Genomic DNA, 55,351 nt, shown 5'->3' with positions numbered 1-55,351 from the left:
CGCAGCGGTGGCCGAGGCGCCGCCGGAGACACCGGTGCTGTCCTGTCCGGGCTGGACGGTGAACGACCTGACCCTGCACATGGCCGGCATCTACCAGTGGGTTTCGTCGTTCGCCGGCACCGGCCAGACCAGCCAGCCGCCTCGGCGGGAGAAGCTCGAGGCCGACCCGGGCGTGGACGCGCTCCAGTTGTGGCAGCAGGGTTACGACCGGGTGATGACCCTCTTCGACGGGCTCGACCCGGAGGCACCGGCGTGGAACTGGGCGCCCCAGCCGAAGAAGGCCGGTTTCTGGCCGCGTCGGATGGCGCACGAGACGGCTGTGCACCGCTGGGACGCGCAGCTCGCCATCGCGGCCGGTGACCCGGTGGAGGCGAAGCTCGCCGCCGACGGGGTGAGCGAGGTGCTGGACACCTGGCTCCCGGCGGGCCGGCGGCAGGTGCCGGGTGACTGGCACGGGGTGGTGCAGCTCTGCGCGACGGACGCGGCCCAGGAGTGGTATCTGCGGCTGCGCGGCGAGGGGGTGGCGCTGCTCGACACCGCGACCATCTTCGACCACGACGATCACCACGCTCGTGCCCAGGTCAGCGGCACCGCGAGCGATCTGCTGCTGGCGTTGTGGGGGCGGGTGAGTTTCGAGACGCTTGATGTCGTCGGCGACCGCACCCTGTTGGACGGTCTGCGCACCGGCTGACCGACCGGTCACGAACGAGGGCGTCACCCCATCCGGGGTGGCGCCCTCGTCGGCGTGTGGGGCCGACCTCGCGACCTCGTGAGAGCGCTCTCTTGACAGCGGGTCAGCGACCTACCACAGTGTCGTGAGAGCGCTCTCTGAATTCATCTGCCACCACTCGCCCGCCCTGAGAGAGGTCGAAACCCATGGCTGTCTTCCCGCGCCGCCGCCTCGCCGCGGTGGCCCTCGCCGCCACCACCGCCCTGCTCGTCACCGCTGGCTGCGGCGGCGGCGACGAGCAGGGCGACGGGCCGATCACCTTGACCGTCGACGTCTTCGGCCAGTTCGGCTACGAGCAGCTCTACCAGGAGTACATGGCCGCGAACCCCAACGTGAAGATCGTCGAGCGGGGCACCGGCACCAACCTCGACGAGTACTCGCCGAAGCTGACCCAGTGGCTCGCCGCCGGCCGGGGCGCCGGTGACGTGGTGGCCATCGAGGAGGGTCTGCTGGTCGAGTACAAGGCCAACCCCGGCAACTTCGTCAACCTGCTGGATCACGGCGCCGCCGACCTCAAGGGCAACTTCCTCGAGTGGAAGTGGAACGCCGGCCTGACCGCCGACGGCAAGCAGCTCATCGGCCTCGGCACCGACGTCGGCGGCATCGCCATGTGCTACCGCAAGGACCTCTTCGAGAAGGCCGGCCTGCCCACCGAGCGGGACGCGGTCTCCAAGCTCTGGCCCACCTGGCCGGACTACATCGCCACCGGCGAGAAGTTCGTCGCGGCCAAGACCGGGGCGTCCTTCCTCGACGCGGCCACCAACACCTTCAACACCATCCTGTTGCAGACCGCTGGAAACACGACCGGTTACAGCTACTACGACACCAGCGACAAGCTGGTCGTCGACAGCAACCCGTCGGTACGGCAGGCCTGGGACACCACGATGGACATCATCGACTCGGGCCTCTCCGGAAAGTACGGATCGTGGTCCGAGGAGTGGGTCTCCGCGTTCAAGCAGTCGAAGTTCGCCACGATCGCCTGCCCCGCCTGGATGACCGGCGTCATCGAGGCCAACGCCGGCACCGGCGCCCAGGGCAAGTGGGACATCGCCCAGGTGCCCGGCAACGGTGGCAACTGGGGTGGGTCGCACCTCGCCGTGCCGAAGCAGAGCAAGCACCAGGCCGAGGCGATCGAGCTGGCCAAGTTCCTCACCAGCGCCAAGGGTCAGATCGGCGCGTTCAAGGCCAAGGGTCCGCTGCCGTCCTCGCCGCAGGCGCTCGACGACCCGGCGATCACCGGCGCGAAGAACGCGTACTTCTCCGACGCGCCCGTCGGCACCATCTTCGGCAGCGGCGCGAAGAGCCTGAAGCCGGTCTACATGGGCCCGAAGAACCAGGCCGTCCGGACCGAGGTGGAGAACGCCGTACGGACCGTGGAGTTGGGCCAGCGCAGCCCGGCGCAGGGCTGGACCGACGCGGTGACCAACGCGAAGAAGGCCGCCGCCAAGTAGCCCAACCAGCGTGCGGGCGGGCTTCGGCGACCGGAGTCCCGCCCGCACGGCGGAAAGGAGTTTCCGGGCATGACAGTCCAGCTCGACGCCCGCCCACCGGTCGCACCGGCGGCCGGCACCCCCCGCCGCTCCTCGGGTCGGCTCAGCCGACTCGACACCCGGTTCTCGCCGTACCTCTACATCGCCCCGTTCTTCCTGATCTTCGCGATCTTCGGGGCCTACCCGCTGGCGTACACCTTCTGGGTCTCGCTGCACGACTGGGACCTGCTCGGTGCCGACCACCCCTTCATCGGGGCGGAGAACTACACCCGGCTGCTGGCCGACCCGGACTTCTGGCACGCGCTGGTCAACACGCTCGGAATCTTCGTCATCTCGACCGTCCCGCAGTTGCTCGCCGCGCTCTGGCTGGCCAACCTGCTCAACCGCGGCCTGCGGGCCCGCACCGGCTGGCGGATGGCGGTGCTCGTCCCCAACGTGACCTCCACGGCCGCGGTGGCGATCGTGTTCGGGGTCCTCTTCGGCCGCGAGTTCGGGATGGTCAACTGGCTGCTCGACCTGGTGGGGCTGGACGCGATCGAGTGGAAGTCCAACCGGTTCGCCTCCTGGGTGGCCATCTCCGCCATGGTCGACTGGCGGTGGACCGGCTACAACGCGCTGATTCTGCTGGCCGCGATGCAGGCCATCCCCCGCGACCTGTACGAGGCCGCGGCGATCGACGGCGCCAGCCGGGTCCGACAGTTCTGGTCGGTCACCGTGCCACTGCTCAAGCCCACGATCATCTTCTGCACCATCATCGCCACCATCGGCGGCCTGCAGCTCTTCACCGAGCCCCGGATGTTCCACTCCGGCACCAACCCGATCCGCGGCGGACCGCTGCGGGAGTCGCAGACCCTGACCATGTACATGTTCGAGAACGCCTTCGCCCCGCACTACAACTTCGGGTACGGCTCGGCAGTGGCCTGGTTGCTCTTCGCGCTCATCGCGATCGTGGCGCTGGTCAACGTGCTGATCCTGCGCCGGATCGGCGGCCGGTCGGGGCCCGACGGACGAAAGGGAGCGGCCCGATGAGCCGGCTCTGGCGGGCCAGCCCGCTCACCTACCTGGCCCTGGTCGTCGCGGCCGGCCTGTCGATCTTTCCGATCTGGTGGATGCTCGTCGTCGCCAGCCGTTCCAACGACGCGATGGGCCAGCTGCCACCCCCGATCACCCCCGGCGGCAACCTGGGCGCGAACATCGCCCGACTGTTCGACAACACCGACGCGTACTTCGCGACCGGTCTGATCAACTCGGTGATCGTCGCCAGCACGGTGACCGTCTCCGTGGTGTTCTTCTCCAGCCTGGCCGGGTTCGCCTTCGCCAAGCTGCGGTTCCGGGGCCGCAACGCCCTGCTGCTGGTGATCATCGCGACCATGATGGTGCCGACCCAGCTCGGCCTGATCCCGCTCTACCTGCTGATGAGCAAGCTGCAGTGGAACGACCGGCTGCCGGCCGTCATCGTGCCGGTGCTGGTCACCGGGTTCGGGGTGTTCATGATGCGGCAGTACGCCGGCCAGGCCATCAGCGACGAACTGATCGAGGCCGCCCGGATGGACGGCTGCGGCACCGCCCGGATCTGGTGGCACGTGGTGGTTCCCGCGTTGCGTCCGGCCGCCGCCGTGCTCGGCCTGCTCACGTTCATGACCACCTGGAACGACTTCCTGTGGCCGTACGCTGTGCTGAACGATCCGGCGAATCCGACAGTGCAACTGTCCCTACGAGCCCTGTCGGACGGGTACTACCAGGACATGTCGCAGGTGTTCACCGGAACTGCCATCGCGACGCTGCCCCTGCTGCTGGTCTTCGTGTTGTTCGGCCGGCAGATCATCGGCGGGATCATGGAAGGTGCGGTCAAGGCGTGAGCGAGCACAGCGAGCAACCCAACAGGCACGGCAACGAAATCCGGTTCCCGGAGAACTTCCTCTGGGGGACGGCCACCGCCGCGTACCAGATCGAGGGCGCCGCCCGCGACGACGGCCGCGGTCCGTCCATCTGGGACACCTTCAGCCGTACGCCGGGCAAGGTGTACCAGGGCCACACCGGCGACGTCGCCTGCGACCACTACCACCGGTACGCCGACGATGTGGCGCTGATGGCCGAGCTGGGCCTGCGGGCGTACCGGTTCTCGGTCGCCTGGCCCCGGATCCAGCCCGACGGCACCGGCCCCGCCAACCCCCGTGGGCTGGACTTCTACGACCGGCTCACCGACACGCTGCTCGATCGGGGAATCGACCCGATCGTCACCCTCTACCACTGGGACCTGCCGCAGGCCCTCGAGGACCGGGGTGGCTGGACCAACCGGGACACCGCCGAGCACTTCGCCACCTACGCCACGGCGGTGTACGCCCGCCTCGGTGACCGGATCGACGTGTGGACCACGCTCAACGAGCCGTGGTGCTCGGCCTACCTCGGTTACGGCAACGGCGTGCACGCTCCGGGTGAGCGGAACGCGGCGGCGGCCTTCACCGCCGTACACCATCTGCTGCTCGGGCACGGCCTGGCGGCGCGGGCGTTGCGGGCGGCCGGCGCGCGCAGCGTGGGCATCACCGTCAACCCGGCCGACGTGCGCCCGGCGGACCCGCAGAGCGCTGCCGACGCCGCGGCGGTCCGCCTGGTGGACGGCCTGCACAACCGGATCTTCCTGGACCCGCTGCTGGCCGGCGGTTACCCGGACGACGTCCGCGAGCACGTGGCCCGGATCGTCGAGCCGACGTTCATCCGCGACGGTGACGAGAAGCTGATCGCCGCCCCGATCGACCTGCTCGGCATCAACTACTACGCCCCGGGTTACGTGGCCGGGCGGCCCGACGGGGCCGGCAACGACGCGTACCCGGGCACCGAGGGCGCTGTGCACTTCCTGCCACCGGCCGGCCCGCTCACCGACATGGGTTGGATGATCGAGCCGGCGGGTCTCACCCGGCTGCTGGAGCGGCTCGCCGCCGACTACCCCGGGGTGCCGCTGCTGATCACCGAGAACGGTGCGGCGTTCCCCGACAAACCCGGCACCGACTCGCCCGACGGCCCGGCGCAGGTGATCGACGCCGATCGCATCGCCTACCTCGACGGGCACCTGCGCGCGGCGCACGAGGCGATCTCCCGGGGCGTGGACCTGCGCGGTTATCTCGTATGGTCATTCCTGGACAACTTCGAGTGGGCGGAGGGTTACCGCAAGCGGTTCGGGATCGTGCACGTCGACTACCTGACCCAGCGGCGCACACCGAAGGCCAGCGCCCGGTGGTACCAGGAGGTGATCTCCCGGAACGGGCTGTGACGAGCGGGGGGAAGGCGCGATGACGACGGCGCAGCGGCCGACGCTCGAGGCGGTGGCGGCGCGGGCCGGGGTGTCCCGCGCCACCGTCTCGCGGGTGGTCAACGGCTCCACCACCGTCGCCGAGCCGATCCGCGAGGCGGTCACCCGGGCGGTCGCCGAGTTGGGGTACGTCCCCAACCTGGCCGCCCGCAGCCTGGTCACCCAACGCACCGACTCGGTCGCCCTGGTCATGCCGGAGGCCGCCACCCGGGTCTTCTCCGACGACCAGGTCTTCCCCGGCATCATCAGGGGCGTCAGTCAGGAGCTGGAGGCGGCCGACAAGCAACTGGTGCTGATGCTCGCCGGCTCGCCGGCGGGGCACCAACGGGTCGAGCGGTACACCACCGGCCGGCACGTCGACGGTGTGCTCTTCGCGTCGCTGCACGGTGCCGACCCGTTGCCCGGCACACTGGCCCGGCTCGGCATCCCGGTGGTGGTCAGCGGCCGGCCCCTCGGCGACGTGCCCGTCCCGTACGTCGACGTCGACCACGTGGCCGGGGTGACAGCAGCCGTCCGATACATGATCGACAGCGGTCGCCGACGGATCGCGACCATCGCCGGCCCACAGGACATGGTCGCCGGGATCGAACGGCTCAGTGGCTACCGCAGCACTGTCGCCGACGCGGGGCTGCCCGAGTTGGTCGCCATCGGTGACTTCACGCGGGAGTCCGGTTCGGCGGCGATGCGGCGCCTGCTCACCGAGCATCCCGACCTGGACGGCGTCTTCGCCGCCTCCGACCTGATGGCGCACGCCGCCCTGCGGACGCTGCGCGAGGCCGGTCGGCGGGTGCCCGAGGACGTGGCGGTGGTCGGCTTCGACGACATCGAGACCGCCGCGTACACCGAGCCGCCGCTGACCACCGTCCGGCAGCCGATCGTGGAACTCGGCCGCCGGATGACCCGCCAACTGCTCCGGCTCGCCGCCGGGGAGACCATCGAGCCGGCGGTCATGCTCCCCACCGAGCTGATCCGCCGCGCCTCCGCCTGACCCCGCCCCCCGCGCGGCCGCCCCGGGCCGGCGGACGCGCGGCAAATCCGCGCAACTTCACGGAAACAGTCCCCTCAGGACGCGCCGAGGCCACTGTTTCCGTGACGTTGTCGCCTCCGGCGGAGGTGGGTCGCGTCGTTATTGCGTCGCCCGGGTCGGCGATCGTGGTTAGCCTCGCGGCATGCCGCAACCTCTCGCGCTGTTGCACGTCCCCGCTCTCTCCGACGTCGCCGAGTACGCCTACGCGGCCACCGTCGACGCACCCGCCCGACTGGTGTTCACCGCCGGGGCGTGCCCGCTGGACGCCGAGGGGCGCACTGTCGCGCCGGGCGATCACGCGGCGCAGGCCCGGCAGGTGATGACGAACCTGACGACCGCTCTCGACGCGGCCGGCGCGCGGCTGACCGACGTCGTGAAGACCACCGTCTACGTGGCGTCGTCGCAGCAGAAGGACCTGGTCACCGTCTGGGAGGTGGTGCGGGACTTCTTCGGCGACCACGATCCGCCCAGCACCCTGCTCGGGGTGGCGGTGCTCGGCTACACCGACCAGCTCGTCGAGGTCGAGGCCGTCGCCGCCGTCCGGACGGGGGCCTGACATGCGGATCCGGGTGGCGCGGCCCGACGACGCGCCGGGCGTGGTGGCGCTACGGGCGACGGTCTACCCGTACCTGGTGCGCGGGGTCGAGTCGACCCGCAAGATGATCGCCGAACCGCCGCCCGAGGAGGCCTGGACCGCCTTCGTGGCCGAGGTCGACGACCAGGTGGTCGGCTGGGTGTCCGCCGAACGCATCGGTACGACGTCGATGGCGAACGCCGGCGGCATCAACCTGCTGCACGTACACCCGGAACATCGGCGACGCGGCATCGGCGGCGGGCTGCTGACAGCCGCGACCGCCTACCTCCGCCCGCTGGGAATCCGCCGGGTGCGTGCCACCGCACAACCGGAGGCGCTGCCGTTCGCCCGCCGGCACGGCTACGAGCCCAGCCGCGAGGTGCGCTACTCGGCGCTCGATCTGGACCAGGTGCCCGCGCTGCCCGCGCCACCGCCGGGCGTACGGCTGCACCCGATCGCCGAGGTGGACCCGCACCTGCTGTACGCGGCGGACGTGGCCTCGGCCGTCGACGAGCCGGGCGACCTGCCGGTCGACAGCAAGAGCTACCAGAGCTGGCAGTACGACGTCTGGGACAACCTCGGCCTGGACAAGACGGCCAGCGTCGCCGCCGAGGTCGACGGTGAGATCGTCGCGTTCAGTCTGGTGAAGCGGGACGGGGACCGGATGTGGTCGGACTACACCGGCAGCATCCCGGCGTACCGGGGGCGCGGGCTGGCCCGACTGGCCAAGACGGCGGCGCTGCACCGGGCCGCCGCCAACGGCGTACGTGCCGCGTACACCTCGAACGACGAGGCGAACGCACCGATGCTGGCGATCAACGCCCGGCTCGGCTACCGCCCGGTGGCGTCCCAGTGGACCTGCCTCGCGGAGCTGACCTGACCGGCGGGCCGGAGCCTCAGGGGCGGTCGCGGTCGAGGTACGGGCTGAGGAGTTCGCGGGCGAGGCTGGTCGCCGTGTCCAGCGCGAGCCCTCCCTCGATCATCCGGCTCAGCGCGTAGACGATCGACTGCACCAGTTCGGCCACCCGGACCGGGTCCGAGGAGCCGTGGTCGGTGAGCGCGGCGCGCAGCGGGGCTTCCAGGCGGTCGTGCATGAGTCGGCTGGAGCTGGCGAGTGCCTCGCTGCTGCCGGCTGACGCGAGCGCGCGGGCCAGCGCGTGGTCGCCTCGGGCAACCAGTTGCAGGTTGGAATCCACGTACGCCTGGATCTTCTGCCCGGGTGTGCCGGCCGCCTCCATGCGCTTCTCGACATAGGCCGACCAGCGGGGGAACGTGTCGGTGACGAGGGCGTCGAACATGTCGGCGCGGGACTTGAAGTACGAATAGACGCTGGAGCGGGCCAGGCCGGCGTGCTGGGCGACCTCGGCCAGGCCGGGGATCTGCTCCGGGTGTTCCGACAGCAGGGTGCGGGCCGCGTCGAGCAGCGCCGCGCGTTGGGATGCCCGGTGCTCGGCGACGGTCGCGGCCTGGATCTTCGGCACGCCACCCCCCTTGTTCCGGACGAGCGTGACCTACCTGGTCCTGCGCCCGCACCCTACCGTCGTGGTCAGCTGCTGGTCGCGAGCTTGCCGTCGACCATCTCGTAAACGGTGTCACAGTACTGCAGCACATCGTGGTCGTGAGTGACCATGACCACCGCGACCGACCGCTGCCGGGCCTCGTGGGCCAGCAGTCGCACGATCTCGTGGCTGCGTGCCCGGTCCAACGCCGCCGTCGGTTCGTCGACCAACAGCACGCTGGGCTCGGTGACCAGTGCCCGGGCGATCCCGACGCGCTGGCGCTCACCGCCCGACAGCTGGTGGGGGCGCCGGTCGGACTTGTCCGCCATGCCGACGTCCGCGAGCAGTTCCAGCGGGTCACGGCCGGACCGCTGCGACCTCGACCCCAGCCGCAGGGGCAGCCGCACCTGGTCGGCGGCGGTCAACGCCGGCAGCAGGTTGCCGGACTGGAACACGAACCCCACGTGCTGGCGGCGCAGCTCCGTCCGGGTCCGGCGACTCGGCACTGTCATGTCCTGACCGGCCACGGTGACGGTGCCCTGGTCGGGTCGGGCCAGGCCGCCGGCGACGGCGAGCAGGCTGGACTTGCCCGCACCGGACGGACCCACGACCGCGGCGAGTTCGCCGGGTCGCACCGTCAGGTCGACGTTGTCGAGCGCCTGCACGGTCTCGGCGGCGTTGCCGTGCCGCAGGGACACCCCACGCATCACCAGCCCGAGCCGGTCGGACGCGTCGTCGGCGGTTGTGGTCGAAGCGGTCGGAGCGGGACGGCTGCTCATCGGTTTCCTCCCAGAGCGGTGGCCGGGTCGACAGAGGTGATGCGGATGACCGCCGCGCCGGCTCCCGCCAGGCCGAGGACGACGAGGCCGACCCCGGCGGCGGAGATGCTCGGCATGCTCAACGCGAACGGGATGCCGCTGCCGGTGATCAGGGCGCCGAGCGCGAGGCCGACCCCCACGCCGATGGCCACAGCCGCCGCCAACAGGACGAACGCCTGCGTCAGCGCGTCGCGCAACACCCAGCCGGTCGAGGCGCCCAGGGCCCGCAGGACGGCCACCTCGGGCTTGCGCTGGATCGCCCACACCGCGAAGAAGGCGCCGGCGACCAGCGCGGAGATCGCGTACAGGAACCCCTGGATCAGTTGCAGGGTCGTCGTCTCGGCGGTGTATCCCGGCGAAGCGCCGTAGGACTCCTTCAGGGTCAGGCTCTCGGTGCCGGCCGCGGTGTCCCCCGCCGCCAGGTCGACGGACTTCCCGTCGGCCGCGCGCACCGCCACCGCCGTGATCTCCGTTGCGGCGCGCTGCGGCAGCGCCGTGCCGGGGGCGGTGCCGGACTTGATGGCCTGCCACGCCGCCAGCGGCACGTACGCCACGTCCACGTGCCCGAAGGTGTCCTGCTGTTCGGTGACGCCGACGACCCGCAGCCGGGTGCCCAGCCGGTCGATGGTGACGACGTCGCCCATCTGCAGGCCCGCGTCCAGCGCCGTGGGGCTCACCACGATGCCGTCCTCGGTGCCCAGCCGGTCACCCTGGCTGACCGGGGGCGACAGGAACGAGTCGGGCTGGACGCCGAACAGCGCCAGGTCGACCTCGGTTCCCCGATCGGTGCGCGTGTTCACGAGCGTGTTGCCGAACGGCGTCGCGTCGGCGACGCCCGGCTGGTCGGCCCACTCGTCCACCGCCGTCATGTCCACCACGCTGCGGGAGAACGCGGAGTCGCGCTGCACGTCCTGCGCGAAGGCGAAGGACGTGACCGGCAGGTTCTGCAGCCCGGACACACCGTCGCGGACCAGCCCGACCGACAGCCCGGACAGCATCACCATCAGCACGGCGATCAGCGCGATCACCGCGCCCATCAGAGCGAACCGCAACCGGGCGAAGTTGAGTTCACGAATCGCGAGGAACATCAGCGCGCGCCCTCGTAAATTGTCGACATCATGTCGGCATGTTATCAACAGCGTGTCGGCAAATATCACACCGCAGCTGTCGACCCCACCACACCGCAGCCTGCGGAAGTGGCCCCACCACGGACGCCATCCAGGCCCGCATCGATCAGGCGGGAACCGCCGCCCGACGTGGGTGATCAGGCGACGGCCGCCCGACTGGTGGTGATCAGGCAGCGACGGCCGCCCGACGTGGTGCTCAGGCGGCGTCGAGGACGCGGCGGGCCACGGCGTGGGTGTCCGCCCCGAACAGCACCAGGCGGGCCTCGGCGACGGTGGCGGGGGTGGCCGTGCGCAGCACCGACAGGGCCTGACGGACCGCGTCGTCGACCGGCCAGCCGTAGATGCCAGCGGAGATCAACGGGAAGGCGAGCGTCACCGCGCCCAGCTCGTCGGCCACCCGCAGGCTGTTGGCGTAGCAGTCCCGCAGCAGCGCCGAGCGGTCCTCGTCGGCCGACCAGACCGGCCCGACGGTGTGGATGACCCAGCGGGCCGGCAGCTCACCGGCTGTCGTCGCCACGGCCTGTCCCGTGGGCAGACCCCGGCCGTACCGGGACGCCCGCAGGGCCCGGCACTCGGCCAGGATCGCCGGGCCGCCACGGCGGTGGATGGCACCGTCGACCCCGCCGCCGCCGAGCAGGGACGAGTTCGCGGCGTTCACGACGGCGTCCACCCGCTGTGCGGTGATGTCCCCCTCGATCAGGACGATCTCCACGTCAGCGCTCCCCGACCGGCCGACCGGTGGCCGATGCGGCCAGCGGGCCGTCGATCGGCTGGCCGAGCGAACGGCGGGCCAGCAACGCCGCGCCGGCCACCGCCGCCGGCATGACCAGCACGGCACCGAGCGGGATCAAGAAGCAGAGGAACACCGCCACCCCGAACCCGAGGGCGGTGGGACGGTCGGCCTTCAGGATCGCCCGACGCTGCGGCAGCCGCATTCCCCGGCGGTAGAACGGCGCCCCGACAAGCTCCACGGCGAGGAACCAGCCGCCCACCGCCGCCCCGATCACCGGGACGACCGTCTGGCCGACCACCGGGATGAAACCGGCGAGGAAGAGGGGGATGCCAACCAGCGCGGTGAGCGCCACCAGGCGTACCGAGTCGGCGACGCTGCGGCGCAGCGACGACCAGAACGGCACGTCCACCGCGCCCGGTGTGCCGCCGTAGCGCTGCTCGACATGCTCGGAGATCTTCTCGTAGAACGGGTCTCCGATGACCAGGGTGACAGCGGTGAAGGTGAGCACTGCCAGCAGACCACCGACCCCGAGGAAGGCCAGTCCGGCGATCACCCGGACCAGACTGCGGGCGGTGCGCGACCAGTCGTCGGCGAACGGTGTGACGAGCGCGGCGAGGTCGTCCACGAAGTACACGAGGGTGGCGAACGCCGCCACGAAGAGCGCGCCGGAGATCAGGGCCGGCACGACGCCGAGCAGCATCAGACCGGGGCTACGAACGTAGAGGCCCAGGCCACGCAGGAGCAGGCCGGCCCCGGCGAGGAAACGTCCGGCGGCCCCGGTAACCGGGCTGGCGACTCTGCTGACATCCACGATCGAGCAGCCTAACGAGCGGCCGTCGAATCCGCCGGGTGCAGCACTAGCAACGACGCCCGCGTCGCACATCAACCGGTTGACGGATGGATGTGGTCAACCGGGGTCGCCGGTGATCATCGCCGACCGGTCGATTCGCCGCCGGGCCACCCCGACAACCCTTGAGGGGTACGGGAAAAGCGGCGAAAGGGCGGCGAGATGCCGGTCATCGAGGTGACCAGACTGCACAAGCGATACGGCGATCTGGTGGCGGTGGACGAGGTGTCGTTCGCTGTGGAGGCGGGTGAGATCTTCGGTGTCCTCGGCCCGAACGGCGCGGGCAAGACCACCACCGTGGAGTGTGTCGCCGGGCTGCGCGTTCCCGACGGGGGCGGGGTGTCGGTCCTCGGGCTCGACCCCCGCCGGGACGCGGCCCAGCTACGCCAGCGGGTCGGTGTGCAACTTCAGGAGAGCCAACTGCCGGACCAGCTCCGGGTGGCCGAGGCCCTGGAGATGTACGCGTCGTTCTATCGCGATCCGGCCGACCCGGCCGAGCTGATCGAGAGGCTGGGTCTCGGCGCGAAGCGGAACACCGCGTACAAGAAGCTCTCCGGTGGTCAGAAGCAGCGACTCTCCATCGCGCTGGCGCTGGTCGGCAACCCGGAGATCGCGATCCTCGACGAGCTGACCACCGGGCTGGACCCTCAGGCTCGGCGGGACACCTGGAGCCTCATCGAGCAGGTGCGTAGCAGCGGAGTGACGATCGTGCTGGTCACGCACTTCATGGAGGAGGCCGAACGGCTCTGTGACCGGATCGCGGTGATCGACAAGGGCCGGGTGGTAGCGCTGGACACCCCGGCGGGCCTGGTGTCGTCGGTGGCTCCCGAGCAGCGGATCCGGTTCCGGCCCTCCGCTCCGATCGACGACCGGCTCCTCACCGACCTGCCCGAGGTCTCCGCGGTGCAGCGCACCGGCAGCCAGGTGGTGGTGACCGGCACCGGTGACCTGCTGCACGCGGTCACCTCGGTGCTCGCCCGCAACCAGATCGTCGCCGCCGACCTGCGGCTGGAACAGTCCACCCTCGACGACGCGTTCGTCGAGCTGACCGGGCACCGGCCCGTCGCCTGAGGGAGAACCGACATGCACGCCTTCGGGCAGATCCTGAAGATCGAGACACGACTCTTCCTGCGGGACTTCGGCTCGCCGCTGACCACCGTCGTCCTACCGGTCGCGCTGCTGGTGGTGTTCGGGCTGGTCCCGGCGGCACGGCAGCCGGAGGTCCAGTTCGGTGACCTGTCCTTCATCCAGTACTTCGCACCCTCACTGCTGGTGATCACGCTCGCCATGTCGGCTGTCAACATCCTGCCCACGGTGCTGGCCACCTACCGGGAACGTGGGGTGCTGCGCCGGCTGGCCACCACCCCGGCCAGCCCTGCCGCGCTGTTGGCCGCCCAACTGCTCATCTCCCTCGCCACCATCCTGGTCAGCGCGGTGCTGCTCATCGCGGTGGGCCGGTTGGCGTTCGACGTGCCGTTGCCCCGGCATCCGTTGGGCTTCACACTGGCCCTCCTCCTCGGCACGGCGGCCCTGCTGGCACTCGGCCTGCTCGTGGCGGCGGTGGCGCGGACGGCGAAGTCGGCGCAGGCGATGGCCGTGCCACTGTTCATGGCCGTCATGTTCTTCGGTGGCGTCTACGTGCCCCGGTTCATCCTGCCGGACTTCCTGGTCCGGATCGGCGACTACACGCCACCCGGGGTCCAGGCGCTGCTCGACTCGTGGACCGGGGCATCGCCACACCTGTCGCACCTCGGGATAATGGCGGTGGTCGCCCTGGCGGCCGGCGCCGGCGCGGCAAAACTGTTCCGCTGGGAGTGATCGGGGATTCGATGGCCAGCAGCGGCGAGCACGACCGTCTGACCAGGTGGCGCAAGAACGAAGCGACCCTCTATCGCGTGGTTCCCTACGGCGGGCTGGCCTTGGGCACCCTGCTGGCCCTCGTCGCACCGGCACCCCATCATCTCGGCGCGCTGCCCACCCTCGCCATCGCCGTGGTAGCCGGATGCTGGGTCGCCTGGTTCGTCACAGTGCACCCCGGCTGGCAGAGCCGGCGCGGGCTGATGGCGGTCTACTACGCCGGGTTGCTCACCTTCGGCGCCGCACTGGTAGCCGCCAGTCCGTGGTACGGCTTCTTCGCCTGGATCGGTTACATCCACGCCTTTCCGGTCCTGCCCAGGCGCTGGCGGATCGCCGGGGTGACAGCCACCGCCGCCATCATCGCCACCTCTCAGGGCGGTGGCCTGGTGATAGCGATGTCGCACTGGCCGCTCTGGCTGCTGCTGGTGCTCTTCAACCTGATCGTGGCCGGCTCGGTGAGCTGGTTCGCCATCATCGCCGAACAGGAGGACGCCAAACGCCGACGACTGATGGCGGAACTCGGCGAAGCCAACCGGCAACTCACCGAGACGGTCCGGGAGAACGCCGGGCTGCACGCCCAACTGCTCATCCAGGCACGGGAGGCCGGCGTGCTGGACGAGCGCCAACGGATGGCGCGGGAGATCCACGACACCCTCGCCCAGGGGTTGGCCGGCATCATCACCCAACTGGAGGCGGCCGAGCAGACCCGCGACCGGTCCGCCGACTGGCGCCGGCACGTCGACAACGGGCTCGCGCTGGCCCGGGAGAGCCTCACCGAGGCCCGCCGCTCGGTGCGGGCGGTCCGCCCGGAATCGCTGGAGACGGCCCGGCTGCCGGACGCCCTGGTCGAGTTGGGCGGGCGCTGGTCGGACCTGCACGGGATACGGGCCGAGGTCGCCACCACCGGTACGCCCCGTCCACTGCACCCGGAGATCGAGGTGACCCTGCTGCGGGCCGCCCAGGAGGCGCTGGCCAACGTGGCCCGGCACGCCGCCGCCTCACGGGTCGGGCTGACCCTGTCGTACATGGCCGACGTGGTGACCCTGGACGTGCGCGACGACGGGGCCGGCTTCGAGGTCACCGACCAACCGACGTCCCGGGAGCCGACTGGCGGGTACGGGCTGACCGTCATGCGGCAACGGGTCACCCGGGTCGGCGGCGAGTTGGCGGTCGAGTCCGAACCGGGCGGCGGCACCGCCATCTCGGCGTCCGTTCCCGCGCTACCCGGAGGTGCCGGGTGACCACCTCGATCCGGCTGCTGATCGTCGACGACCATCCGGTGGTACGGGACGGCCTGCGGGGAATGTTCACCGGCGACCCCGATTTCGAGGTGGTCGGCGAGGCCGCGGACGGCTCGGAGGCGTTGGCACTGGTCGCGACGCTGCTACCGGACGTGGTGCTGATGGACCTGCGGATGCCCGGGATGGACGGGGTGACCGCCATCGGTCGCCTGACCCGCGCCGGCAGCACCGCCCGGGTGCTGGTGCTCACCACCTACGACACGGACGCGGACGTGCTGCCGGCGATCGAGGCCGGTGCCACCGGCTACCTGCTCAAGGACACGCCTCGCGAGGAACTGGTTCGCGCGGTACGGGCCGCCGCCCGGGGTGATTCGGTGCTCGCGCCGAGCGTCGCCGGCCGGCTGATGGGCCGGCTGCGCGCGCCGGTGGAGGAGCCGCTGAGCCAGCGTGAGCTGGAGGTGCTCACGATGGTGGCGCGCGGTGCCTCCAACCGGGAGGCTGCGGCTCGGCTGTTCATCAGCGAGGCCACCGTCAAGACCCACCTGCTGCACGTGTACGCCAAGCTCGGGGTCAACGACCGGGCCGCCGCGGTGGCCACCGCGTACGACAGGGGGTTGCTGACCCCCGGCGGGCGGTGAGCGGGGCCGGGCAGGATGGGCGGGTGCGCGCGTCCCGACTGATCTCGTTGTTGTTGCTGCTGCAGTCGCGCGGGTCGATGACCGCGAGCGAGCTGGCCCGGGAGTTGGAGGTCTCCGAGCGGACCGTCTACCGGGACGTGCTGGCGCTCTCCGCCGCCGGCGTGCCGGTCTACGCCGACCGGGGGCGGGCCGGCGGTTACCGTCTGCTCGGTGGGTACCGCACCCGGTTGACCGGGCTGACCAGGGACGAGGCGGAGGCGCTGTTCCTCGCCGGGCTGCCCGGGCCGGCGGGCGAGATGGGGCTCGCCGACGCGGTGGCGTCCGCCGAGCTGAAGGTGCTCGCCGCGCTGCCACCCGCGCTGCGCGACGCGCCGGCCCGCGCCGGGCAGCGGTTCCACCTGGACGTGCCGGGCTGGTTCCGGGAGACCGCGGCACCGCAGTGGTTGCCCGAGCTGGCCCGGGCGGTCTGGGCGGACCGGGTGGTGGAGCTGCGCTACCGACGCGGCGACCGGGAGGTGACCCGCCGCGTGCAGCCGTACGGCCTGGTGCTCAAGAGCGGGGTCTGGTATCTCGTCGGCCGGGTCGGTGAGAACGTGCGCACCTACCGGGTGGACCGGGTCACCGGGGTCGAGGTGGGCGACGAGCACTTCGACCGCGACGAGGGCTTCGACCTGGCCGGGCACTGGCGCGAGCAGGCCGGGTCGTTCCTGCGGACCATGCTGCGGGCCGAGGTCGCCGTCCGGCTGAGCCCCGCCGGCCTGCGCCAGCTCCGGCACCTGGTCGATGCCCCCTTCGTGTACGACGAACTGGTCGCCACCGCCAGCGAACCCGACGGGCAGGGGTGGGTGGTGGCCCGGTTGCCCGTCGAGTCGGTCCCGGTGGCGTACCACCAACTGCTGGGGCTCGGCCCCGAGGTGGAGGTCCTCGACCCACCCGAGCTGCGGCAGTTGTTCGCGCAGAGCGCCGACCGGCTCGCCGTGCTCTACCGGTAGCCGGTCACGTCCGCCGGTTTGCCCGCGTCGACCACCTCGGTGATGTAGCGGAAGCCCTCGGGTTGGCTGCCGTCGAGGTCGGTGAACCCGTACACCTTGGACAGGCTGCCGGCGTCGACGGACCTGCCGCTCCAGCGGGCCTTGTCGTCGTCGGCGGCGAGCGCGGCCACCGCCCGGCCGACGAAGGCAGGGGTCTCCGAGATGAGGAAGTTCGGGTCGGTGGCGGCGCCGTCACGCCAGTTCTCCTCGGTCACGCCGAAGTGCTCCAGCATCGCCTCGGAGCGGATCCAGCCGGGGGTGAGCGCGACGGCGGTGCAGCCGTACGGTTTCAGCTCGTGCGCCTGGCTGAAGGCGAGCCGGTTGACCGAGACCTTGGCCAGGTCGTAGAAGACCGACAGCCGGTAGTTCTCGTCGTTGTACGCCTTGGTCCCGTCGCCCATCTCCACCACCAGCCCGCCGGGCTTGCGGATCAGCAGCGGGAGGGCGAAGTGGCTGGTGATGATGTGCGTGTCGACGGCCAGTCGCAGGGTGCGGAAGCCGGCGTCGAGCGGCTGCTCCCAGACCGGCTTGTCCCAGGTGACCAAGGGGTCACCGCCCCAGATGTCGTTCACCAGCACGTCGAGTTGGCCGTGGTCGGCGTCGATCCGGGCGACCAGGTCGCGGACCTGCTCGGGCACCAGGTGATCGACCTGAACGGCGATGCCGGTGCCGCCGGCCGCGCTGACCAGCTCGGCTGTCTCCTCGATGGTCTCCGGTCGGCCCATCTCGGAGCGGCCGGCCCGGGTGCTGCGACCGGTGGCGTAGACAGTGGCACCGGCCGCGCCGAGCTGAACGGCGATCTGCCGCCCGGCACCCCGGGTGGCACCGGCGACGAGCGCGATCTTTCCGGTTAGCGGTTGCGTCATGCCTGCGACGGTGTCAGGAATACCTGACAGCCGACGTCCGAATTCGGTTACCCGGTCTAATCAACGAGCCGGACGCGGACCCGACGGTTGGCGCGGCCCTTGCTCTCCACCTTGACCACCTGCACCTTGCCGATCTGGGCGGTGGAGGCGACATGGGTGCCGCCGTCGGCCTGCACGTCCAGCCCGACGATGTCGACGATGCGGACCTCCTGCTCGTCCGGCGGGATGAGGTTGGACTGGGTGCGGATGATGTCCGGCAGGGCCAGCGCCTCGGTGCGCGGCAGCACCCGCGTGGCGACCGAGCGGTCGGCGGCCACCTCGGCGTTGACCAGCTCCTCGATGCGGGCCTTGAAGTCCGGGGGCACCTCGGGCAGGTTGAAGTCCATCCGGGCCTCACCCGGCTCCATGTTCCCGCCGGTGACCAGCGCGCCGAAGTCGCGGAACACCACACCGCAGAGCACGTGCAGCCCGGAGTGGGTGCGCATCAGCCGGGTGCGGCGCTCGTCCTCCACAGCGCCCACGACAGCGGTGCCGACCGGCGGCAACGGGTCACCCTCGGCGGGGATCAGGTACGGGTCGTCGCCCTTGCGGGTGCCGACGATCCGGGTCTGCACGCCCTGCCAGAGCAGCACGCCGTGGTCGGGTGGTTGACCCCCGCCGCCCGGGTAGAACGCGGAACGGTCCAGCACGATGCCCTGCTCCGCATCGGCGTGCAGCACCGTGCAGGTCCATTCGCGCAGTGTCGGGTCGGCAAGATCCAGCCGGTGCGTACGGCCATGCTGTGTGACGCCCATGACAGGGCAGGTTACTCGTTCAGGAAGCCGGAGATGCGCTCGCGCAGGTCGGCGCGTTCCGACCAGAGCACCCCGGGCCGGTCGTACACGTGCAGGGTGGCCTGGGGCAGCGCGGCGGCGAGCCGCTCGGCGACCTCGACCGGGTGCAGGTCGTCGCCCGCACAACCGATCACCAGTGCCGGGGCGGTGACCGCCGCCAGGTCACTGATCCGGCGCAGCGGCGTCTGGTCGGTGAGCGTGGCCAGACCGTCGGCGAGACCGTCACGGAGCAGTTGGTCGAGCCGTTGCCGCAGGTACGCCCAGCCGGCCGGGGTGTTGCGCACCGCCGGGGGCAACTCCAGCGTGACGATGTCGGCGACCGCCGAGGCGTCCCCGCTCTCCACCGCCTCCAGCAGGTCGGTGATGCGTTCCCGGGCGGCCGGCCCGCGTGGCTCGTCGAGGACCGCCGGCAGGAAGAAGACCAGCCTGTCGAAACGTTCCGGGCTCTCCGCGAGGAGCCGGCAGAGGGCACCCGCACCGAGGCTCGCGCCGAACGCCCGGCTGGCCCGCCCGAGGTCGGCGATCGCCCGCAGATCCCGGGCCAGGTCCAGGTAGTCCCACGGACCGTCCGGGGAATCGGAACGGCCGTGACCGCGGAACTGGAAGAACACCTTGCGGCCGTTCACCCCGCTGCCGAACGGGCGGGTGGTGGCGATGCCGTTGCCCAGACCGTGTGCGAACACGGTGACCGGGTCACCGGTGCCGGTGACCAGCCGCTCCAGCCGTACGCCGTGCGGGGTGGTGACCAGCTCGGTCTCCGGCTCCGGCAGCGCCGGCCGGCCGGTACGCGGCCCACCCGGCCCCGGCCCCCAGGTGCGGGGACCGCTGTCGGGTGGGGGCGGCCAGCGGAAACCTCTCACCAGAACCCTTTGCCGTCGCTCAGGTCGCGCAGACCGACCCGGACGTCGAGCAGGTAGATGAGCGCGGCGGCGATGCCGATCAGTCCGAAGAGGCTGATCGGACCGAAGCCGAGCAGGGTGAGCACGAGGCAGACCGCCAGGATGGCGATCCAGCCGCCCTTGGGCAGCGTGCCGATAGCGGGGAACGCGTCGGAGCGCTGCGTGACGGCGTGCACCAGCGCGACACCCTGGATGATCAGCGCGAAGACGAGCAGAATCAGCTCGATCACGTAGCGGACTTCGAACGCGAAGATCGGCGCGGCGTTGGCCATGTCGGCAAGTTTATGTCCACGACCCCGGCTACGTCCGACAAGGACGCCGCCGGGGTCGTCGACCCGATGAGCTACTCGGCCGCCGGGCGGGTCCGCTTGGTGGCCCGGGGCAGCTTCGCCGACGGGGTCTCGGCCTGCTTGACGGCCTTCGGGGCGCGGGCGACCTTCTTGACCGCGGCCGGCTTGGCCTCGGCGATCTCGGCCACGTCGGCCGGGGTCGGCGTGTCGACGGGGGCCGCTGCCGGGGCGGTGGTGGTGGCGGCGGTGGCGGTCGTGGCGGTCGCGGCGGTGGCGGTCGGCGTCACGGCCTCGGTGGCCTCGATGTCGGCGTTGACAGTCTCGGCGGCCTCCAGCACGCCGGCGCCGACGACCCGCTCGCCCCGGGCGACCAGCGCGCCGTACGCGGCGAACGCCCGCTCCTGGGCGACCTGGGCGCTCGCGACCACCAGGGCGGCGTTGCGGGTCGCGGCGGCGCGCAGCTTGTCGATGTCGGCCACCTCGCGCAGCTTGGCCAGGTCGGCGCTCTCGTTGGCGGTACGCAGCGTCTCGGTGGCCTTCTGCTTCAGCTCGAAACCGGTCAGCACAGCCCGACCACCCAGGTCGGCGACGACCCGGGTGCTGAGCACGCCGACCACGGCCGGCAGCTTGCGCAGCTGCTCGATGGCCAGCTCGCCGGCACCGGCTGCGGCGTAGATCGGGGCGGGGATGCGGTTGGTCTTCGGCTCGCTCATGACGTCTCCTCTTCGGCCGCCTCGGCGGCCTTCTTCTTCTGGGGGATGCTGGTGCTGCCCGGGGCGGGGGCGGTGCCCGCCTCGGTGACGGCGACCGACTCGAGCACGGCCTCGGTCGGGGTGCCGCCCACGGTGGTGGGGCCGGTGGCGGCCACATTGGCCAGATCGGCGGCCTGGCTGGCGGGCTGGTCGGCGGCCTGGTCGGCCTGGGCCGCCCCGGCTCCGGCCTGAGCCGCGTCGGCTTCGGCCTGGGCCTCGGCCAGCCGGGTGTTCTCCCGGCGGAACGTCTCGTAGATCTGACTGAGCGACTGCTTCTGCGCCATCGTCAGGTCTGCGTCCACGGCGATGGCGGCGAGCACCCCGTGGCCTTCCTTGTCGTCCAGCAGACCGGCGCGCAGGTACATCGCCGGCGTGGAGACCCGCAGCGCGCTCGCCAGTTGCTGGAGCACCTCGGCGCTGGGCTTGCGCAGGCCGCGCTCGATCTGGCTGAGGTACGGGTTGCTGACCCCGGCCTGCTCGGCGAGCTGCCGTAGCGAGATCTTGGCGTTGCGCCGCAGATCGCGGATGAACCCGCCGACGTCGGGAAGGTCCTTGGGTGTGGCCATGACCGCGACGCTAATCGCTGGCGCTAGCTCCTGCAAGCAAAATGCTAACCATAGTTAGCAAGGTCTCAACATCCCGTTTGCGCGCCGCTCCGTCGATCCGTACGGTCCGACCGTGCACAAGATCACAGTCAATGGAGCAAGCATCGCGTACGACGAGGCCGGCACCGGTTCACCCGTCGTCCTGCTGCACGCCGGCATCGCCGACCGGCGGATGTGGCGGGGGCAGGTGTCCGCGCTCGCCACCCGACACCGGGTGATCGTCCCTGACCTGCGCGGCTACGGCGACTCGGAGCTCCCCCCGGCCCCGTTCACGCACCACGACGACGTGGCCGGGCTGCTGGACGCGCTCGACCTGCCCCGGGCGGCCCTGGTCGGCTGCTCGTTCGGCGGAGCGGTCGCCATCGACACCGCGCTGGCCCACCCCGATCGGGTGAGCGCGCTCGCGCTGTTCGACACGGCGGTCTCCGGCAACGAGTGGTCCGACGAGGCGAACGACCTGTGGGACAACCTGGTCGGCGAGGTCGACCCCGACGACTTCGTCGCGGGCGCGGCCGGTGAGGTGCGCTTCTGGGTGGTCGGCCCGGGACGGCAGCCGGAGGACGTCGACAGCGAGCTGGTCGCGTTCGCGCAGGAGATGGACCAGCGGGCCCTCGCCGCCGAGCTGGCGCTCGGCGCGGTCGAGGTGGGCGAGCTGACCCCGCCGGCGATCGGCCGTCTCGGCGAGCTGGCGATCCCCGTCCTGGTCACCGCCGGCGCCGCGGACGTACCGGACATCAGCCGACTCGCCGACCGGATCGCCGCCGAGGTCTCCGGCGCGGTGCGCCTACCCGACGTGCCGAACGCCGCGCACCTGCTGCCGCTGGAGCGTCCGGAGCCGGTCAACGCCGCACTGCTCGACTTCCTGAGCTGATCAACCCCGCACGCAGGCCGGGCCGCACGCACACCGGGCCGTTCGGAGCCCGACCCGCGAATGAGCGTGATGCCACAGCGGCATCGTGATGCCGCTGTGGCATCACGATGTTCGGGCCACCGCCAGCCGGCACGGTCACCGACGGTGAGCCACGCCGGCCGTCCCCACCGATGCCGGAGTGCCGCTCACCAGAGCGGGCGGACCGCTCCGACCGGCACCCCGCCGCCGAAGAGCGGCACCTCTTCGTACTCGGCCAGCACCGGGGCGTCCACGCCGAGTCGGCGCAGCGCGGAGACCAGCACCGGCATCCGCGCCCGGTCGGCGCCGTCGTCGATCTTCAACGCGACGGCGCCGACGCCCGGCACCGCCACGGCGATCACACCCTCCGCGCCGACCTTGGCCAGCAGTCCCGGAACACCACGCATCAGCCGGGTGTCGTCGGCCTGGGTGCCACCCACGATCTCCGGGTACGCCCGCATCGCGTCGGCCACGGCGCGCGGCACCGAGCCCGGCTCGGCGTCGACCAGCCGCAGGTACGCCCCGGCCAGGCCGGTCAGCGACACGGCGAGCACCGGGGCGCCGCAGCCGTCGACCCCCACCGCCGCCGCCTGCTCGCCGGTGAACTCCTCGATGGCGGCCCGCAACCGCTGCTGCAGCGGGTGCTCCGGCCGCCAGTAGCCGTCCCGCGGCCAACCGGCCGCCTCACAGGTCAGCAGCATCCCGCTGTGCTTGCCGGAGCAGTTCATCTGCACCCGACTCGGGCCGCCACCGGCGCGCAGCACCGCCTCCCGGGCTGCGGCGCCCACCGGCAGGTCGGGCGGGCAGTGCAGCGCCGACTCGTCCAGCCCCGCGCGCTCCAGCAGCGCACCGACCCGGGCCAGGTGGAATTCCTCGCCCGCGTGACTCGCCGAGACCAGCGCCACGTCGGCCGGGTCGCTCAACGCCAGGCCGGCCCGGAGCATCCCGATCGCCTGCATCGGCTTGCTGGCCGAACGGGGAAAGATCGGCGAGACCACGTCCCCGGCGGACGCCACCGCGACACCGGCGGCGTCCAGCACCACCACCGAGCCGCGGTGCGCACCCTCCACGAACCCGGACCGGACCACCTCGGCGAGCGGCGCGCCGCCCTCGTACGTCTTCGTCACGCGGTGGACGGTACCGACGGTTCGGGGGTGCCCGGCACCGGGGTGACCAGGACATCCACCGCCCGGGTGACAGGGGCGCGGGACAGACCCGGCCTTACAGCCCGAGCAGCTCGCGGGCCTCGGTGGTGGTCAGCGGCGGACGCTGGGCGAGCTGGGCGAAACCCACCGCGCGGGCGACCAGCTGCATGTTGGACTCCACCGGGCGGCCCTTCGCGTACGTCACGGTGTCCTCCATACCGACCCGCAGGTGCCCGCCCGCCGACAGCGAGGCCAACAGGACCGCAAGTGTGCTCCGGCCGACACCGGTGGCCGAGAAGGTGGTGCCCTCGGGCAGGTCCCGCAGCATCCGGTGGGCCGCGACCAGGGTTTCCGTGGTGCCCGGCATGCCACCCGGCACACCCATCACGAAGTCGACGTGCACGTGCCCGCCGGCCGGCAGCCCGTACTTGCCGAGCAACCGCTGCAACGCCGACAGGTGGCCGAGGTCGAAGATCTCGTACTCCGGCACGATCCCGCGTTCCTGCATCCGGGTGTGCAGGTCGACGATGAACTCCCAGCGGTTGAGGAAGACGTCGTCGCCGAAGTTGACAGTGCCCATGGTGCAGGAGGCCATGTCCGGACGGGCGTCGAGGACGGCGAGCCGGGCGGCCTCCGGGTCGGTCACCGCACCGCCGGTGGAGAGCTGCACGATCAGGTCGGTGCCCTCCCGCAGCGCCGCCACCGTGTCGGCCAGCCGCACCGGGTCCAGCGTCGGCCGGGCCTCGTCGTCGCGGATGTGGACGTGGATCACGGCGGCGCCGAGCGCCTCGCACTCCTTGGCGGTGAGCAGCAACTCGTCGAGGGTCACCGGCAGCGCCGGCACCTCCGCCTTGGCCGACTCAGCGCCGGTCGGGGCCACCGTGATCAACGTCCCTGTTGTCATGCCGGCGATCCTAGACGGCCCGGTCAGGACGGGTCGATCGCCGCCGCCGTCTCGCCGATCAGCAACGCGGCGTCGTCCGGCACGTTGCGCTTCAGCACCGCGAGGGCGACCTGGCCCAGCTCGTGGTGCAGCACGGCGGTGCCGACGAAGCCGACGGCCCGGCCGTCGAGGGTCACCGGCGTACCGGCCACCGGCGGCTGATCGGTGGTCACCCCGTCCAGATGCAGCAGTACGAGGCGACGCGGCGGCCGACCCAGGTTGTGCACCCGCGCCACCGTCTCCTGCCCCCGGTAACAACCCTTGTCCAGGTGCACCGCCGGGGCGATCAGGTCGACCTCGGCCGGGATGGTCCGATGGTCGGTGTCCACCCCGACCCGCGGCTGCCGGGCGGCCACCCGGATCGCCTCGTACGCCCAGAGCCCCACGACCGGCACGCGGGCGCCGCGCAACTCCGCCACCACCTGGTCCATCGCCGACCGGGGCACCAGCAGGTCCACCCCGAGCGGGCCACGTCGGGCCCAGCCGCCGATCGGCAGCGGTTTCACGTCGTACCGAGCGCCGGCCCGCTGTGGCACCGCACCGTGCGGGAACTTCGGACCCGGCACCGCGACCACGTCCGGCGCGGCCAGCCCGGCCACGCCCAACGTGCCGAGCGCCTCCATGGCCGCCGGCCCGACCAGCGACAACAGCGCCCGCTCGGCCGTCGCGTCGCGTGGTTCGACCTTGCTGAAGAACCGCATCTTCTCCAGGTAGGTCAGCAGGCCCTCGGTGGCGCCGGGCTCGGTGTCCAGCCAGGTGGTCTCGCCGTCCTCGGCGACCATGGCGTGCTGCTCGACGTGGCCGTGCGGCGACAGCACCAGCAACTCGGTGCCCTCACCGGCGGAGAGGGCGCTCAGGTGCTGCGAGGTGATCGTGTGCAGCCAGCCGGCCCGGTCCTCCCCGGGCACCGCGATGACCCCTCGATGCGACCGGTCGACCAGACCGACAGCGGTGTCGAGGGTGCGCTGCTCACGCAGCGGGTCACCGTAGTGCGCGGCCACTCCCCGCACGCCGGCCGCGACGTGCGCCGGATCCGGCTGGTCGCGGCTGGCCTCGTCGATGCTCTCGACGGCCACCGCGCCCGCGATGTCGATCATTTGTCGTCCCCGTTCTCGCAGCGTACGCAGACGCCGAAGAGTGACACGTGCCCGATGTCCACCCGGAACCCCCGTTGCGCGGCCAACTGGTCGGCGAGGGGGCGCAGCAGCTCCGGATCGATCTCGTCGATCGCGCCACACTCCCGGCAGACCAGATGGACGTGTTGGTGCTCACCGGCCGCGTGATAGGTCGGCGAGCCGTGCGACAGGTGCGTGTGGGTGACCAGGCCGAGCCGTTCCAGCAGCTCAAGCGTGCGGTAGATGGTGGTGATGTTGACGCCGGCGGCGACCTCCCGCACCGCGGTGTGCACCTGCTCCGGGGTGGCGTGGCCCAGATCGAGCACCGCCTGGAGGACGAGCTGCCGCTGGGCCGTCAGCCGCAGTCCACGGGACCGCAGCATTTCCGCGAGGGAGGATTCGGACACCGTCCGATCATAGTTCGGCAATCGCGGCCGCTCCTGCCTGCGACGGCCCGCCGCTACGCTCGACGGTCATGGTGACGCCACCCGTCGGCACGGCCCCGACCGCAGCGAGTGCCCGGATCGCTGTTCTCGGCCGGGGTCTCGTCCCGGCCGACGAACCCGTCCTGCGCGCCGACGACCTGGGTGTCCTGCACGGCGACGGCCTCTTCGAGTCAATGCACCTGCGTCAGGGCCGGCCGTGGCTGCGCGACGAGCACCTGGCCCGGCTGGCCACGGCGGCAGCCGCCGTCGACCTTGAGCTGCCCCCCGTCGACGCGCTCATCGACCTGCTCGACACCGTGCGCGCGGGCTGGCCGGCGACGGTGGAGGGCGCGCTACGGCTGGTCTGCACCCGAGGCTCGGAAGCCGGCGGCCCGCCGACCGTCTACGCCACAGTGAACCCGGTGCCGGCGTCCTCCCAGGCGGCTCGACGCAACGGGATCACCGTGGCGATCCTGCCGCTGGGGGTGCCCGCCGGCGCGCGCACCGGGCTCGACTGGCTACCGGCCGGAATCAAATCCACCTCGTACGCGGTCAACAGCGCCGCCCGCCGCTGGGCCCGCCGGGCCGGCGTGGACGACGTGCTCTGGGTCTCGTCCGACGGGTACGCGCTGGAGGGACCCATCGCCAACGTGGTGTGGCTCACCGGCGACACGCTCTGCACCGTGCCCGCCGCCACCACCGGCATCCTGCCCGGCACCACCGCCGCCTGGCTGCTCGCCCACGCCGACGAGCTGGGCCTGGACGGTTCCGAACGGATGGTCACGCCGGCCGAGCTGCACGCCGCCGACGGGGTCTGGTTCAGCTCATCGGTGCGCGGGCTCGCCGAGGTGCGGATGCTGGACGGGGTGCGCCGGGAGCCCTGCCCGCGCACCCCCGCCCTGCACGCCCTGCTCGGTTTCCCCGTCGACTGAGCGTCAGCCGCCGACCCGGACCAGCCGGGCGGAGAGGTGCGGGCTGAGCCCGTGGCCCATGGCGGCCATCTCCTGGGCGTAGAGCAACGCACCCTCGACGATGCCGAAGAGCCGGTGGCCGCCGGTGACCTCCTTGGCGGTCGGAGTCCGGATCACCGCGTCGGTGGCGAACTCGACCTGCGTGCCGGTGCGCTTTCCCAGGTGCAGCTCCATCACCCCGGTCGGGGTGGTCAGCAGCGCCTCCAGCTCGTCGGTCGCCCGCCCGTCCACCAGCACCGGACGCCACCAGCCGACCTCGCGACCGGCCGGACGGACCGGCCTGCTCTGCTCGTCGAGGATCCAGGCACGGGACTCGTAGTGCAGGAACGGCCGGCCGTCGTGGCTGATCCGGATCTCCTGCGCGTAGTCGAAATCCTCGATGGTGGGGAAGCCGCCCTTGCCCCGGCCACGCCACAGCCCGATGTACGGCAGCAGGGCGTCGAGCGCCGGGTGCAGCTTCGGCCCGACCCGCAGGTCGTGGCTCTCCTCGAACGGGTACTCCTCGACCGGCGGCGCGTTCAGCCACGGCGGCTGCAGCGGATTCTCGTCGCTCACCAGCGTCACCAGCGTCCTCTCGAAATGCGTACGGCAAGGTAAACCAGGCCACCGGCGAGCCCGCCCAGGCCAGCGACCAGCAGGCTGACAAACCCGATCTCGGTAACCATCCCGGCCATCCTATGCTGGGCCACATGGCCCGCACTCTCGTCGTCAAGGCCACCGCGGGGGCTGACGCCCCGGAGCGGTGCGCACAGGCATTCACCGTCGCCGCGACGGCGGTCGCGGCCGGGGTGGACGTCTCACTCTGGTTGACCGGTGAGTCCACCTGGTTCGCAGTGCCCGGCCGCGCCCAGCAGTTCGACCTGCCGCACTCCGCACCGCTGGCCGAGTTGTTGCACGTCATCCTGACCAGCGGTCGGGTGACCGCCTGCACGCAGTGCGCGGCCCGACGGGAGATCGGCCCGGACGACGTACTCCCCGGGGTCCGGATCGCCGGTGCCGCGGTCTTCGTCGAGGAAGCGCTGGCCGAGGGCGCGCAGGCGCTCGTCTACTGACCGCACGGCGGCGGTGGGTCGATCCGAGCGGAGTGCCGATACCGACCCGACATCTCGGACAGCTGCCTACGATTCGGATGTGACCGAGGCGGCGGAGAGGTTCTTCGAAGCGCTGCCGTCGCGTGCCCCGGAGATCCTGGGCGGCCTGGCCGACGGCACCCTCCAGATCGACCTCGGCGACAACCACCGCACCGAACACTGGCTGGTCCGGATGCGGCCCGGGTCCGTGCGGGTCAGCCGCGAGCGTGGCCCGGCCGACGCGATCTGGTACAGCAGCGCCGCCCTCTTCGACCGGCTGATCTCCGGGGAGGCCCAGGGGATCGCGGCGGTGCTGCGCAACGAGAGCACGTTCAGCGGAAACGTGGTGCTCTTCCTCGCCTTCCGGCGGTTCTTTCCGGACCCGCCCGGCACCCGCGACCCCCGCGAAACGGCCCGCCGAGCAGCCGGGCGACAACGGTGAGAGACCTCGTCAGCATCCTGGACGGCAACACCTTCCTGGTCAGCGACCGACGTGGCGACATCGAGCCGTCCTACGACTTCCCCACCGGGCTGTTCTCCTTCGACACCCGCTTCCTGTCCACCTGGGTGCTCACCCTGGACGGCGAACGGCTGCACGCCCTCTCCGTCGACGACTCCGAGTCGTACCGCACCACGTTCTTCCTCGCCCCCGGCGAACCCACCCACTACCTGGACGCGAAGGCGTCGGTGATCCGCAGCCGGGCGATAGTGGGCAGCTTCGAGGAGGAGCTGACCGTGCTGAACCACCTCGGCGCGGAGGTCGAGTGCACCCTCCGCATCGAGGTCGGGGCCGACTTCGCCGACCTGTTCGAGATCAAGAACGCTCGGCAGAAGCGGGGTCGGACCACCATCACTGTCGGCGAGAACGAGCTGCGGCTGGCCTACCGACGGGAGGAGTTCCACCGGGAGATGGTGCTCCGGACCACCGCGCCGGCCCGGATCGACGAGACCGGGATGACCTTCCGGATCCGGATCGCCCGCAACGGCAGGTGGAGCACCCGGCTGCACGTGTCCAGCGTCGTCTTCGGGGCCCGCAGCCAGGACATCAGAGCCACCCTCCCGTACGGCGGCAGCCGCAGCGCGGACGCCATCCGGGCCGAACAGCAGGAGCTGATCGACCGGGCGCCGAAGCTCGGCTGCGACTGCGAGCCGCTGGCCGGGGCGTACCGGCGCAGCCTCAACGACCTGGCCGCGCTGCGCTACGAGTCGATCGCCCTGGGCGTGCGGCTGATCGCCGCCGGGCTGCCCTGGTTCATGACCCTGTTCGGCCGGGACAGCATCATCACCTCGTTGCAGGTGTTGCCGTTCCTGCCGGAGCTGGTCCCGCCGACCATCCTGATGCTGGCCGGGCTCCAGGGTCACCGGGTGGACGACTTCCGGGACGAGGAACCCGGCAAGATCCTGCACGAGCTGCGGTACGGCGAGACCGCCGGCTTCGAGGAGCAGCCCCACTCGCCGTACTACGGGTCGGCCGACTCGACACCGCTGTTCATCATCCTGCTCGACGAGTACGAGCTGTGGACCGGGGACTCCGCCCTCGTTCGCAAGCTGGAGTCGCAGGTCCGCGCGGCGTTGAAGTGGATCGACACCTACGGTGACCTGCTCGGCACGGGCTACCTCTGGTACCAGACCCGCAACCCGGAGACCGGCCTGCAGAACCAGTGCTGGAAGGACTCCTGGGACGCCATCTCGTACGCCGACGGCCAACTGCCCGGCTTCCCCCGGGCCACCTGTGAGCTGCAGGGCTACGCGTACGACGCGAAGATCCGGGCCGCCCGGCTGGCCCGGAAGTTCTGGAACGACCCGGAGTTCGCCGACACGTTGGAGCGGGAGGCCGCCGACCTGAAACAGCGGTTCGACCGCGACTTCTGGATCCCCGAGCGGGAGCACTACGCGCTCGCGCTGGACGCCGACGGCCGGCAGGTGGACGCGCTGACCTCGAACATCGGGCACCTGCTGTGGAGCGGCATCGTGGACGAGTCACGTGCCGGCAAGGTGGTCGAGCACCTGCTCGGGCCGCGCCTGTTCTCCGGCTGGGGGGTGCGGACGCTCGCCGCCGACGAGGGGCGGTACAACCCGATCGGCTACCACGTGGGCACGGTCTGGCCGTTCGACAACTCGATCATCGCCTGGGGGTTGTGGCGGTACGGCTTCCGGGACGAGGCCGGGCTGATCTGCGAGACGATGCTGGCCGCGTCCCGGTACTTCGGGGGGCGGCTGCCGGAGGCGTTCGCCGGCTACGCCCGCGACCTCACCAACTATCCGGTGGAGTACCCGACCGCGTGCAGCCCGCAGGCCTGGTCGACGGGCACCCCACTGCTGCTGCTGCGGGTGATGCTGGGGTTGGAGCCGCAGGGCGAACACCTGATCATCGACCCGGCCGTGCCATCGGGGATGGGCCGCGTCGAGCTGTTGGACATTCCCGGTCGGTGGGGCACTGTCGACGCGTTGGGCCGCAGCCGCGACCCGGAGGAACGGCCGGGCGGGGGCTGACCCGGCCCGGCTGCCGGCTCAGCCCGGGCAGCCGACGGTGGCGGCCAGCCGGGTGGCGTCCGGGCCGATCTCGGCGAGCACCGTGACGGCACCGGTGCGGTACGCGTACACCGGGGGTTGGTCCACCAGTGGGGCGTTGCCGGCCAGCGGGGCGAGTGCGGCCGTCGAGGCCGCCGGACCGGGACCGTTGGCGGACCGCGCGGTACGGGCGAACCCGCCGCCCGGGCAGGGCGCGGTGACCAGCTCCGGCGCGGTGTCGCCCGGCCGGTCGAGTGCCAGCAGCGCGGCGCTCAGCGCGGCGGTCTCCGGGCCGGCGGCGGTGGCCGGGGCCGGAGAGTAGCCGGTGCCGACCGGCCGGCAACCGGTGTCGACGACCAGTCGCACCCGGCCGTCACCTGTCGGCCGCCCCTCGACGGCCACGAACTCTCCGGCGTCGGCGCGCAGCTCGGGGCCGTCCACTCCGGTCCAGACCCCGGCCCGCCAGCTGGCCGGCAGCCGTTCGGCGATGCCGGACAGCACGGCCCGCTCGTCGCCGGTGGCCGCGAGCACACCGACCTCACGTCGCAGCCTCGCCCCGTCGGCGAACGGGGTGACCCGGCAGCCGGACGCGATCCGCGCCGGGCCCAGCTCCAGCAGACCCGCGGCACCGGCCGCGAGGGCCAGCTCGCCGACCGCCCGGTCGACCACCGGGCCGGCCTGGTCGAGGGACCGCTGTTCGCGCACCGTTGGCGGGTCGTCCCGCACCGACACCCAGGTGAGCCCGGCCAGCAACACCGCCCAGGCCACGGTCACGACCAGCAGCCACCGCCGCCGCGACCCGGCTGGTGCCGGCGCGGCGGGGCCGGCCGAGGAGGCCCAACCCGTCTGGACAGCACCGCTCACCCGGTCATGGTGTCACGGGCCCGCCGCCGGGCCGGCGGCGGAGCCGGTCGGCACTGCCGGGCGACGGCGGGTCAGTGGTCGTTGCGCCGCGGCGGCCGGTCGAGCCGGTAGCCGACCCCTCGTACGGTGTGCACCTGCGGTCCGCCCGGCAGGCCCCGCAACCGGCGACGAAGCCGTTTGATCGTGGACCGCAGCGCGGTGGTGTCAGCGCCACCCAGCGCGGCGGCACAGAGCTGTTCGTAGCTCCACACCACCAGCGGCGGGCCGATGAGCAGGGCGAGCAGCTCGCGTTCGGCCGGGGTCAGCGGGACCGGGTCGCCGCGCCAGGTGACCCGGTGTCCGGCCCGGTCGACGACGAGCCCACCCCATTCGACCAGGCCGCGCGCCTTGGCGCGCGGATCGACCGGCACCAGGCCCGCCGGTGACGACAGCAGCTCACGCAGCTCGGCCAGGTCGGCGCAGCTGCGCACCGGGGCGAGCCCGTCGAGTTGGCTCAGCACCCGCTGCCGCATCGACCTGTCGGTGCCCACGAAGAGGACGATGGGGACCCCTTCGTCGGACACGCCACTTTCATCCCTGAATTCCACCAGAAGATAGTGACGCATGCCGATGGATTTCGGCACCCGCCCCGGCGCGTCGACGGGACACGACCGGGGCCGGCCACCCCCGGGAGGGTGACCGGCCCCGATCGATCAGAGCAGTGGGTCAGGCGACGGTGACGGCAACCTCGTTGACACCCCGGCCGGCGGTGACCGCGGTGTCGCCGTTGCCGTGCCGGGACAACGCCCGCAGCGTCCATGAGCCCGGCGCGGCGAAGAACCGGAACTGCCCAGCGGCCGAGGTGACCACCTCGGCGGTGAACTCACCGGTCGAGTCGAGCAACCGGACGTACGCCCCCGGCACCGGCTCGGCCTCGGCGGAGCGGACGACACCGGTGATGACGGTTTCCTTCTCCAGGTCCAGGCTGGCCGGCAGCGGCGCGGCCTGGTCCGGTGCGGCGCAGCCCGCAGCGGTGGGAAGAGTCATGATCAGGCCTCCCCGGGTTCGTCGCCGAGCGCCACCGGCACACCGACCAGCGAGCCGTACTCGGTCCAGGAGCCGTCGTAGTTCTTGACGTTGCGGTGACCCAGCAGCTCCTGGAGCACGAACCAGGTGTGCGACGAGCGCTCACCGATCCGGCAGTACGCGATGGTCTCCTTGCCGTCGTCGAGCCCCGCGTCGCCGTAGATCTTGCGCAGCTCGTCGTCGGACCGGAAGGTGCCGTCCTCGTTGGCCGCCTTGGACCACGGCACGCTGATCGCGGTGGGGATGTGGCCGGCCCGCTGCGCCTGCTCCTGCGGCAGGTGGGCGGGGGCGAGCAGGCGACCGGCGAACTCGTCGGGGCTGCGCACGTCGACCAGGTTCTTGGTGCCGATCGCGGCGACGACCTCGTCCCGGAAGGCCCGGATGGAGGTGTCCGGCTCCTGCGCGACGTACTGCGTCGCCGGGCGGGACACCTGGTCGGTCACGAGCGGGCGGGCGTCCAGCTCCCACTTCTTGCGACCGCCGTCGAGCAGCTTCACGTCGCGGTGGCCGTAGAGCTTGAAGTACCAGTACGCGTACGCGGCGAACCAGTTGTTGTTGCCGCCGTAGAGGACCACGACGTCGTCGTTGCTGATGCCCCGCTCGGAGAGCAGCGCCTCGAACTGCGTCTTGTTGACGAAGTCCCGGCGGACCTGGTCCTGAAGGTCGGTCTTCCAGTCAATCTTGATGGCACCGGCGATGTGGCCGGTGTCGTAGGCCGAGGTGTCCTCGTCGACCTCGACGAAGACGACGCCCGGGGCGTCGAGGTTCTTCTCGGCCCACTCGGCCGAAACGAGTGCGGTGTCGCGACTCATCGAATCACTCCCTGGTGAGGATGGATGGTGAGCCAACGCGCGCGAATCGGTTGACGTATCTGTCGCACCACGCGCGGGACCCAGCTGAAGGACGGGATCACGGGTTCGTGCGACGGCGCCGCTGCCGGGCGTTCGGTGGGATAACCGGAGGGTGCGAGAACCCTGTGCCGGTGGCCGCCGTCAGGCGGCCGGAGACAGCCCCGCCGTCAGATGACGGGGCGACACAGGCAGGTGGCCACGCGGCACAGGTCGACCGCGCGCCGTTTGGTGAGGTGGGTCCCCATGGCCAGGGAGCCTACCAGCCAGTGACCGAGCTGCCACTCAGCCGACCACCATCCGGGAATCGACGGGCCTGCCAAGGATTTCGGCGTCCCACCGCGCCTCCGGCGTCAGCCGACCGAGTTGATCGGCACGTTCTTCGCGTCGGCGGTGACCGCCAGCCCTTCCGGCAGTGGACGGACCTCCCGGACGGCGAGTTGGAACGGCAGTTCCGGAAGCGGCACGTCGATGGAGATGCTCTTGGCGTAGTTGCTCAGGAACGCACGGGCCAGCGGCAGGTTCGGCAGACCCGCGGCGTCCAGGTCGTTGAAGCGCAGCGCGACCGCGCCGTTGTCGGCGACGGTGACGTCGGCGGTGCCGCTGATGGTGAGCCGCTGACCGAGGATGTCGGCCGGGGCCGTGACGGTGAGCTTGCCGTTCTGCTCGCCGAGGGTGAGCCCTGGGCGGTTCAGCAACGCGGCCAGACTCTCGTAGCTGATCGTGCCGGCGCCGTTGACGGTGTCCGCCACGATGTCGCCCTGGCCGGTGCGCAGGGTGTCCAGCGAGGCGCGCACGTCACGGGCGGTCACGTCCAGCACCGGCAGCCGGACGGCGTCGCCCTCGACCGAGGCCTGCACGTCCCGCAGGTTGATGGTGATCCGCTGGTAACGGCCATCGAGCACCTGGGTGAGGAACGGGACTCCGCCCACCTCCACCTCAGGGGCGGCGGACTGCGCGCCCTGCTTGGCGATCTCCTGCCGCACCCGGTCGGCGATGGTCCGCTCGGCAACCCCGACCGCCACCCGGTCGGCGACCACCAGCAACCCCGCCAGCAGCAGGAGCAGAACGAACAGCCCGATGAGCAGCTTGCGGCCACGCCGTCGGGGTCGCGCCTCGTCCACCGGATAGTCCCGCGCCACGCCGCCTCCTGTCTCCGCCCGTCGCGCCGCGACGGGGCGTTCGTACCGACGCCGCAGGGCGGCGCACCCGTAGGTACCCGACCGGCTCCGCGCTCAACCGTGACTCAGAGGAAGAGCATGCACATGGCGTACGCGGCGGGCGCCGCCAGAGCGAAGCCACCGAGTGGACCCTGCATGTGCCGGGCCACCCACATCGTGGGCGGTTCACCGGCCATCAACCGGCCCGCCTCCGCGTACCCCACGGCGAGGTCGGAGAGGACGGCGGTGACCGCCGCGACCAGGCCGATCACGGCGGCCCGGGTTGGCGTGAAGGGGGTTACCAGGTAGCTGCCGAGCAGGGCGCTGGTCAGCGTGCCGACCATCGCGCCGGCCACCACGCCGGCGGCGCCCCGGGGCACCTGCGGGGCCAGCCGCGGCCACGGCAGGACGGCGTCGGTGAGCCGGGCGACGGTGAGCGCGACACCGCTCGCGGTCAGGCAGACGGTGATCGCCTGGGTGCCGGCCGGGATGCGGCTGAGCACGATCAGGGTGCCGAGGGCCACCACCCCGACCACGATGAGCAGGGTGGCACCGAGTGAGTCGGTGACCCGGACCCGGTCGACCCGGCGGACCAGCTGGCCGAGCACCGCGGCGAGGAACCCGCCGACGGCCAGGTATCCCAGCGGTGCCAGGCCGGCGACGTCGGTCCGCACCGCGGCGGTGTCGGCCAGCGCCGCGACCACGGCGCTGATCCCGGCGACCACCAGCAACGCCGGCGGGCGCATGGCCATCGTCCAGGCGAGCACGAACAGCAGTTGGACGCCGAAGACGATGGCGGCGAACGGCAGCCGGTGGCCGGGGCCCGACGTCTGCGCACCGAGCACCAGGCCGACGCCGAGCAGCGCGGCGAAGCCGGCGATGGTCAGCGCCAGTTGGCGGTGCACCTCGACCGGGGGGATGACCTCCTCTTCCGGCTCGTCGACCTCGTCTTCGGATCGGCGGGCCGGCTCACCGGAGCGACGGGCCCGGCGGGGCCCACCCCGTTCGCGGCGATCGCCGTCGGTGGTGGCCGGACCGGTACGCGGCGCGGGCGGTTGGCCGCGCGTCGGTGCGGCGGCCGGGCCCGGTTGGGACCCGGCGGGCCACGATTCACGGCCGGCCTCGGGCGAGGTGGAGGGAAACACGACCCGATCGTGCCAGACCGACCGCCCGCCGCGGTGGTCACGGGTTTCAGCGACGTTAAAAACCAGGCCACGATCAGGGGCAAGATAGACAAACAGGATTTGGCCTGACGGTGCGGCCGAGGCGATCAGTTACGCTCAACGCGTTACCCGCCCGTCAGCGACGCCGGGACCACGCAATTTCTCAGCGCACTCCCCGACGAGTGCGACTGGTCGCGTGCGGCCTCGCGCCGCCGGGACGGAGGTGATCGTGGAGATCCTGCTGCTGGTGACCGCACGTGCAGGGGAACCGTCGGCTGTGCTGCCGGCACTCGACCTGCTGCCGCACTCGGTCCGCACCGCGCCGCGCGACGTTCGCACCCTGGTCGCGGGCCCGAGCCCGGACGCGGTGATGGTGGACGCCCGATCGGAGTTGAGCGAGGCCCGGGCGACCTGCCGGATGCTGCACGCCACCGGGCTCGGCGTGCCGCTGGTCGCGGTGGTGACCGAGGCCGGTCTGATCGCGCTCAACGCCGACTGGGGCGTCGACGACGTCATCCTCGCCTCGGCCGGCCCCGCCGAGGTCGAGGCGCGGCTGCGGCTGGCGGTGGGCCGGCTCAGCAACGCGACCGCCGGCGCGGGCGGCTCGATCCGGGCCGGCGAGTTGACCATCGATCCGGACACCTACGCGGCGAAGCTCAAGGGTCGCCCGCTCGACCTCACCTACAAGGAGTTCGAGCTGCTGAAGTTCCTGGCCCAGCACCCGGGTCGGGTGTTCACCCGCGACCAGCTCCTGCGCGAGGTCTGGGGTTACGACTACTTCGGCGGCACCCGCACGGTGGACGTGCACGTCCGGCGACTGCGCGCCAAGCTCGGCTCGGAGTACGAGTCGATGATCGGCACCGTCCGCCAGGTCGGCTACAAGTTCGTCGTTCCGCCGTCGCGGTCGCTTCCCGAGGCGGAGCACGCCCCAGTGCCGGTCTGATTCGCGGACCACCCCGGGCGATTTCCCATATGCCCTTTTTGCGCAGCTTGGCGGCTCTATTCTGACTGCCGGGTTTGTCGGAGAAAGGGGCGATGGTGCGTGCACTGAACACGGGGGCGACGGGCCGGCGTGACCGGCGGGCCGGGCGGAAGTCGTGACGGGGGGCAACTCCACCGCGCGGGCCGCGGGGATAGTGACGCTGGTGGTGGCGGGCCTGCTCGGCTCCGCGTACGTGCTCGGCCGCAGCCTCGTCCCCGACCAGACGCCGCCGCACACCGCCGGCGTCACCACGAACGCCGACGGGCCGCACTACGCCGACCAACCCAGCGTCGGTGAGCCGGGCGCGACACCGGGCGCCAGCAGCAGCGCCGGCCCGGTCGAAACCGGCCAGGACGGATCCGGGCGAGACGCCGGAGGCGACAAACTGTTCGGCGCGCACTCCACCACCGGCACGCCGCGGCTCGCGTTGACCTTCGACGACGGGCCGGACCCGCGCTACACCCCGCAGGTCCTCGCCCTGCTGCGCGAATACGACGTGCGCGCCACGTTCTGCGTGGTCGGCGAGAACGCGCAGAACCACCCCGACCTGGTCCAGTCGATAGTGGACGACGGGCACACGCTGTGCAACCACTCCTGGCACCACGACGTCGGCCTGGGCGCCCGGTCGGCCGACGCGATCCGCTCCGACCTGCTTCGCACCAACGCAGCGATCCGGGCGGCGGTGCCGAACGCCCCGATCGTCTGGTACCGCCAGCCGGGCGGGGCCTGGACGTACCCGGTGGTGTCGACGGCCCGGCAGCTCGGCATGACCCCGCTGCACTGGTCGGTGGACCCGTCGGACTGGGACCTGCCCGGCGCCAACAAGATCACCGCGACGGTGCTGAGCCAGGCCGAACCGGGCTCGGTGGTGCTGCTGCACGACGCCGGTGGGGACCGGCAGGGCACGGTGGACGCGCTGCGCCAGATCCTGCCCGACCTGACCGCCCGCTTCGAGCTGGAGGCCCTCCCCACCGACCCGACCTGAGCCGCGGCTTTGCGGCGACGGTCCGGGCGTCACGACACGCAGCGGATACGGTGGCGGAATGAGCAGCGCGGAGCCGACCAGCGACCAGGTGACCCGGACCGACCGACTGGCAGCGGCGGAGATCGCCGACGTACTGGCCCTCGCCAGTTCAGCGGGTGACACCGACGGGGCGGACCCGCTCGACGAACACGTCCTGCTCCGGCTGCGCGACCCCGACGCCGCCGCCGTGCACCTGATCGCCCGCGCCGACGACGGCACCCTCACCGGGTACGCGCACCTGGACACCACCGACCCGGTCGACGGGATCGGGGTCGAGCTGGTGGTGCACCCCGCGTACCGGCGACGGGGCACCGGCCGGGCGCTGGCCCGGGGCGTACTCGCCTCGGCCACCGGGCCGCTGCGGGCGTGGGCGCACGGCGACCACCCGTCGGCCGCCGCGCTCGCCGTCGACCTCGGCTTCACCCGGGCCCGGGTGCTCTGGCAGTTGCGCCGACCGTTGGCCGCCCCGCTGGGTGAGCCACGCCTGCCCGACGGGGTGACGCTGCGCGCGTTCCGACCCGGGGCGGACGACGCGGCCTGGCTGGCCCTCAACGCGCGGGCCTTCGCCGAGCACCCCGAGCAGGGCCGGTGGACGTCGGACGACCTGCGGGTCCGCCTCGCCGAGCCGTGGTTCGACCCGGCGGGCTTCCTGCTCGCCGAGGAGACAGCTACCGGCCGGCTGCTCGGTTTCCACTGGACCAAGGTGCACGAGCGGCCGGGGTCGGCCCGGATCGGCGAGGTGTACGTGCTGGGGGTGGAGCCGACCGCGCACGGCGGCGGGCTCGGCCGGGCCCTGACCACCGCCGGGCTGGCGCACCTGCGGGACAAGCGCGGCCTGGACCGGGTGATGCTCTACGTGGACGACTCGAACACCGGGGCCGTCGCGCTCTACGAGCGGCTGGGCTTCGCCCGCTGGTCCGCGCACATCAACTACCACCTGGGCTGACCGTCCGCCGTCGCGCCGAGCGGGTCACCGGCGGGTAACGGCCGGGCGTCGGCGACATAACAGCGAACCGGAAATATACCCATACTTCCGACAGGTGCATCCCGGTTCACTTAACGGACAACTCACCCTCAGCGAGCGGTCACCTCAACGGCCGTACGTGTTCACCTCGCGTTCACTTGCGACCGGCGAACCGGCTACCTGGCACTTCTAACTTTCGTGTCAGCCGGTCAGTGCCGGTCCTCGGGCCCCGGATCGGGGCGCCAAGTCAGACGCGAAGGGAAACCCCTCAGGTGAAGCTCCAGCGGTACGGCGCGATTGCCGGCCTCGCCCTTGCTGCGACGCTCGGTCTCAGCGCATGCGGCTCGGACAACAACGAGCCCGCCTCCGGCGCCAGCGCTTCGGGCTCGGCCGCCGCGGTCGACTGCGCTACCGGCACGCTGAACGCCCAGGGCTCGTCGGCGCAGAAGAACGCCATGGCCGAGTGGATCAAGGCGTACCAGCAGAAGTGCCAGGGTGTAACGATCAACTACGAGCCCAGCGGCTCGGGCGCCGGTATTCAGGCGTTCATCGCCGGGACCGCCGACTTCGCCGGCTCCGACTCCGCGCTCAAGCCGGAGGAGCAGCCGCAGGCCGACGCCAAGTGCGTGGGCGGCAAGGCCATCCACCTGCCGATGGTGATCGGCCCGGTGGCCGTCGCCTACAACGTCAGCGGCGTGGACAACCTCCAGCTCAAGCCGGCCACCCTGGCGAAGATCTTCGCCGGCACGGTGACCAAGTGGGACGACGCCGCGATCAAGGCCGACAACCCGGGTGCCACGCTCCCGGCGACCACCATCCAAACCGTCCACCGCTCGGACGAGTCGGGCACCACCGACAACTTCACCAACTTCCTCTCCAAGACCGCCGAGGCGGACTGGACCTTCGGCAAGGCCAAGGCGTGGAAGGCCCCGGGCGGCACCGGTGCCAAGGGTTCGGACGGCGTGGCCAGCCGGGTCAAGGGTGCCGACGGCTCGATCGGCTACATGGAGTGGTCGTTCGCCGAGAACGCCGGCCTGAAGATGTCCAAGATCGGTAACGGTGCGGGCGAGTTCGCCGCGCTGACCGCCGAGGCGGCCGGCAAGACCATCGCCGGCGCCAAGGTCGAGGGCCAGGGCGACGACCTCAAGCTGTCGATCGACTACAACACCAAGGAGGCCGGGGCCTACCCGATCGTCCTGGCGACGTACGAGATCGTCTGCAGCAAGGGCCTCGCCGCCGACAAGCTGCCGCTGGTCAAGGGTCTGCTGGGCTACGCCGCCAGCACCGAGGGCCAGGCTGCCATGACCGAGCTGGGCTACGCCCCGCTGCCGGAGAGCGTCCGCACCAAGGTCGAGGCCGCAGTCAAGAACATCTCCTGACCGACACCACTCCGCAATCGAATCGAGCGAGCAGATGGGTGAAACCCCCCACCGCTCGGCCGACGCCGGCACCGGCGGGACGCGCGTGACCCAGAGTCACGAGTGGCCCGCCGGTGCCTCGGCGCGTGTGGCCGAGGCACCAGTCAGCACCCGTACCCCGGGCGGCACCGGGCTGGGCGGCGGCGGCGCGCTGCCGCGCAGCCGTAGGTTCGGCGCCGAGCGGGCCTTCCGCGGTCTCACACTGGCCGCCGGCACCGCCGTTCTGGTCATCATCGCCGCCATCGCGATCTTCCTGGTCGTCAAGGCGGTGCCGGCCCTACGCGCCAACACCGAGAACTTCTGGTCCTACGAGGGCTGGTCTCCGAACGAGACACAGCCGAAGTTCGGCATCGGCGCGCTCGCCTTCGGCACCGTGCTCAGCTCGGCGCTGGCACTGCTCATGGCGGTGCCGGTGGCGTTGGGCATCGCCCTCTACCTCTCGCACTACGCACCCCGCCGGCTGGGCACCACGCTCGGCTTCCTGGTCGACCTGCTCGCCGCCGTGCCGAGCGTGGTCTTCGGCCTCTGGGGACGGGACGTCTTCAGCAGCCCGGTCCGGGACTTCTCCGTCTGGCTGAACCAGCACTTCGGCTGGATCCCGCTCTTCGGCGGCGACGGCCCCTTCGGGGCGTCCGTCATGCTGGGCGCCCTGGTGCTCGCCATCATGGTGCTGCCGATCATCACCTCGCTCTCCCGCGAGGTGTTCCTCCAGACGCCCACCGCGAACGAGGAGGCCGCCCTCGCCCTGGGGGCCACCCGCTGGGAGATGCTCCGCACCGCGGTGCTCCCCTACGGCCGCCCCGGCATCATCGCCGCGATGATGCTCGGCCTCGGCCGGGCGCTCGGCGAGACCATCGCCCTGGCACTGACCCTCGGCATCACCTTCGGCATCTCGTTCAACCTGATCCAGAACGGCGGCAACACCATCGCCGCCAACATCGCCAACGCGTTCGGCGAGGCGAACGCGACCGGCCGTGGCGCTCTGATCGCCTCCGGCCTGGTGCTGTTCGCCATCACGCTGATCGTCAACATCACCGCGCGGGCGATCATCTACCGCCGCCGGGAGTTCACGGAGTCGGCCGCATGACCACAACCGCCACCTCCCACCGCACCCGGCCGCCGGCCCAGCCCGATTCGCTGCGGGCCAAGCGGCTGCCCTGGTACGCCGCCCCGGCCATCGCCGTGGTGGCCCTGGCGCTCTCCGCCGTGATCGTCTACGGCGCCGGCGTCGGCGGCCCGGTCCTCGTGGTCGTCCTCGGTGCGATCCTCTACCTGGTCGGGCTCTTCACCGCCGCCAACGCGGTCGAGGGGCGCCGCTCGGCCCGCAACCGCACCTGGAGCGCCCTGATCCACTCCGCCTTCGTGTTGGCGGTGCTGCCGCTCGTGTCGGTGGTCTGGACGCTGGTCAGCAAGGGCGCCAGCCGGTTGGACGCCAACTTCTTCCAGACCTCGATGAACAACATCGGGGCCCGGGACGCCAACGGCGGCGCGTACCACGCGATCGTCGGCACCCTGGAGCAGGTTGGTATCGCCACCCTGATCACCGTCCCGCTCGGCGTGCTCTGCGCGATCTACATCGTCGAGTACGGGCGGGGCAAGTTCGCCTTCGCGATCCGGTTCTTCGTGGACGTGATGACCGGCATCCCGTCGATCGTCTCCGGCCTCTTCGTGCTGGCGTTCTGGGTGCTGATCGTGTCGCCGTGGTTCAACGACGGTCGGCCCAGCTTCTCCGGCTTCGCCGCCGCGCTCGCGCTGAGCGTGCTCATGCTGCCCACCATCGTCCGGTCCACCGAGGAGATGCTCCGCCTCGTACCGGCGCCACTGCGCGAGGGCGCGTACGCGCTCGGCGTACCCAAGTGGAAGACCATCCTGCGGGTGGTGCTGCCGACGGCGCTGCCCGGCATCGTCACCGGCGTCATGCTCGCCATCGCCCGCGCGGCCGGTGAGACCGCGCCGGTGCTGCTGGTCGCCGGCGGTGGCGCGGCGATCAACACCAACCCCTTCGAGAACAACCAGTCGTCGCTGTCCCTCTTCGTCTACCAGCAGGCCGGCGACGCGTCGAAGTACGCCCCGGCACGGGCGTGGACCGCGGCACTCACCCTGGTCGCCCTCGTGCTCATCCTGACGATCGCGGCGAAGCTGCTGGCCCGTCGCAACAGGCTCAGCCGATGAACCCCGGAGGTACCACCATGGCCAAGCGCGTCTCCGCCACGAACGTCACCGCGTACTACGGGGGCTTCAAGGCGATCGAGAACATCAACCTGACGGTCGAGCCGAAGACGGTCACCGCCCTCATCGGGCCGTCCGGCTGCGGCAAGTCGACGTTCCTGCGGTCGATCAACCGGATGCACGAGGTGCTGCCGGGGGCCCGGGTCGAGGGCAGCCTGACCATCGACGACCAGGACATCTACGACCGGGACGTGGACGTCACGGCGGTCCGGCGCACGATCGGCATGGTCTTCCAGCGGCCGAACCCGTTCCCCACCATGAGCATCTTCGAGAACGTGGTGGCCGGGCTGAAGCTCAACGGGGTCCGCAAGAAGTCGATCCTGGAGGACGCGGCCGAGAAGGCCCTGCGCGCCGCGAACCTGTGGGGCGAGGTCAAGGACCGGCTGGGCAAGCCCGGCGCGGGCCTCTCCGGCGGTCAGCAGCAGCGGCTCTGCATCGCCCGGACCATCGCTGTCGAGCCGCAGGTCGTGCTGATGGACGAGCCGTGCTCCGCCCTGGACCCGATCTCCACGCTGGCGATCGAGGACCTGATGTTCCAGCTCAAGGACAAGTTCACGATCATCATCGTGACGCACAACATGCAGCAGGCCGCGCGGGTGTCGGACCGGACCGCCTTCTTCTCGATCGAGAAGACCGGCGACCCGGGCCGGCTGATCGAGTACGACAACACCCAGAAGATCTTCAGCAACCCGAGCGTGAAGAAGACCGAGGACTACATCACCGGCCGCTTCGGCTGAGCCGCCGGTTCCCGCTCCACGAGGAACCTGCCAAGATCGCGCTCGATCCTGGTTGTAGTGGTCTCGGCGCGCCGTGAGGCCACTACTTCCCTGTTCGAGCGCGATCTTGGCTGAGGCGCGGGACGCGAGCGGTGCGGGTCGCGATCTTGGCTGAGGGGCGGGACGCGAGCGGTGCGGGTCAGGCGAGGACGAAGCGGGGTTCGCCGTTCGGGGGGAGGTCCAGGCGCGGGGTGATCGGGGTGGCGGCGTCCCGGTCGGCCGCCGCCCGCGCCACACCGGCCAGGTCGCCGGCCGCCGCCACCTGGGCCAGCGTGACCATTGTCGGTGGCAGCATGGTCAGCTCCCCGGCCCGCGCGCGGGCCAGCGCGTCCGCCGGCCGGATCCACAGGGTGTGGTCGGCCTCGCCGGAGACGTCGCGGGTCCGCTGCCCCGCCGGCAGCAGGGCCACGAAGAAGTACGTGTCGAAGCGCCGCGGCTCGAACTCCGGAGTGATCCACCGGCTCCACGGCAGCAGCAGGTCCGACCGGAGGGTGAGCTGCCGGTCGGCGAGCAGCGCGGCGAAGCCCAGCCGGCGACCCTCCAGGTCCTGCCGGGCCGCCTCCCAGTCGTCGCCGCTGACGTCGCCCACCACGGTCTCCCGGTTCGGGCCGGCGAGCAGCACACCCGCCTCCTCGAAGACCTCCCGCGCGGCGGCACAGACCACCGCCTGCGCGGCGTCCGAAGCCACGCCGAGCCGGCCCGCCCACTCGCCCGGTGTCGGCCCCGCCCAGTCCAGGTGCGCCTCCGAGTCGGAGCGGTCCACCCCACCGCCGGGGAAGGCGTACATCCCGCCGAACGTCATCGCGGCGACCCGGCGGATGACGTACACCTCGAAGTCGGCATCGGTCGGGCGCAGCAGCAGCACGGTGGCCGCGACCCGCGGCGTGGCCGGGGTGCCACCCTCGGCCTGGAACCGGCGGGCGTGCTCGACCAGGGCTGCCGGGGCGGCGAAGCCGGCACTGTCGATCGTCATGCCGCGAGCCTAGTTCCCGACAGCGGAACGCCGGCCGCGCGCTGGGGCGATGAGCGGTGGCTCGGTCGACGATTTGAGCGTGATGACTCTGAGGCATCCAAATGCCTCAGAGGCATCAGGCCGTCAGGCCGTCAGGCCCGAGGCGCCGGGTCGGGGTGTGGCAGCAGGGCCGCAGACCGGGCAGCGGGCCGGGCAGCGGGCGGTTCAGCTGGCTCGGTTAGCGTTTCGGCATGACTCGTTGGGGCATCCTGGCCACCGGCCACATCGCCAGCCGTTTCGCCGAAGACCTCCGGCTGGTGCCGGACGCCGAGTTGGTGGCGGTCGGTTCCCGCGCCGCGCAGAGCGCACAGCGCTTCGCTGACACGTACGGCGCAAAGCGCGCCTACGGCTCCTGGGTGGAGTTGGCCGCCGACCCGGAGCTGGACGCGATCTACGTGGCGACCCCGCATTCCGCGCACTACGAGGCGGCGATGACCTGTCTGACCGCCGGGCGGGCAGTGCTGCTGGAGAAGCCGTTCACCCTCGACCTGGCCACCAGCACCGAGCTGGTGGACACCGCCCGCGCCGCCGGGGTCTTCCTGATGGAGGCCATGTGGATGCGGCTGAACCCGATGATCCTGCGGATGGTCGAGCTGATCGCGGACGGGGCGATCGGCACGGTGAGCGGCGTCCGGGCCGACTTCGGGGTGGCCGGGCCGTTCCCGCCGGAGCACCGGATGCGCAACCCGGCGCTGGGCGGAGGCGCCCTGTTGGACCTGGGGATCTACCCGATCAGCCTGGCCCACCTGCTGCTCGGCGTGCCGCAGCACATCCGGTCCTGGGCACAGCTCGGCCCGGAGGGGACGGACGAGAACACCGGCATGCTGTTCGGCTACGACACCGGAGCGCTGGCGACGTTGAGCTGCGGCATGGTCGGGTTGAGCGGGCAGACCGCCTCGATCACGGGCACCCTGGGGCGGATCGACGTGCCGGAGCCGTTCTTCCGACCGGGTTCGTTCACACTGCACCGGGCCGGCGCCGAGCCGGAGACGTTCACAGCGGACGAGGCCGGCAACGGCTACCAGTACGAGGCGATCGAGGTGCAGCGCTGCCTGGCCGCCGGCCTGACCGAGAGCCCGGTGGTGCCGCATGCCACCACCCTTGAGGTGATGGCCCTGCTGGACACGGTCCGCGAGCAGATCGGCGTCCGGTACGTCTGAACAGGCAAAGGGCCCCCGGCCACGGCGAGACCGTGACCGGGGGCCCTTTCGTGCGCTCAGCCGAACAGCGGCCGGACCAGCAGGTAGGTCAGGCACGCGATCAGTGCGGCGGCCGGGAACGTGATGATCCAGGCCAGCACGATGTTGCCGGCCACGTTCCAGCGAACCGCGGAGAGTCGCTTGGTCGCGCCGACACCCATGATCGCCGAGGTGATGGTGTGGGTGGTGGAGATCGGCGCCTTCAGCACCAGGGCGTTGAAGTAGAGCACCGCGCTGGCGACGGTCTCGGCGGCGAAGCCCTCCGGCGGCCCCAAGTCGATGATCTTGCGGCCGAGGGTGCGGATGATCCGCCAACCACCGGCGTACGTGCCGAGGGCCAGCATCGTCGCCGAGGTCCAGAACACCCAGCCCGGGATGTGCGTCTTGCTCTCCTGGAAACCACCGGTGTAGAGCGCCAGCACCACGATGCCCATGGTCTTGGCGGCGTCCTGCATGCCGTGACCGACCGACATGGCGGCGGCCGAGGCGGTCTGCGCCCACCGGAAGCCCCGGTTGAGCTTGCCCGGCTGCCCCTTCCGGAACATCCAGAGGATGGCCAGCATCAGCAGGTAGCCGAGGGTCAGACCGACGATCGGCGAGAGCACCATCGGCAGGATGACCTTCTCGCCGATGTTGACCCACTGCACGATGCCGCCGCTGGACAGCAGGGTCGCCCCGACCAGACCACCGAAGAGCGCGTGCGAGGAGGACGACGGCAGACCGAAGTACCAGGTGATCAGGTTCCAGGCGATGGCGCCGAGCACCCCGGCGAAGACCACCCCCAGGCTGCTGATGCCGGTGGGCAGGGTGACCAGGCCGTCGCCGACGGTCTTGGCCACTCCGGCGCCGAAGTGCGCGCCGACGAAGTTGCCGACCGCGGCGAGCCCCAGCGCGATCCGGGGGGTCAACGCGCGGGTCGAGACGCTTGTCGCGATCGCGTTGGCAGCGTCGTGGAAGCCGTTGGTGTAGTCGAACGCCAGGGCTACCGCGATCACCGCCAGGACGGCGATGAGTTCGGGAGACACCGGCTCAGGACTCCTTGACGGCGATGGTCTCGACGGTGTTCGCCACGTGCTCGAAGGCGTCGCAGGCTGCCTCCAGCTCGTCGGCGACCTCCTTCATCTTCAGCACGGTGAGCGCGTCGTACTCGCCGGAGAAGAGGCGGACGAGCAGCTGCCGGTTGATCCGGTCGCCCTCGTTCTCCAGCCGGTTGCACTCGATCCAGTAGTCCTCAAGATCCTTCATCGACTTCAGCCGGGGCATCGCGTCGGCGGTCAGCTTGGCCTGCTGGTCGAGCACGTTGACCATCTCGTGCAGCTCGCGCGGCAGCGCCGGAAGCTCGGTCAGCCCGTACAGGTAGAGCAGGTCGCCGACCGCTTCCAGGTGGTCCATCACGTCGTCCAGCAGCGAGCCGAGCCGGTAGATGTCCTCCCGGTCGAACGGCGTGATGAAGGTTGAGTTGATCTTCTTGTACAGCTCGTGGGTGATCTGGTCGCTGTCGTGCTCGACCTCGGTGAGCCGCTCGCTGACGGACTGCACGTCCACGCCGGGCAGGGCCAGCTCGTTGAGCAGCGCCGTGCCCCGGACCAGGTTCTGCGCGGCCCTGGTGAAGAGCTCGTAGAAGGCGCCCTCGGTGGGGCGGAAGGAAAACTTCACAGCACAGACCTCGTCGCGTCGGTGGAAGGGTGGCGGCACCCGAGAGCGCCCGCTCGGTGAATGCTAGGAAACGGCAGAACCGGGAATTCGCCGGCCCACCCCTGGCCAGGCACCATTCACCGCTCGTTCACCTGCCGTTCACCTCGACCGTCCCACCGGCACCCGCTCCCCCAGCCAACAGGCGCCTCCGCTCCCGGGCCACGTCGAAATCGGCAGCCGGATACCCCAGATCGAGCGTGTCGAACGTCTCACGCATCAGGTGGGCCACCGCCCAGTCCCGGTACCACTTGCGGTCCGCCGGCACCACGAACCAGGGCGCGGCGTCCGTGCCGCACCGGCTCAGCGCCTCGGCGTACGCGGCCTGGTAGTCGTCCCAGTGCCCCCGCGAGTCGATGTCGGAGGGGTTGTACTTCCAGTGCTTGCGCGGGTCGGTGAGCCGGTCCAGCAGGCGCTTGCCCTGCTCGGCGTACGAGATGTGCAGCATCACCTTGATCAGCGTCACGCCGTCCTCGGTCAGTTCCCGCTCGAACGCGTTGATCTCGTCATAGCGGGCCCGCCAGGTCGCCTCCGGCACCAGCGAGCCGACCCGGGCGATCAACACGTCCTCGTAGTGCGACCTGTTGAACATCCCCACGTACCCCGGCGGCGGCAGCTCCCGGCGGATCCGCCAGAGGAAGTCGTGCCGCAGCTCCTGACGCGTCGGCGGCCCGAACGAGCGGATGTGCAGGCCCAGCGGGTTCATCGCGCCCGCCACCCGCTTGATCGCGCCGTCCTTGCCGCCGCAGTCCATGGCCTGCAACACCAGCAGCACCCGGCGGGCCGGCCGCTCCGATCCGGTCTTGGCCATCGCGAAGAGCATCTCCTGCTGCCGGCCCAGCTCCTCACCGACCAGCTCCACCTGCTCCCGCGCCCAGGTCTTACGGTGCTCGGCGCGGTCCGCCGGCACCGGTAGGCCGGGCATGGACCGCGGGTCGATCGCGCCGAGATCCACCGGCGCGGTGACCCGCAGCAGTTCCCGCATCGAGCCGCCGTCCGGCCCCACGATCTGCCCTTGCTGGGGTGCGCTCATGCACGGATCATCACCCAACCGCCGCCGATCCGCCCGCCGAGAGCCGTCGACGGACCCCGGCCCGGTGACCGACACCCTCGACCTGCGTCCACCGCAGGCACCGACCCACCGGGGCGTTCCGGGGCTGCCGGCACCTCCGCCAGGCGGGAGGATGGAGGCCGGGACACCGACCGGAAGGGGTGGTGGGTCGTGCGGGAACTGGCGACGGAGTTCGAGGCCGAGCGGGGCCGGCTCCTCGCGGTGGGCCACCGGATGCTGGGCAGCCGCAGCGAGGCGGAGGACGCGGTCCAGGAGACCTGGCTGCGCTACGCCGGGGCGCTGGCCGACCCGGCGGCCCGCGCCGAGATCCGTGACCTGTCCGCGTGGCTGACCACCACCTGCGCCCGGATCTGCCTGGACGTGCTCCGCTCGGCCCGGGTCCGCCGGGAGGCGTACCCCGGACAGTGGCTGCCGGAGCCGGTGGTGAGCCCGGTGGACGGTCGGTCGTCGGCCGACGGTTACGCGCCCGACCCGGCGGAGCGGGCGGTCCGCACCGACCAGGTCGGCACGGCGCTGCTGGTGGTGCTGGAGCGGCTCGCACCGGAGCAACGGGTCGCGCTGGTGCTGCACGACGTGTTCGCGTTGCCGTTCGCCCGGGTCGCGGGGGTGCTCGGCACCACCGAGGCGGCTGCCCGGCAGCTCGCCTCCCGGGCCCGTCGGGCGGTCAGCGCGCCGGACGTACCCCGGCACACCGCGGACCCGGCCGAGCAGCGCCGGGTGCTCAAGGCGTTCGTCGCCGCGACCGAGTCCGGCGAGCTGGACCAACTCCTCCAGGTGCTCGCACCGGACGTGGTCTTCGTCGGCGACTCGGGCGGGCACTTCCCGGCGGCCCGTCGGCCGGTGCTCGGCGCCGACGCCGTGGCTCGCCTCACCCTCGGCCTGTTCGGCCGGACCGGCCGGTACGCCGACCGGGTGCTGGCTCGGCCGGTGCTCGTCGACGGCGCGCTCGGCCTGCAGATGGAGACGGCACACAGCGACGGGCGACCGATCCGCCTGGTCACCGCATTCGCTGTGGACCGGGGCCGGATCACCGCCATCTACAACCAGCTCAACCCGGAGAAGCTGACCGACCTGCCGCCGCTGGACGCCGACGACGGCTGGCCACCACGCTGGTGAGCCGGCCCGGTCAGACCACCAGGGCCAACCACTTGCGGTACGCGGTGGCGAACGGCTCGGTGCCGTCGCCCAAGGCCCCGAACAGCCGCTGTGCCGCCGCCTCCGCCTCGACCACCACGTCGTCCGGGTAGCCGAACCGGGCCCGGTGCTCGGCGAACTCGTCCTCGTCGAGCAGCTCCACCAGGCCGGTGGCCCGACGCCGGACGACGTCCAGGTCAAGGTCGATCAGGTGGACGGTGTCGTCGGACTCCCAGCGGGCCGGGGTCGTGATGTCGCAGTAGACCTCGCTGGTGCGCGGCGGCGGGTTGAACATGGCCGTCCACCAGGCGCGGTGCGGCACCAGCAGCACGAACGGGATCTTCTCCACCGAGGGGCGGCCGTGGTAGACCGACTGGGTGCCCTCGGGCACTCCGAGCCAGATGCCGAGATCGTCCTCCGTGAGCCGGCGGGCCGGGTAGTCGCGGTGGGCGCTGCCGTCGTACTTGCGGTAGATCACTCGGACCATGTCGCTCGGCATGATTCGCACCCTAACCGATACTGCCCACGCGTCGTAGCGCGGCCGTAACCGGACGGCGTCGCCCGCACCGCCCGGCCCGGTCGGCGGCACGCCACGCGGCGGATGGGCGCTACCGGTGTCGGCGGCGCCGGGTACCGTCGCACGGTGACTCCGCCCCGCACCGCCACCGGTTCCGCCACCCCGTCGGCCCGTGCGAAGGGCCGGCGGCGGGGTGCCCGGCCCAGTGGCACCGAGCTGCTGGCGGCGGCGGTCGGCGCGGTGCCCGGTGGCGCGGAACGCCCCGGCCAGCTGCAGATGACCACGGCGATCGAGGCGTGCGTGGCCGACGGTGAGCATCTGCTCGTCCAGGCCGGCACCGGCACCGGCAAGTCGCTGGCGTACCTCGCGCCGGCGCTCACTGTGGACGGCCCGGTGGTGGTCTCCACCGCCACCCTGGCGTTGCAGTCCCAGCTGGTCGACCACGACCTGCCCCGGCTCGCCGACGCGGTCGAGCCGGTGCTCGGCCGGCGGCCCACCTTCGCCGTGCTCAAGGGCCGCCACCACTACCTCTGCCTGGCCCGACTGGACAACTCCACCGAGGAGGAGCCGGAGGACACCCTCTTCGACGCTCCCGCGGCACGTCCCGGCGGCGGCACGAAGTGGCTCGGTGAGGCGGGCCGGTTGGGCAAGCAGATCGAGCGGCTGCGGGACTGGGCCGAGAAGACCGCCACCGGCGACCGGGACGAGTTGGACCCGGGCGTCGACGACCAGGCCTGGCGGCTGGTGTCGATGCCGGCCCGCGAGTGCGTCGGCGCTACCCGCTGCCCGTTCGGGCAGGAGTGCTTCGCCGAGGCGTCGCGGGCCCGTGCCCGCGAGGCGGACATTGTGGTGACCAACCACAGCCTGCTCGCTGTCGACATGCTCGCCGACCGGCACATCGTGCCACCGCACAAGTTGCTCATCGTCGACGAGGCGCACGAGCTGGCCGACCGGGTCTCCTCCGCGGCCCAGGCGGAACTGGTGCCGGAGCTGATCGACCGGACCACCCGGCGGGCCCGGACGCTGCTGCGGCCGGAGACGGCCGAGGCGCTCACCGCCGCCGGCGACGCCCTCGCCGTCGGCCTGGCCGAGGCGCCGGCCGGGCGGATAACCGCGGGGTTGCCGACGCCGCTGCGGGAGGCGTGCACGCTGCTCGACGCGGCGACCCGCACCGCCCTGGACGCGATCGGCGACATCAAGGCCGACGACCCCGACCCGGTGCGCAAGCAGCAGGCCAAGGCCGCCCTGGACGAGCTCTCCACTACCGCGCAGCGGCTGCTGGAGGAGGCCGACCACGACGTGGCCTGGGTGGAGAAGAACGACAGCGGCAGCCGCCGCGCACTGGTGGTCGCGCCGCTGTCGGTGGCCGGCACCCTCGCCACCCACCTGTACGACGAACGCACCGTCGTCGCCACCTCGGCGACCCTGGCGCTGGGCGGTCGGTTCGACACCGTCGCCCGCGCCCTCGGGCTGGACGCGCCACCGCCCGCCCCGCCGACCCCCGCCGCTGCCGCGCTGGCCGCCCGCAGCGGCCCGGGTCGTCCGGCCGCCGAGACGCCGGGCCGCCGCCTCGCCGGCGACGCCGCCCCGAACGCCGTCGTACCGGCCACCGAGGGCCCCGGGTGGCGGTCGCTCGACGTCGGTTCGCCGTTCGACTACGCCCGGCAGGGCATCCTGTACGTCGCCGCGCACCTTCCCCGCCCCAGCGTCTCCGGGCTGCCCGACGCTGCCGGGGAGGAGCTGCTCGGGCTGGTCGAGGCGCTCGGTGGTCGTACTCTCGGGCTCTTCTCCTCACGGCGGGCCGCGCAGCAGGCGGCGGAGCTGTTGCGCGCGCGGACCGACCTGCCGGTGCTGCTCCAGGGCGAGGAGGCGTTGCCGCTGCTGGTGCGTCGCTTCCGGGAGGAGCGCGCCAGCTGCCTGTTCGGGGTGATGTCGCTCTGGCAGGGGGTGGACGTGCCGGGTGACGCCTGTCAGCTCGTGGTCATCGACCGGCTGCCCTTCCCCCGCCCGGACGAACCACTGGCGGCGGCCCGCGCGGCGGCGGTGGACGCGGGCGGCGGTTCGGGCTTCGCGGCGGTCAGCGTGCCGATCGCGGCGGTCCGGCTGGCGCAGGGCGTCGGCCGGCTGATCCGGGCGACCGGCGACAAGGGTGTGGTCGCGGTGCTCGACTCCCGGCTGGAGACGGCCCGGGGCTACGGGCCGTTCCTGCGGCGCTCGCTGCCACCGTTCTGGTACACGACCCGCCCCGAGGTGGCCCGCGGCGCCCTGGAGCGCCTGGCGAAGTCCTGACCCGCCCCGTCCACCCTCGCCCTCGCGCCACGTCCCGCCGCCAGGCCCCGCCGCCCTCCGCCGGGCCGCCCCACCGCACGGCGCACGGCGCACGGCCAAGATCGCGCTACAACAGGGAAAGAGTGGCCTCCCGCACTGGGGGCCACTCTTTCCCTGTTCGTGCGTGATCAGGCGGTCGACGGCGTGACCCATCGGGTCCGGGCGCACAAGGCGCGGGCGCGCCCGGAGCTAGGGGGCCTGGGCGGCGACCACCACGGCGTCGGGCGGGGTGTCCGGGACCCTCCGGGCGGCGAGCCTGCGGACGGCGGTGTTCAGCACCGCGATGAGCGGCACGGAGACCAGCGCGCCGGTGATGCCGGCGAGCACCACACCGGCGGCGATGCCGATGATCACCGCGAGCGGGTGGAGGGCGACCGCCCGGCCCATGATCAACGGCTGGAGCACGTGGCCCTCGATCTGCTGCACGCCGATCACCGCGCCAAGGATGATCAACGCGGTGACCGGGCCGCTGTCGACGAGGGCCACCAGCACCGCCACGCCGCCGGAGAGCGCCGCACCGACGATCGGGATGAACGCGCCGAGGAAGACCAGCGCGGCCAGCGGGAAGGCGAACGGAATGTCGAAGACGACCAGGAAGATGCCGATGCCGACCGCGTCGATGAAGGCGACCAGCACGGTCGCGCGGACGTAGGCGCCGAGCGTGTGCCAGGAGGCGCGACCCGCGTCGTCGACCTTCCACCGGGCGGCCACCGGCAGCAGCCGGACCAGGAAGCGCCAGATCCGGTTGCCGTCGCGCAGGAAGAAGAACGTCGCGAAGAGCACCAGCAGCGTGCCGGTCAGCACCTCGGCCAGCGTCGCGGCGGTGCTCAGGGCGCCACTTGTCAGATTGGAGGTGTTGGAGTTGATCCAGGCCTGCGCCTCGTCGATGTAGCGGTCGAGCTGAGTGTCCGAGAGGTGCAGCGGCCCCGTCTTCAGCCAGTTCTGGATCTGCCGGACACCCTCCGACGACTTCTCGCTCAGCTCCGGTACGCCACGAATGAACTCGTTGACCACCAGCGTCAGCGTGCCGATCACCGCGGCCAGGCCGCCGACCAGCACCACAGCGGTCGCCAGCGACCGGGGGAACCGGATCCGCAGCAGCCAGCCCACCGCCGGCGCGAGCAGCGCCGAGAGCAGCAGCGCGATGGCCAGCGGAATGATCACGATCTTGATCGTGCCGACGATCCGCAGCAGGGCCCAGGCCACCACGCCGATCACGATCAGTCGCCAACACCACGCGGCGGCGATCCGCAGCCCGTGCGGAACGTCGGCGTCGTCCCGGCTGGACGTGGAGCTGTGCAGGTCCACCGGTGGTTCCGCGCCGTAGACAGTGGCGCTCGTCGGCGCGGTCGGCCCCGGCACGGCCGGCGACGCCACCCGGGCGGCCGGCGACGCGTCGTTCAGCGCGTCATCCGCCGCGCCCTCGTCGGCGCGCGCCGACGCCTGTCGTGACTGGTAGGCGCGGCGAAGCCGCCCGCGTACCCGCTCGAAGCGGCTCAAGCGCACCTCCTGGCAGAGAACCCGGCCCGCCCACGGTGACAGGTCGGACAGCATACGTCCGTTCCCGACACCGTAGGGGGTTCCGCCACACAATGCCCCGACCACCTCCGGCGTAACCACCGGCCGGTAGCCGTCGGCCCACACGGTAGCGTCTGCGGCGTGACCGCCGACAACGATCTGGACGCCGGCCTGCCGATCCGCCTGCTGCACGACCGCGTGCTGGTACGCATGGAGGGCAGCGAGGGCGAACGCCGCTCCACCGCCGGCATCGTCATTCCGGCGACCGCGGCGGTCGGCAAACGCCTCGCCTGGGCCACCGCCGTCGGGGTGGGGCCGAACGTACGCGCCATCGTCTCCGGCGACCGGGTGCTCTTCGACCCGGACGACCGCTCCGAGGTCGAGCTGCACGGCCGCGGTTACGTGCTGCTGCGGGAGCGGGACGTGCACGCCGTCGCCGCCGAGCGGATCGAGAACGACTCGACCGGCCTCTACCTCTGACGCACCTCCCCCGGCCACCAGGCCCCGTCGCGCACCGTTTGCCCGGGCGCACGACGGGAAGCCATCCGGCGACCGTGGCCCTGGGGAGGGACGATGCCGGTATTCGTGAAGAAGCTGTTGACCTGGGGCAGTGTCGCGTTCCTGATCTACTTCATGGCCTTCCGGCCGGACGGTGCCGCGCAGATGTTCCGGGCGATCGGGGCCGCGCTGATCGCGATGTTCCAGGGCCTCGGTGACTTCCTCACCTCGCTGATGACCTGAGCCGCCCGCCGCCCGTCGGCAGCGCTCAGGGGTGCGTCGGCGGCCAGGGCGGCGCCGACCGCCCCGGCCAGCCGGGTGCCGCGTACCCCACCGGAGCCGGGGCGGGGGCCAGCACCACCGGGATCGGCACCACCGGCTCGTGCGGCGCGTCCACCGGGCGCTGGGTGCCGTCCGGGAAGCGCAGGTGGTAGCGGCTGCCGTCCCAGACCCCCGCCGGGGCCTGCGGGTCCCGACCGACGAAGAACGTCCGGTACGCGCTGATCGCGTCCAGCAACTCCCGCTCCTCACGTGCGGTCCGCTCCTGGTCGGCGGGCTTGCGGTCCAGACCGCGCAGCGTCCCGTCGCGCAGCAGGGCCAACCGGGTCGCGGCGGACTGGTAACCCCGCATCGCCCGCACCCCGGCGTCGCCGGCCACCCGCCGCGCCCAACTGCGGGCGGCGTGTCGCCTGCCGAGGCTGCTCAGGGCGGCCACCTCGGGCGGGCTGAGCCAGCCAGCGCGTACGTAGTCGGGCAGGACCCGCTCGGTGAGCCGCCCCTCCCAGGCGCGCAGCCACAGCGCCAGCCCCACGGTGCCGAAGAAGACCGGCACCATCAGGCCCAGGAAGCCGTACAGCATGATCACCGCCTCGCCGGTGGCCTGGGTGAGCGTGGGCAGCAGGTTCCACGTGCCGTGCAGCATCATCGCGAGCAGCAGGCCGGCGATCGGGGCGAGCACCCGGATGCGCCGGTCGGCCGTCCGGGAGGCGATCCCCAGCCCCACACCGGTCATCGAGGTGAAAAGGGGATGGGCGAACCCGAACAGCAGGATCCGCAGGATGAAGATCGCGATGACCTGCTGGATGCCGGTCGCCGGGCCATAGCGGTCGGCACCGGAGGCGTAGCCCAACCCGCCCAGGTAGAGGATGTTCTCCACCATCGCGAAGCCGACCGCGGAGAGCCCGCAGTAGACCAGGCCGTCGGTGATCCCGGACCATTCGCGGCGGCGGAACACCAGCAGCAGGATCGGGCCCAGCGCCTTGGTCAACTCCTCGATGAACGGCGCCACCAGCACCCCGGTGAGCGCGGACGGCAGGCCCCAGTCGGCGAACCGGTTGGCCGCGAAGTCGTTCACAGTGAGCGAGGCGGCGGTGGAGACGAACGCACCCCAGGCGAAGCAGAAGATCAGATACTTCAGCGGCTCGGGTTCGTACCGGTCCAACCAGAGGAAGCAGCCGACCAGCACCGGCACCGGCAGGATGGCGGCCACCACCCCGATCAGCAGGGCCTGCGCACCGAGCGACTGGCCGAGCGTGAAGACCATGAACACCGCGCACGCCGCGATGAACAGCACCACCCCGGCCAGCACCAGGAACCGCCGCCAGCCCAGTCGGCGCAGCGGCATCCGGGGCGTCTCGGCCACCGGCGGGGCGGCG

The 55,351-nt window shown here is 71.8% G+C and carries 60 protein-coding genes and 2 pseudogenes (2 of these 62 running past the window's edge); 31 read left to right on the top strand and 31 right to left on the bottom strand.

What is annotated here, in order from left to right; all coding sequences use genetic code 11:
* The 8 genes from ACX27O_RS23630 to ACX27O_RS23595 all read left to right on the top strand — a co-directional run.
* Nucleotides 1-691: the 3' portion of a maleylpyruvate isomerase family mycothiol-dependent enzyme gene (locus ACX27O_RS23630; RefSeq protein WP_285796882.1), read on the top strand. Its footprint begins 68 nt before the window's first position; 691 of the gene's 759 nt are visible here — the last part of the coding sequence; its start codon lies off the left edge, out of view; its stop codon occupies nt 689-691.
* Nucleotides 692-876: 185 nt separating this feature from the next.
* Entirely contained in the window at nt 877-2,181 is a 1,305-nt protein-coding gene (locus ACX27O_RS23625; RefSeq protein WP_030327734.1) for an ABC transporter substrate-binding protein, read from the top strand.
* A gap of 69 nt (nt 2,182-2,250) precedes the next feature.
* Nucleotides 2,251-3,249 (top strand): carbohydrate ABC transporter permease, encoded by a 999-nt coding sequence (locus ACX27O_RS23620; protein ID WP_030327735.1) that lies wholly within the window; start codon nt 2,251-2,253, stop codon nt 3,247-3,249.
* Nucleotides 3,246-4,079 carry a carbohydrate ABC transporter permease gene (locus ACX27O_RS23615; protein WP_030327736.1) on the top strand — a complete coding sequence of 278 codons (834 nt, stop codon included), beginning with the start codon at nt 3,246-3,248 and terminating at the stop codon, nt 4,077-4,079. Before ACX27O_RS23620 ends, ACX27O_RS23615 begins: the two co-directional genes overlap by 4 nt.
* On the top strand, nt 4,076-5,488 hold the full coding sequence (locus tag ACX27O_RS23610; RefSeq protein WP_357635811.1) for a GH1 family beta-glucosidase: 1,413 nt from the start codon (nt 4,076-4,078) through the stop codon (nt 5,486-5,488). The genes ACX27O_RS23615 and ACX27O_RS23610 overlap by 4 nt, the downstream gene beginning before the upstream one ends.
* A 19-nt stretch (nt 5,489-5,507) precedes the next feature.
* Nucleotides 5,508-6,515, top strand: a complete 1,008-nt coding sequence (locus tag ACX27O_RS23605) for a LacI family DNA-binding transcriptional regulator (protein WP_377631652.1) — start codon at nt 5,508-5,510, stop codon at nt 6,513-6,515.
* A 181-nt stretch (nt 6,516-6,696) separates the two neighbouring features.
* Complete coding sequence (locus ACX27O_RS23600; RefSeq protein ID WP_030327739.1) at nt 6,697-7,110, top strand: RidA family protein; 414 nt, start codon at nt 6,697-6,699, stop codon at nt 7,108-7,110.
* A gap of 1 nt (nt 7,111) precedes the next feature.
* A complete protein-coding gene (locus ACX27O_RS23595) occupies nt 7,112-8,008 on the top strand; it encodes a GNAT family N-acetyltransferase (protein WP_458940071.1) in 897 nt (298 codons plus the stop codon).
* Between the two features lie 16 nt (nt 8,009-8,024).
* Here ACX27O_RS23595 and ACX27O_RS23590 read toward each other — a convergent pair whose 3' ends face one another.
* From ACX27O_RS23590 to ACX27O_RS23570, 5 genes are all read right to left on the bottom strand, one after another.
* Entirely contained in the window at nt 8,025-8,609 is a 585-nt protein-coding gene (locus tag ACX27O_RS23590; RefSeq protein ID WP_030327741.1) for a TetR/AcrR family transcriptional regulator, read from the bottom strand.
* 65 nt (nt 8,610-8,674) lie between these two features.
* Nucleotides 8,675-9,406 (bottom strand): ABC transporter ATP-binding protein, encoded by a 732-nt coding sequence (locus ACX27O_RS23585; protein WP_030327742.1) that lies wholly within the window; start codon nt 9,404-9,406, stop codon nt 8,675-8,677.
* On the bottom strand, nt 9,403-10,533 hold the full coding sequence (locus ACX27O_RS23580; RefSeq protein WP_458940070.1) for an ABC transporter permease: 1,131 nt from the start codon (nt 10,531-10,533) through the stop codon (nt 9,403-9,405). Before ACX27O_RS23580 ends, ACX27O_RS23585 begins: the two co-directional genes overlap by 4 nt.
* A gap of 235 nt (nt 10,534-10,768) precedes the next feature.
* Nucleotides 10,769-11,284 carry an O-acetyl-ADP-ribose deacetylase gene (locus tag ACX27O_RS23575; RefSeq protein WP_210858929.1) on the bottom strand — a complete coding sequence of 172 codons (516 nt, stop codon included), beginning with the start codon at nt 11,282-11,284 and terminating at the stop codon, nt 10,769-10,771.
* A gap of 1 nt (nt 11,285) precedes the next feature.
* Nucleotides 11,286-12,116 carry an EI24 domain-containing protein gene (locus ACX27O_RS23570; RefSeq protein ID WP_358124778.1) on the bottom strand — a complete coding sequence of 277 codons (831 nt, stop codon included), beginning with the start codon at nt 12,114-12,116 and terminating at the stop codon, nt 11,286-11,288.
* 198 nt (nt 12,117-12,314) lie between these two features.
* Here ACX27O_RS23570 and ACX27O_RS23565 point away from each other — a divergent pair, with 198 nt between their 5' ends.
* The 5 genes from ACX27O_RS23565 to ACX27O_RS23545 are packed head-to-tail and all read left to right on the top strand — an operon-like array spanning nt 12,315 to nt 16,880.
* Nucleotides 12,315-13,223, top strand: a complete 909-nt coding sequence (locus ACX27O_RS23565) for an ABC transporter ATP-binding protein (RefSeq protein WP_030327746.1) — start codon at nt 12,315-12,317, stop codon at nt 13,221-13,223.
* A gap of 12 nt (nt 13,224-13,235) precedes the next feature.
* Nucleotides 13,236-13,970 carry an ABC transporter permease gene (locus ACX27O_RS23560; protein ID WP_210858934.1) on the top strand — a complete coding sequence of 245 codons (735 nt, stop codon included), beginning with the start codon at nt 13,236-13,238 and terminating at the stop codon, nt 13,968-13,970.
* Nucleotides 13,971-13,981: 11 nt separating this feature from the next.
* Nucleotides 13,982-15,250 carry a sensor histidine kinase gene (locus ACX27O_RS23555; RefSeq protein ID WP_247680194.1) on the top strand — a complete coding sequence of 423 codons (1,269 nt, stop codon included), beginning with the start codon at nt 13,982-13,984 and terminating at the stop codon, nt 15,248-15,250.
* A complete protein-coding gene (locus ACX27O_RS23550; RefSeq protein WP_030327749.1) occupies nt 15,247-15,888 on the top strand; it encodes a response regulator in 642 nt (213 codons plus the stop codon). The genes ACX27O_RS23555 and ACX27O_RS23550 overlap by 4 nt, the downstream gene beginning before the upstream one ends.
* A 23-nt stretch (nt 15,889-15,911) precedes the next feature.
* Nucleotides 15,912-16,880 (top strand): helix-turn-helix transcriptional regulator, encoded by a 969-nt coding sequence (locus tag ACX27O_RS23545; protein ID WP_358124771.1) that lies wholly within the window; start codon nt 15,912-15,914, stop codon nt 16,878-16,880.
* Here the strand turns inward: ACX27O_RS23545 and ACX27O_RS23540 are convergent.
* The 6 genes from ACX27O_RS23540 to ACX27O_RS23515 form a co-directional block, all read right to left on the bottom strand.
* The gene (locus ACX27O_RS23540; protein WP_210858940.1) at nt 16,871-17,785 is read right to left on the bottom strand and encodes an SDR family oxidoreductase; all 915 of its coding nucleotides are present in this window, start codon (nt 17,783-17,785) and stop codon (nt 16,871-16,873) included. The two genes, ACX27O_RS23545 and ACX27O_RS23540, sit on opposite strands and share 10 nt — an antisense overlap.
* A 56-nt stretch (nt 17,786-17,841) precedes the next feature.
* Nucleotides 17,842-18,579 (bottom strand): alanyl-tRNA editing protein, encoded by a 738-nt coding sequence (locus ACX27O_RS23535; protein ID WP_030327752.1) that lies wholly within the window; start codon nt 18,577-18,579, stop codon nt 17,842-17,844.
* 11 nt (nt 18,580-18,590) lie between these two features.
* Nucleotides 18,591-19,478: an alpha/beta fold hydrolase gene (locus tag ACX27O_RS23530; protein ID WP_210858941.1), complete on the bottom strand. Its 888-nt coding sequence runs from the start codon at nt 19,476-19,478 to the stop codon at nt 18,591-18,593.
* Nucleotides 19,475-19,789: a DUF2516 family protein gene (locus ACX27O_RS23525; protein ID WP_030327754.1), complete on the bottom strand. Its 315-nt coding sequence runs from the start codon at nt 19,787-19,789 to the stop codon at nt 19,475-19,477. The genes ACX27O_RS23530 and ACX27O_RS23525 overlap by 4 nt, the downstream gene beginning before the upstream one ends.
* A 71-nt stretch (nt 19,790-19,860) precedes the next feature.
* Nucleotides 19,861-20,520, bottom strand: coding sequence for a hypothetical protein (locus ACX27O_RS23520; protein WP_358124767.1), 660 nt, complete (start codon nt 20,518-20,520; stop codon nt 19,861-19,863).
* The gene (locus ACX27O_RS23515) at nt 20,517-21,125 is read right to left on the bottom strand and encodes a helix-turn-helix domain-containing protein (RefSeq protein WP_210864814.1); all 609 of its coding nucleotides are present in this window, start codon (nt 21,123-21,125) and stop codon (nt 20,517-20,519) included. Before ACX27O_RS23515 ends, ACX27O_RS23520 begins: the two co-directional genes overlap by 4 nt.
* A gap of 112 nt (nt 21,126-21,237) precedes the next feature.
* On the opposite strand from ACX27O_RS23515, the gene ACX27O_RS23510 reads away from it, so the two are divergent.
* Nucleotides 21,238-22,035 carry an alpha/beta fold hydrolase gene (locus ACX27O_RS23510; RefSeq protein ID WP_307857748.1) on the top strand — a complete coding sequence of 266 codons (798 nt, stop codon included), beginning with the start codon at nt 21,238-21,240 and terminating at the stop codon, nt 22,033-22,035.
* A gap of 185 nt (nt 22,036-22,220) precedes the next feature.
* Here ACX27O_RS23510 and ACX27O_RS23505 read toward each other — a convergent pair whose 3' ends face one another.
* The 4 genes from ACX27O_RS23505 to ACX27O_RS23490 all read right to left on the bottom strand — a co-directional run bounded on the left by ACX27O_RS23505 (nt 22,221) and on the right by ACX27O_RS23490 (nt 25,663).
* Entirely contained in the window at nt 22,221-23,180 is a 960-nt protein-coding gene (locus ACX27O_RS23505) for an asparaginase (RefSeq protein WP_458940069.1), read from the bottom strand.
* A 94-nt stretch (nt 23,181-23,274) separates the two neighbouring features.
* Nucleotides 23,275-24,102 (bottom strand): beta-keto acid cleavage family enzyme, encoded by an 828-nt coding sequence (locus ACX27O_RS23500; protein ID WP_210859728.1) that lies wholly within the window; start codon nt 24,100-24,102, stop codon nt 23,275-23,277.
* A gap of 23 nt (nt 24,103-24,125) precedes the next feature.
* Nucleotides 24,126-25,238 (bottom strand): CAF17-like 4Fe-4S cluster assembly/insertion protein YgfZ, encoded by a 1,113-nt coding sequence (gene ygfZ, locus ACX27O_RS23495; protein WP_458940068.1) that lies wholly within the window; start codon nt 25,236-25,238, stop codon nt 24,126-24,128.
* Complete coding sequence (locus ACX27O_RS23490) at nt 25,235-25,663, bottom strand: Fur family transcriptional regulator (RefSeq protein ID WP_030327761.1); 429 nt, start codon at nt 25,661-25,663, stop codon at nt 25,235-25,237. The genes ygfZ and ACX27O_RS23490 overlap by 4 nt, the downstream gene beginning before the upstream one ends.
* A gap of 68 nt (nt 25,664-25,731) precedes the next feature.
* On the opposite strand from ACX27O_RS23490, the gene ACX27O_RS23485 reads away from it, so the two are divergent.
* Entirely contained in the window at nt 25,732-26,613 is an 882-nt protein-coding gene (locus tag ACX27O_RS23485) for an aminotransferase class IV (RefSeq protein ID WP_357635846.1), read from the top strand.
* Nucleotides 26,614-26,616: 3 nt separating this feature from the next.
* On the opposite strand, the gene ACX27O_RS23480 is transcribed toward ACX27O_RS23485, so the two are convergent.
* Both ACX27O_RS23480 and mtfM read right to left on the bottom strand, forming a co-directional pair.
* On the bottom strand, nt 26,617-27,207 hold the full coding sequence (locus tag ACX27O_RS23480; RefSeq protein ID WP_030327763.1) for a heme-binding beta-barrel domain-containing protein: 591 nt from the start codon (nt 27,205-27,207) through the stop codon (nt 26,617-26,619).
* 5 nt (nt 27,208-27,212) lie between these two features.
* The gene (gene mtfM / locus ACX27O_RS23475; protein ID WP_030327764.1) at nt 27,213-27,317 is read right to left on the bottom strand and encodes a small membrane protein MtfM; all 105 of its coding nucleotides are present in this window, start codon (nt 27,315-27,317) and stop codon (nt 27,213-27,215) included.
* A 12-nt stretch (nt 27,318-27,329) separates the two neighbouring features.
* Here mtfM and ACX27O_RS23470 point away from each other — a divergent pair, with 12 nt between their 5' ends.
* The 3 genes from ACX27O_RS23470 to ACX27O_RS23460 all read left to right on the top strand — a co-directional run bounded on the left by ACX27O_RS23470 (nt 27,330) and on the right by ACX27O_RS23460 (nt 30,215).
* Nucleotides 27,330-27,704, top strand: coding sequence for a DsrE family protein (locus ACX27O_RS23470; protein ID WP_030327765.1), 375 nt, complete (start codon nt 27,330-27,332; stop codon nt 27,702-27,704).
* Nucleotides 27,705-27,783: 79 nt separating this feature from the next.
* Complete coding sequence (locus ACX27O_RS23465; protein ID WP_030327766.1) at nt 27,784-28,164, top strand: SCP2 sterol-binding domain-containing protein; 381 nt, start codon at nt 27,784-27,786, stop codon at nt 28,162-28,164.
* Complete coding sequence (locus ACX27O_RS23460) at nt 28,161-30,215, top strand: amylo-alpha-1,6-glucosidase (RefSeq protein ID WP_030327767.1); 2,055 nt, start codon at nt 28,161-28,163, stop codon at nt 30,213-30,215. Before ACX27O_RS23465 ends, ACX27O_RS23460 begins: the two co-directional genes overlap by 4 nt.
* A gap of 18 nt (nt 30,216-30,233) precedes the next feature.
* On the opposite strand, the gene ACX27O_RS23455 is transcribed toward ACX27O_RS23460, so the two are convergent.
* From ACX27O_RS23455 to ACX27O_RS23425, 7 genes are all read right to left on the bottom strand, one after another.
* Entirely contained in the window at nt 30,234-31,097 is an 864-nt protein-coding gene (locus tag ACX27O_RS23455; RefSeq protein ID WP_030327768.1) for a hypothetical protein, read from the bottom strand.
* A gap of 71 nt (nt 31,098-31,168) precedes the next feature.
* Nucleotides 31,169-31,609 (bottom strand): winged helix-turn-helix domain-containing protein, encoded by a 441-nt coding sequence (locus ACX27O_RS23450; RefSeq protein WP_247680255.1) that lies wholly within the window; start codon nt 31,607-31,609, stop codon nt 31,169-31,171.
* A gap of 193 nt (nt 31,610-31,802) precedes the next feature.
* Nucleotides 31,803-32,123, bottom strand: coding sequence for a DUF1416 domain-containing protein (locus ACX27O_RS23445; RefSeq protein ID WP_030327770.1), 321 nt, complete (start codon nt 32,121-32,123; stop codon nt 31,803-31,805).
* A gap of 2 nt (nt 32,124-32,125) precedes the next feature.
* A complete protein-coding gene (locus ACX27O_RS23440) occupies nt 32,126-32,974 on the bottom strand; it encodes a sulfurtransferase (protein WP_030327771.1) in 849 nt (282 codons plus the stop codon).
* 206 nt (nt 32,975-33,180) lie between these two features.
* Nucleotides 33,181-33,258, bottom strand: a complete 78-nt coding sequence (locus ACX27O_RS23435; RefSeq protein ID WP_310503780.1) for an Ms5788A family Cys-rich leader peptide — start codon at nt 33,256-33,258, stop codon at nt 33,181-33,183.
* Nucleotides 33,259-33,363: 105 nt separating this feature from the next.
* Nucleotides 33,364-34,152: an LmeA family phospholipid-binding protein gene (locus tag ACX27O_RS23430; protein ID WP_210862595.1), complete on the bottom strand. Its 789-nt coding sequence runs from the start codon at nt 34,150-34,152 to the stop codon at nt 33,364-33,366.
* A 104-nt stretch (nt 34,153-34,256) separates the two neighbouring features.
* Nucleotides 34,257-35,315 (bottom strand): hypothetical protein, encoded by a 1,059-nt coding sequence (locus ACX27O_RS23425; RefSeq protein ID WP_030327773.1) that lies wholly within the window; start codon nt 35,313-35,315, stop codon nt 34,257-34,259.
* A gap of 241 nt (nt 35,316-35,556) precedes the next feature.
* Here ACX27O_RS23425 and ACX27O_RS23420 point away from each other — a divergent pair, with 241 nt between their 5' ends.
* From ACX27O_RS23420 to pstB, 7 genes are all read left to right on the top strand, one after another.
* Nucleotides 35,557-36,276: a winged helix-turn-helix transcriptional regulator gene (locus tag ACX27O_RS23420; protein WP_209444464.1), complete on the top strand. Its 720-nt coding sequence runs from the start codon at nt 35,557-35,559 to the stop codon at nt 36,274-36,276.
* 154 nt (nt 36,277-36,430) lie between these two features.
* Nucleotides 36,431-37,300, top strand: a complete 870-nt coding sequence (locus ACX27O_RS23415; RefSeq protein ID WP_036410602.1) for a polysaccharide deacetylase family protein — start codon at nt 36,431-36,433, stop codon at nt 37,298-37,300.
* A gap of 58 nt (nt 37,301-37,358) precedes the next feature.
* Nucleotides 37,359-38,285 carry a mycothiol synthase gene (mshD, locus tag ACX27O_RS23410; RefSeq protein ID WP_030327776.1) on the top strand — a complete coding sequence of 309 codons (927 nt, stop codon included), beginning with the start codon at nt 37,359-37,361 and terminating at the stop codon, nt 38,283-38,285.
* 290 nt (nt 38,286-38,575) lie between these two features.
* Nucleotides 38,576-39,682, top strand: a complete 1,107-nt coding sequence (gene pstS, locus ACX27O_RS23405) for a phosphate ABC transporter substrate-binding protein PstS (protein ID WP_030327777.1) — start codon at nt 38,576-38,578, stop codon at nt 39,680-39,682.
* A gap of 34 nt (nt 39,683-39,716) precedes the next feature.
* Complete coding sequence (pstC, locus tag ACX27O_RS23400) at nt 39,717-40,808, top strand: phosphate ABC transporter permease subunit PstC (protein WP_030327778.1); 1,092 nt, start codon at nt 39,717-39,719, stop codon at nt 40,806-40,808.
* Nucleotides 40,805-41,893, top strand: a complete 1,089-nt coding sequence (pstA, locus tag ACX27O_RS23395; protein ID WP_030327779.1) for a phosphate ABC transporter permease PstA — start codon at nt 40,805-40,807, stop codon at nt 41,891-41,893. The genes pstC and pstA overlap by 4 nt, the downstream gene beginning before the upstream one ends.
* A gap of 17 nt (nt 41,894-41,910) precedes the next feature.
* On the top strand, nt 41,911-42,687 hold the full coding sequence (pstB, locus tag ACX27O_RS23390; protein WP_030327780.1) for a phosphate ABC transporter ATP-binding protein PstB: 777 nt from the start codon (nt 41,911-41,913) through the stop codon (nt 42,685-42,687).
* Nucleotides 42,688-42,865: 178 nt separating this feature from the next.
* Here pstB and ACX27O_RS23385 read toward each other — a convergent pair whose 3' ends face one another.
* A complete protein-coding gene (locus ACX27O_RS23385) occupies nt 42,866-43,699 on the bottom strand; it encodes an NUDIX hydrolase (RefSeq protein WP_030327781.1) in 834 nt (277 codons plus the stop codon).
* A 230-nt stretch (nt 43,700-43,929) separates the two neighbouring features.
* Here ACX27O_RS23385 and ACX27O_RS23380 point away from each other — a divergent pair, with 230 nt between their 5' ends.
* Entirely contained in the window at nt 43,930-44,898 is a 969-nt protein-coding gene (locus ACX27O_RS23380; RefSeq protein WP_030327782.1) for a Gfo/Idh/MocA family protein, read from the top strand.
* A 56-nt stretch (nt 44,899-44,954) separates the two neighbouring features.
* Here the strand turns inward: ACX27O_RS23380 and ACX27O_RS23375 are convergent, their stop codons facing one another.
* From ACX27O_RS23375 to ACX27O_RS23365, 3 genes are all read right to left on the bottom strand, one after another.
* Nucleotides 44,955-45,962 (bottom strand): inorganic phosphate transporter, encoded by a 1,008-nt coding sequence (locus tag ACX27O_RS23375; protein ID WP_030327783.1) that lies wholly within the window; start codon nt 45,960-45,962, stop codon nt 44,955-44,957.
* A 4-nt stretch (nt 45,963-45,966) separates the two neighbouring features.
* On the bottom strand, nt 45,967-46,593 hold the full coding sequence (locus ACX27O_RS23370) for a DUF47 domain-containing protein (RefSeq protein WP_030327784.1): 627 nt from the start codon (nt 46,591-46,593) through the stop codon (nt 45,967-45,969).
* A 127-nt stretch (nt 46,594-46,720) separates the two neighbouring features.
* Nucleotides 46,721-47,662, bottom strand: coding sequence for a PPK2 family polyphosphate kinase (locus ACX27O_RS23365; protein WP_458940067.1), 942 nt, complete (start codon nt 47,660-47,662; stop codon nt 46,721-46,723).
* A gap of 189 nt (nt 47,663-47,851) precedes the next feature.
* Here ACX27O_RS23365 and sigJ point away from each other — a divergent pair, with 189 nt between their 5' ends.
* A complete protein-coding gene (gene sigJ, locus ACX27O_RS23360; RefSeq protein ID WP_458940066.1) occupies nt 47,852-48,817 on the top strand; it encodes an RNA polymerase sigma factor SigJ in 966 nt (321 codons plus the stop codon).
* A gap of 10 nt (nt 48,818-48,827) precedes the next feature.
* On the opposite strand, the gene ACX27O_RS23355 is transcribed toward sigJ, so the two are convergent.
* Nucleotides 48,828-49,334 carry a DUF402 domain-containing protein gene (locus ACX27O_RS23355; protein WP_210861133.1) on the bottom strand — a complete coding sequence of 169 codons (507 nt, stop codon included), beginning with the start codon at nt 49,332-49,334 and terminating at the stop codon, nt 48,828-48,830.
* 102 nt (nt 49,335-49,436) lie between these two features.
* Between ACX27O_RS23355 and ACX27O_RS23350 the strand changes: the two are divergent.
* Together ACX27O_RS23350 and ACX27O_RS23345 are read left to right on the top strand one after the other, a co-directional pair.
* A pseudogene (locus ACX27O_RS23350) lies at nt 49,437-50,834 on the top strand (ATP-dependent DNA helicase); the annotation flags it as partial.
* A 111-nt stretch (nt 50,835-50,945) separates the two neighbouring features.
* A pseudogene (locus ACX27O_RS23345) lies at nt 50,946-51,641 on the top strand (ATP-dependent DNA helicase); the annotation flags it as partial.
* A 228-nt stretch (nt 51,642-51,869) separates the two neighbouring features.
* Here ACX27O_RS23345 and ACX27O_RS23340 read toward each other — a convergent pair.
* On the bottom strand, nt 51,870-53,180 hold the full coding sequence (locus ACX27O_RS23340; RefSeq protein ID WP_030327789.1) for an AI-2E family transporter: 1,311 nt from the start codon (nt 53,178-53,180) through the stop codon (nt 51,870-51,872).
* A gap of 159 nt (nt 53,181-53,339) precedes the next feature.
* On the opposite strand from ACX27O_RS23340, the gene ACX27O_RS23335 reads away from it, so the two are divergent.
* Together ACX27O_RS23335 and ACX27O_RS23330 are read left to right on the top strand one after the other, a co-directional pair.
* Nucleotides 53,340-53,678, top strand: a complete 339-nt coding sequence (locus tag ACX27O_RS23335; RefSeq protein WP_030327790.1) for a GroES family chaperonin — start codon at nt 53,340-53,342, stop codon at nt 53,676-53,678.
* A gap of 93 nt (nt 53,679-53,771) precedes the next feature.
* The gene (locus ACX27O_RS23330; RefSeq protein ID WP_167337262.1) at nt 53,772-53,939 is read left to right on the top strand and encodes a hypothetical protein; all 168 of its coding nucleotides are present in this window, start codon (nt 53,772-53,774) and stop codon (nt 53,937-53,939) included.
* A gap of 25 nt (nt 53,940-53,964) precedes the next feature.
* Here ACX27O_RS23330 and ACX27O_RS23325 read toward each other — a convergent pair whose 3' ends face one another.
* Nucleotides 53,965-55,351, bottom strand: partial view of a PrsW family intramembrane metalloprotease gene (locus ACX27O_RS23325; protein ID WP_030327791.1) — the 3' portion only. Its footprint extends 101 nt past the window's final position; the window shows 1,387 of its 1,488 coding nt (coding positions 102-1,488); its start codon lies beyond the right edge, outside the window — the gene reads right to left on this strand; the stop codon is at nt 53,965-53,967.

The organism is Micromonospora sp. SD19 (genome assembly GCF_054462275.1).
Note: the sequence above shows the minus strand (reverse complement) of the source record. Positions and strands in the feature narration are given on the sequence as shown.

Coding starts and splice junctions, on each gene's coding strand:
- ACX27O_RS23625 (WP_030327734.1), top strand. CDS start 877: ATGGCTGTCTTCCCGCGCCGCCGCCTCGCCGCGGTGGCCCTCGCCGCC.
- ACX27O_RS23620 (WP_030327735.1), top strand. CDS start 2,251: ATGACAGTCCAGCTCGACGCCCGCCCACCGGTCGCACCGGCGGCCGGC.
- ACX27O_RS23615 (WP_030327736.1), top strand. CDS start 3,246: ATGAGCCGGCTCTGGCGGGCCAGCCCGCTCACCTACCTGGCCCTGGTC.
- ACX27O_RS23605 (WP_377631652.1), top strand. CDS start 5,508: ATGACGACGGCGCAGCGGCCGACGCTCGAGGCGGTGGCGGCGCGGGCC.
- ACX27O_RS23600 (WP_030327739.1), top strand. CDS start 6,697: ATGCCGCAACCTCTCGCGCTGTTGCACGTCCCCGCTCTCTCCGACGTC.
- ACX27O_RS23595 (WP_458940071.1), top strand. CDS start 7,112: ATGCGGATCCGGGTGGCGCGGCCCGACGACGCGCCGGGCGTGGTGGCG.
- ACX27O_RS23585 (WP_030327742.1), bottom strand. CDS start 9,406: ATGAGCAGCCGTCCCGCTCCGACCGCTTCGACCACAACCGCCGACGAC.
- ACX27O_RS23580 (WP_458940070.1), bottom strand. CDS start 10,533: ATGTTCCTCGCGATTCGTGAACTCAACTTCGCCCGGTTGCGGTTCGCT.
- ACX27O_RS23565 (WP_030327746.1), top strand. CDS start 12,315: ATGCCGGTCATCGAGGTGACCAGACTGCACAAGCGATACGGCGATCTG.
- ACX27O_RS23560 (WP_210858934.1), top strand. CDS start 13,236: ATGCACGCCTTCGGGCAGATCCTGAAGATCGAGACACGACTCTTCCTG.
- ACX27O_RS23555 (WP_247680194.1), top strand. CDS start 13,982: ATGGCCAGCAGCGGCGAGCACGACCGTCTGACCAGGTGGCGCAAGAAC.
- ACX27O_RS23540 (WP_210858940.1), bottom strand. CDS start 17,785: ATGACGCAACCGCTAACCGGAAAGATCGCGCTCGTCGCCGGTGCCACC.
- ACX27O_RS23535 (WP_030327752.1), bottom strand. CDS start 18,579: ATGGGCGTCACACAGCATGGCCGTACGCACCGGCTGGATCTTGCCGAC.
- ACX27O_RS23525 (WP_030327754.1), bottom strand. CDS start 19,789: ATGGCCAACGCCGCGCCGATCTTCGCGTTCGAAGTCCGCTACGTGATC.
- ACX27O_RS23520 (WP_358124767.1), bottom strand. CDS start 20,520: ATGAGCGAGCCGAAGACCAACCGCATCCCCGCCCCGATCTACGCCGCA.
- ACX27O_RS23515 (WP_210864814.1), bottom strand. CDS start 21,125: ATGGCCACACCCAAGGACCTTCCCGACGTCGGCGGGTTCATCCGCGAT.
- ACX27O_RS23500 (WP_210859728.1), bottom strand. CDS start 24,102: ATGACAACAGGGACGTTGATCACGGTGGCCCCGACCGGCGCTGAGTCG.
- ygfZ (WP_458940068.1), bottom strand. CDS start 25,238: ATGATCGACATCGCGGGCGCGGTGGCCGTCGAGAGCATCGACGAGGCC.
- ACX27O_RS23485 (WP_357635846.1), top strand. CDS start 25,732: ATGGTGACGCCACCCGTCGGCACGGCCCCGACCGCAGCGAGTGCCCGG.
- mtfM (WP_030327764.1), bottom strand. CDS start 27,317: ATGGTTACCGAGATCGGGTTTGTCAGCCTGCTGGTCGCTGGCCTGGGC.
- ACX27O_RS23470 (WP_030327765.1), top strand. CDS start 27,330: ATGCTGGGCCACATGGCCCGCACTCTCGTCGTCAAGGCCACCGCGGGG.
- ACX27O_RS23450 (WP_247680255.1), bottom strand. CDS start 31,609: ATGCGGCAGCGGGTGCTGAGCCAACTCGACGGGCTCGCCCCGGTGCGC.
- ACX27O_RS23445 (WP_030327770.1), bottom strand. CDS start 32,123: ATGACTCTTCCCACCGCTGCGGGCTGCGCCGCACCGGACCAGGCCGCG.
- ACX27O_RS23440 (WP_030327771.1), bottom strand. CDS start 32,974: ATGAGTCGCGACACCGCACTCGTTTCGGCCGAGTGGGCCGAGAAGAAC.
- ACX27O_RS23435 (WP_310503780.1), bottom strand. CDS start 33,258: ATGGGGACCCACCTCACCAAACGGCGCGCGGTCGACCTGTGCCGCGTG.
- mshD (WP_030327776.1), top strand. CDS start 37,359: ATGAGCAGCGCGGAGCCGACCAGCGACCAGGTGACCCGGACCGACCGA.
- pstC (WP_030327778.1), top strand. CDS start 39,717: ATGGGTGAAACCCCCCACCGCTCGGCCGACGCCGGCACCGGCGGGACG.
- pstA (WP_030327779.1), top strand. CDS start 40,805: ATGACCACAACCGCCACCTCCCACCGCACCCGGCCGCCGGCCCAGCCC.
- pstB (WP_030327780.1), top strand. CDS start 41,911: ATGGCCAAGCGCGTCTCCGCCACGAACGTCACCGCGTACTACGGGGGC.
- ACX27O_RS23385 (WP_030327781.1), bottom strand. CDS start 43,699: ATGACGATCGACAGTGCCGGCTTCGCCGCCCCGGCAGCCCTGGTCGAG.
- ACX27O_RS23380 (WP_030327782.1), top strand. CDS start 43,930: ATGACTCGTTGGGGCATCCTGGCCACCGGCCACATCGCCAGCCGTTTC.
- ACX27O_RS23365 (WP_458940067.1), bottom strand. CDS start 47,662: ATGAGCGCACCCCAGCAAGGGCAGATCGTGGGGCCGGACGGCGGCTCG.
- ACX27O_RS23355 (WP_210861133.1), bottom strand. CDS start 49,334: ATGCCGAGCGACATGGTCCGAGTGATCTACCGCAAGTACGACGGCAGC.
- ACX27O_RS23330 (WP_167337262.1), top strand. CDS start 53,772: ATGCCGGTATTCGTGAAGAAGCTGTTGACCTGGGGCAGTGTCGCGTTC.